The organism is Amycolatopsis sp. NPDC026612, from assembly GCF_040638285.1.
Lineage (GTDB): Bacteria > Actinomycetota > Actinomycetes > Mycobacteriales > Pseudonocardiaceae > Amycolatopsis.
On the sequence record NZ_JBEZYB010000004.1, the window covers coordinates 1 to 55,248 of the forward strand.

A 55,248-nucleotide genomic window follows, 5' to 3' on the forward strand; every position below is an offset into this window, starting at 1 on the left:
GTACTAAAAACAACCAAAAAAACACCTCCTGGGGGGGGGGGCCCCATAGGGCTACAATTGGGGGGGTGGGGGGCTACCACCCCCCCGAAGGCCACATTGGGACGCTGGGGGCCGGGCTCAGCCGAGCCCCGCAAGCGACTTGTCGACAAGTTCCGCCACCCGGGGCGCCGCCGCCTCGGCGTCCGACGGGATCAAGGCCAGCCGGGTCCGGCGCTCCAGCACGTCCCCGACGTCGAGCGCCCCCTCGTTCCGGACCGCCCAGACGATCTCCGCCGCCGTGATCTCCGCTCCCGGTGCCACGGGCGCCGCGAACTCCGCGTCCACCGCGCCCAAGGCCGCCACTCGGGGCGCCTCCGTGCCGTACCGGGCCACCAGCCGGGGCGAAGCGTCCACAAGGGACAAGTGTGCCCTCGGGGCCGCTCCCAGCAGCGGCAACCGTGCGGTGCGGCACGGCGCAGCGGTGAGCCCGGCCAGCCGGACCGCCGCGTCGACCGCGTCCTCGGCCATCCGGCGGTACGTCGTCAGCTTGCCGCCCACCACCGTCAGCAGCCCGTCCGGGCCCGCCAGGACCGCGTGCTTGCGGGACAGATCGGCCGACCGGCCGCCCGTGCCGTCGACCAGCGGCCGCAACCCCGCGTACGACCCGGCGATGTCCGCGCGCGTCAGCGGCCGCGCCAGCACCGACGACGCCAACGACAACAGGAAGTCCACATCGGACTCGGGGACCATCGGCACGGCCGGGATCGGACCCGAGATCGGCTCGTCCGTCAGTCCCAGGTAGACCCGGCCGTCCGGCTGGGGGAGCAGGAAGACGAACCGGTTCGTCTCTCCGGGCACCCCGATGTTGACCGACGTCGTCCCCATCGGCACCGTCCCCGGCGCGAGCACCAGGTGGGAACCGAGTGACGGCCGCAGCCGCACCGCGCCGGTCAGCGTTCCGGCCCACACGCCCGTCGCGTTGATCACCTGACGCGCGTGGATGTCCAGTGAGTCGCCCGAAACGCCGTCGACGGCCGCGACCCGGTCCGCCGTGAGCGAGGTGGCCGACAGCCGGGTGAGGATCCGCGCGCCGAACGACGCCGCCGTGCGGGCCAGCGACACCACCAGCCGGGCGTCGTCGACCAACGCGCCGTCGTACGCCAGCAGAGCGCCGCGCAAGCCGTGCGCGGAAAGCCCGGGCGCCAGCGCCAGTGCCTCGGCCGCCGGGATCGAGCGCGGCCGGGGGAGCACCGACGACGGCGTGCGTGCCACCCGGCGGAGCACGTCGCCGGCGCGCAAGCCGGCCGCGACCACGCTCTCCTGCGCGCGGGAAGTGCCGGGGTACAACGGAAACAGCTGCGGCATCGCGCGCGTCAGGTGCGGCGCCGTGCGCGTCATCAGGACCCCGCGCTCGACGGCGCTCTCGTGCGCCAAGCCGAACTCGCCGTGCGCCAGGTAGCGCAGGCCGCCGTGCACCAGCTTCGACGACCAGCGCGACGTCCCGAACGCGAGGTCGTGCGCCTCCACGAGCGCCACCGACAGGCCCCGCGAAGCCGCGTCCAAAGCGATGCCGGTGCCGGTGACGCCACCGCCGACCACGACGATGTCGAGGCGCTCGCCCGACGCCAGCTCCGCGAGCTCGCGTTCGCGGCGCCGCGCGTTGAGCGAGCCGCTCGTCACGGCTTGAGTGCCGCGTCGAGCACGTGGGTGAACTCCGCCATCAGCGCGGCCTCGTCGACGTCCACGGTGGCCGGCTGCAACGAGAACGCGAACGACTGCACCACCAGCAGCACCGACCGGGACTGCGCGGCGACCGGTGCCCGCCGGATCGAACCGTCCGCGTGGCCGGACGCCAGGAGCTGGTGCAGCACCTGTTCGGCGAACTTCTGCGTCGCGCCGAGCCGCTCCACGATGTACGGCAGGACCAGTTCGGGATCGACGTCGAGCAGCGTGCGGAACAGCGGGTCCGCGGACAGCGCGCGGATCCCGGCCGAAGCGATCAGCACGAGGCGTTCACGGCTGTGCGCGGCGTCCGCCCCGCTTTCGCTCGCCGTGCGCAGCAACCCGCTGAACTCCCGGGTCATCAGGGCGGCGAGCACGCTGCGGACGTCGGGGAAGCGGCGGTAGACCGTCATCCGGCTGACGCGGGCGGTGCGGGCGATTTCGGCGAGGGTGGTGCGGCGCACGCCGACGGCCAGCACGCACGAGCGCGCGGCGTCGAGCAGTACGTCGTCGGCCACCCGTGTCGCCGTCTGTCGGTTGCGGGTGTCCGCGAGCGCGGAGGCACCCGCGGCCTGTGTCGTGTGACGTTTCACGTCCATATGTCACACTGTAGTCGTGAACGCTCTCATTGACCACCGCCTCCGCCGGTCCTGGACCGCGGAAGCCGCCGGCGCCGCCCCGCTGCCCGCGCGGGCAGCCAAGTGGCTTGAACAGCGTATAGGCCAAACGGCTCCGGGCGCCGCTCCGGCGGGCGATTTGCCGGTCGAAATACCGTCACCGAAATTGGCGAATGCTGCCACGGAAGCGCTGGCGAGGGTGGTCGGCACGGAAAACGTGCTGGTCGACGACCCGGCCCGGCTCGCACGGGCGACCGGGCTGTCCTACCTCGACCTCGTGCGCCGCCGTTCGCCCTCGGCGGACTTCCCGGTGCCCGACGCGGTCGTGCTCCCCGCCGATCCGGACGAGGTCCAGGAGGTGCTCGACGTCTGCGTGCAGCACGACGTCGGGGTCGTGCCGTTCGGTGGTGGCACGTCGGTGGTCGGCGGCGTCGCGGCGCTGCGCGGAGACAAGACGTCGGTGATCGCGCTGGACCTCGTCCGGCTCGACGCCCTGGTGTCGGTGGACGCCGAGTCGCGCATCGCCGTGCTGCAGGCGGGTGTCCGCGGTCCGGAGGCGGAGCGGCTCCTCGGTGCGCACGGCCTGACGCTCGGGCACATCCCCCAGTCGTTCGAGCGCGCCACGATCGGCGGCTTCGCGGCGACGCGCTCGGCGGGCCAGGCGTCGTCGGGCTACGGGCGGTTCGAGGACATGGTGGCCGGCGTGCGGCTGGCCACCCCGCGCGGGGCTTGGCGGCTCGGCGTCGCCCCGGCGTCCGCGGCCGGGCCGGACCTGCGGCAGCTCGCGATCGGCAGCGAAGGAACGCTCGGCGTGATCACGGAAGTCGCGTTGCGCGTGCGGCCGGTGCCGTCGGTCCGGCGCTACGAGGGTTATGCGCTGCCCGGCTGGGCGGCCGGCGCCGAGGCGGTGCGGGACCTCGCGCAGCACCACGCGCTCGCCGACGTCACGCGGCTGTCCGACGGGGACGAAACCGAGGTCTCGCTGGCACTGAACGCGGGCTGGAAGACGGCGGCGCTGCGTCGCTACCTCGCCGCCCGCGGGGTGAAGCGGCCGTGTTTCCTCATCGTCGGCTGGGAAGGCACCGCGCACGACGTGGCGCTGCGCCGCCGCGAGACGACACGGCGGCTGAAGGCCGCGGGTGCCGTGCGCGCCGGCAAGGCACTCGGCGAGTCGTGGCGGCACGGCCGGTTCGCCGGCCCCCGGCAGCGCGACACCCTGCTGGACATGGGTATCTGCGTCGAGACGCTCGAAACGGCGGCGTATTGGTCCAATGTGGACGAGCTGCGCGACGACGTCCGCGCGGTCCTGACGGCCGCGCTGGGCCGGGCGATCATCATGTGCCACCTTTCGCACGCGTACGAAACGGGGGCGTCGTTGTACTTCACGGTGCTGACGGCACGCAACCACGACGACCCGGTCGGCCAGTGGCGGCGGGCGAAGGCGGCGGCCTGCGAGGCGATCACCGGGCTGGGCACGATCTCCCACCACCACGCCGTCGGCATCGACCACGCGCCGTACCTCAGTGCGGAAATCGGGTCGCTGGGCGTGGAGGTGCTGCGCGCGGCCAAGTCCGCCGTGGACCCGACGGGGATCCTCAACCCGGGAAAGCTGGTGTGACCACTTCGCAGGGCACGCCGTGCCCGTCGGCGGGGACGCCGTCGAGCGCGGCCGCTTCGGTCTGCGGGACGTCGGCGGTGCGCACCGGAGCGCCGTCGACCAGCAGGGGGTAGCGGATCGGCGCGGCGCCGACGTACGTGTGGACCTCGGTCAGGCGCGTGCCGTCTTCGAGGGTGATGTCGGGTTCGGTCAGCCGGGCCAGGTGGTAGCGCGTGCCGCGGCCTTCGCAGCGGTCCAGGACTGCGAGCTGGTCCAGCGTCACGAACCAGATGGCGTGGTCCTCGGCGCCCGGCAGCGCGGTGAGGGTGGCCGGCCGCTGGTCGTCGACCACGCGGAAGCCGGCGGCCCACACCGCGGCGAGCCCGGCGCAGCGCGCGTGCGCCACCACGACCGGGCCCGCCAGGCCCAGCCGCGCGCGCAGCCAGGTGATCTTCGACGGGTTCGCGTTCGAGCCGTAGGCCAGCACGGCCATCCGGTCGCGCCAGCCCTCGGGGGCGGCGTCGAGCGGGTGCCCGATGCCGTCGACGTGCACGAACGAGTAGCCCGGCCGGGTGCCCGGGTAGGGCTCGGCCGGGTACTCGTCGTCGGTGAACAGCGGGCTTTCGGAGACGCCGGTCAGAACGTCACCACGCTGCGCAGGACGTCACCGTGGTGCATGCGCTCGAAGGCCTGCTCGACGCCGTCGACGCCGATGCGCTCGGTGACGAACTTGTCCAGCGGCAGCCGGCCCTGCAGGTAGAGGTCGACGAGCATCGGGAAGTCCCGGCTGGGCAGGCAGTCGCCGTACCACGACGACTTGAGCGAGCCGCCGCGCGCGAAGAAGTCGATCAGCGGGAGGTCGTTCAGCCGCATGTCCGGCGTCGGCACCCCGACCAGCACGACCGTGCCGGCCAGATCGCGCCCGTAGAACGCCTGCCGCCACGTCTCCGGGCGGCCGACCGCGTCGATGACGACGTCCGGGCCGAAGGAGCTGGTCGCGTCCTGCATGGCCTCGACGACGGCTTCTTCGGAGAGGCCCCGGCTGTTGATCGTGTGCGTCGCGCCGAAGCCCTTGGCCCAGTCGAGCTTGCGGTCGTCCATGTCGATGGCGACGATCGTGGTGGCACCGGCCAGTTTCGCGCCCGCGATGGCGGCGTCACCGACGCCACCGCAGCCGATGACCGCGACCGAGTCGCCGCGCGTGACGGCGCCGGTGTTGATCGCCGCACCGAGCCCGGCCATGACACCGCAGCCGAGCAGCCCGGCGACGGCGGGCTCGGCCTCACGGTTGACCTTCGTGCACTGTCCGCTGTGGACCAGGGTTTTCTCGAGGAAGGCGCCGACGCCGAGGGCGGGCGACAGCCTGGTGCCGTCCTGCAGCGTCATCGGCTGGGTGGCGTTGAAGGTCGAGAAGCAGTACCACGGCTTGCCGCGCCTGCAGGCCCGGCAGGTGCCGCAGACCGCACGCCAGTTGAGGATGACGTAGTCACCCGGCTCGAGGTCGCTGACGCCCTCGCCGACCGCTTCGACGACCCCGGCGGCCTCGTGGCCGAGCAGGAAGGGAAACTCGTCGTTGATCCCGCCCTCGCGGTAGTGCAGGTCGGTGTGGCAGACCCCGCAGGCCTGGACGTTCACCACCGCCTCGCCGGGACCGGGATCGGGCACGACGACGGTCTCCAGCGAGACGGGCTCGCCCTTCGCCCGCGAAACGACCCCCTGGACCTCGTACGGCATTCGAATCACCTTCCGGCTGCGCTGCTGGGTCGACCGCAGCTAATCACGGATCATGCGGAGATGGCGACATCCGCATGAGTGAGCTTCGGTGGCGAGCGTGCAACCAGTTGCGTCCTCCACAACGCGGTGAGGTGGTCAGGTTGCCGCCATGGCCCGGTCGGCGCCGTGCACTACGAGGAAGAACTCCCGTCCGCCCTGCGCCCGCTGGACGCGGACACGATGGACTACGCCGGGGTGATGATGTACGCGATGCCGCCGGGGCCGCCCGCCACGGTGCCGTCCGCGCGGTACCGCTTGGTCCGCTGCCAGATCTTCTCGAACTGGTCCCGCTGGTAGACGTTCCGGACCCGGTCGTTGCTGCTCGTCGCCGGGTCGTTCGCGATCACGTCGCCGTCCTTGGTGAAGCCGACGACGACCATGATGTGGCCCGCCGTCCCGTAACCGGCGCCGTCGAGCTCCGACGACAGGAACGACTGGGACGTGATCACCGGGATGCCGCGGGCGATGTAGTTCTCCAGCTCGTTCAGCGAGTGCAGCCGCGTGATGTGTCCGCGCAGCCCGCGCGACGCCGCGTAAGCGGTGTTGAACGGCCAGTTTCCGGTGCCGTCGTAGGCGTGGTCGTAGGTGTAGCGCGCCGCGAAGGCCACCGACGGGTCGACGTAGTCCGCCGGGATCCACGCCATCTCGGCCGCCGACGGCTTCTTGCCCCAGTACTCGGCCACCATCTCGGTCGACGTCGGGCTGCACCAGGCCTCGCCGCCGCCGCCGTACTGCGGGAACTGTCCCTTGTGGAGGTTCTGCGCGTACGCGGGCACCTTCAGCTCGATCCCGGTGGCGCGCCCGGGCTTGGTCGTCTGCACGTCGAAGCGGTCCGGGACGGCCGAAGTCATCGCGCCCAGCAGGCTCACCGACGGCGTCGCCCGCGATCCGGCTTCGCGGTAGAGGCTGATCCGCAGCTTGTACGACTTCAGTGCCACGCCGGCCTTCGTGACCAGCGTGTCGACGTCCACCATGGCGTTCGCGTCGTCCTGGCCGTCGACGCTGGTGCGCAGGATGTCGCCATCCCCGCTGGCCCAGCGGCCCATCGTGTACCACGCGGTTTCGGTACCCACCGACGTCCGGCCCTGCGCTTCGACCTGCAGCCAGGTCTTCGCCGGCGTCTTCGCGTTCCACGACGCGACCAGCTGCGTCGCGCCGAAGCCCTGCCGGTACACCGGTGACGTCCACTGGCCGTACTCGTACGTCCTCGTCGTGCCGAGCTCCGGCTCGGTGTGCTCGACCGTGCCGATCGGGTGCGTGATGCGCAGGCCGTCGTGGGTGAGCGCGAGCCCGGCGAAGCCGCCTTCGTGGAAGCGGCCGCCGGTCCACTCGTGGTAGTCGATCGCCTCGTCGTCACGGGGCCGGACCGGACCGGCCTCGGCGACCTGCGTGGTTACCGCAGTCAACACGACGACTGACAACAAGGTGAACAACTCGCGTACCCGCATCCCGGCTCCCTGCTCGACCCACCCAGTAGGCAGGGATTTTCGCTGCTTGGGCCGGGTCTGTAAACAGGTACCTACAAGACGGCCTGCGTCTGTGTCACTTTCGCGACCAACTTGCCGCCGTCGTCGTGGATTTCGGTCTCCACCACGACGAACTTCCGGCCGGCGTGCAATGGTCTGGACGACGCAACGGCGTAGCCCGAACGCACGGCACGCAGGAAGTTCGTCTTCGATTCGACGGTCGTCGTGCCCTGCGCGCCCTCGGGCAGGTTGAGGAACGCGCACACGGCGCCGGTCGAGTCGGCCAGCGCCATGAGCGCGCCCCCGTGCAGCGCGCCGCCGAGCGTGCAGAGGCTCTCGTCCCACTCAAGCCGGCTGCGGACGAGGGAGGGCCCGTGCTCCAGGACTTCGACGCCGAGGCGTTCGGAAAACGGCATGGAGCGGTGGAAGAGCCGGGTGCCCTCGGGATCGGTCATGCGACCACTGTGCCGCACCTACCGCCGCGGCAGCCTCAGGACAGCGGGTTCACCAACAACAGTTCGGTGTTGTGGTCCTCGGCCGCGCCGACCCGGCCGAGGTCGGTGTGGATGTCGTTGTAGGACAGCTCCCGGTACAGCGACGCAAGCGCTTGCGGCGTCCGGGCGCCGTAGTCGACGACGTACGGCGCCTCGGCCTCGATCAGCGTCGTGAACAGCGACAACGTGCCGTCGGCGTTGTCGGCGACTTCGACGATCCGCGCGTGCTGCGGGAAGTCGACGTGCGACGCGGTGTTGATCTCCCAGAAGCCCTGCTGCGGCGTGTTCCCGGCGTGCGGCGTGATCTTGTTGAGGTGCGTGTGGCCGTTGACCCAGGCCAGCACGTTCGGGAACCGCTTGAGCAGCGCGACGAACGCGGTGCCGTCCAGCCGCGGGTCGAGCGGGTGGCGCGAGTCCGGCAGCAGGTTGCCCATCGTGCCGCTGGTGTGGTGACTGAAGAGGAGGAACAGCTCGTCGGTGACGGCGTGGGTGACCTTGCGGCCGAAGAAGTCGTAGTACGCCGAGCTGCCGCGCTTGAGCGTCGACTCGACCCAGGTGTACTGCGCGAGGCCGATCGAGCCGTCGGCGAACCCGGCGTCGGTGGTGGTGTCGAGGCTGATCCCGGTGATGCCCGGCGCGATCCGGAAGGTGTAGTAGACGTTCTTGCCGTCGGCGTTGGCGCTGGTGAAGCCGTGTCCGACGGGACCGGGGCCGGTGTTGGCCGAGTCGAGGTGGGCGCGGACGAACTCGCCGGTGCCGAACGGCCGGCGCCGCGCGTCCGGCGTGACCTCCCGGATGGTCCCGGAACCGCCGAAGAGTTCCGCGACCGGGACGCTGGAGCCGGGCTTCCCGATGGCGTCCGCGAGCTTCTTCGCGGTGGCCTCGTCCTTGCCGATGATCTTGTACTTCCCGGTGTACCAGGCGTCGATGCCGGGGATCTGCGCCGGCAGCGAGCCGACGATGCTGTCGTCGTGGTTGCCGAAGGTGCAGAACCACGGGACGTCGAGGCCCGGCGCGGTGAACGTCTTCAGGCCGGCTTCGAGCAGGCCGGGCAGCTGCGGGAAGCCCTTGGCGGTGTAGGCGTCCTGGCCGGGCGTGGCCGGGTTCCAGAACTCGTGGTTGCCCGAGTTCTGGACGCCTTCGTAGCGGTCCGGGTCGCCGGAGTTCGGGGTGACGCTGCCGCCGTTCAAGACCTTGAGGAACCAGTCGAGCTCGATCAGCTCGTGGTTGTCGGTGTTGTCGCCGGTGGTGACCATGAGGTCGAACGGCCGCCCGGTGAACGGGCCCTGCCGCACGCTGTTGACGCGCTCGACGAGCGCGCTGGTGGCGACGGTGCCGAGCGCCTCCTGCGGCCGGTGCGCGGAGCCGATGAACGGGTGCAGGTACTCGAACCGCGCGGGGCTCTCGGTGTCGGTGATGTGCAGATCGGTGAACTGGACGAAGGCGCTGAGGGTGCGGCGCCGGTCGTCGCGCCCGCTCTGCGGGGTGGCGAGGTCGCTCCGGACGACCAGCGGCCAGCCGGGGCCCGCGGACAGGCGCGAGTAGGTGCCGGTGCCCCCGCCGGTGGCGACCTGTTCCAGCGTGGTGCCGGTGGTGGTGACCGAGCGGGTGCTCGTCAGCCGGAGGGCGCGGTCGAGGGCGTTCGCGGTGGGCGTGCAGAGCAGGAGCCCGAGACCGGCGGCGCCCGCGGTGGCGACGGTGCGCCGGGTGAGTTCGGCCATGGTTGTTCGCTCCCCAGTCTTCTCGGTTGCCCAGCACCGTGCCGGACGTCGGTGACCGGCCGGTGAACGTGACATTTCGAGCTACCCTGTCACAGGCGTCGAAGTGGGTGTACCGCCGAAGGTTGTGGTCATTTCCGCCGGGCGGCGAGGCCACGCCCGGCGGCGTCGGGCGCCGGGGGAATCGACGCCGCGGCGGGCTTCAGCAAAAGGCGCCGCACGTGGTCACGGCGGTCGCCGCGGTGAAGAAGAAGATCATCACGATGATCGCCGGGATCATCGCGACGCCACCGCAGACCAGGCCGGCGATGGCCATGCCGCGGCCGGAGTACCCGGGCCGGGAGCTCTGCTGCAGGCCGGCCCAGGACAGCCCGATCGCGATCACGCCCATGACGACGTCGCCGATGGGGATCCAGAAGCCGATCAGGGCCAGGATGCCGACCACCATGCCGGCGACGCACAGCCCGCTGGTGCGCAACATCGGGTACGGGCTCGGCATTGCCGCGTACTGCGCCGGGTACGCCGGCACCGGCATCGATGCCGGGTACTGCGGGTCGTCCGGGTTGACCGGCGGGTAGGGGGTCGAACTGGTCATCGCGCACCTGCTTCCTGAGAGACGCCCCCAAGTCGCCGCCGGGTCGCCGCGTGTTACGAGCCGCCCAAACCGGACTCGGCCACCCCGCGGACCAGGTACCGCTGCAGGAACGCGAACAGCAGCACGATCGGCAGGATCGACACCGCCGCGGCCAGGAACAGCAGGTTCAGCTGCGGGTTCTGCGCCGTCAGCAAGCCCGACAGCGCCACCTGGACCGTCCACGAATCCGGGGACTGGGCGATGATCAGCGGCCACAGGAACGCGTTCCAGCTGCCGATCACCGTGATCACCGCGATCGCCGCGAAGAAACCCTTCGCGTTGGGCACCACGATCCGCCAGAACACGCCCCAGCGGGAAAGGCCGTCCACCCGGCCCGCCTCCTCCAGTTCACGCGGGAAGTCGAGGAAGTACTGGCGGAACAGGAAGACGCTGAACGCGCTGAACAGGCCGGGGATCACCAGACCGCGGAAGTCCGACAGCCAGCCCAGCGACGAGACCACCACGAAACTCGGCACGAACGTCACCGACGTCGGGATCATCAGCGTCGCCAGCACCGCGTAGAACACGAAGCGCGAGTGCCGGTAGGGGATCCGGGCCAGTCCGTAGCCGGCGAGGGAGCAGATCACCAGCAGCCCGGTCGTCTGCAGGGTGGCGACCACCGCGGAGTTGAGCAGGCTCCTGGCGAAGGGGACGTCCTCCGAAGCGAACAGCCGCGAGAAGTTCTCCCAGTGCACTGTGGACGGAAACGGCGTCCACTGTGGAGCGGTGAGTTCCGCCCGTGACGCCAGGCCGTTGCGGATCAGCAGGTAGAACGGCAGCAGGAACAACACCGCCGCGACGATCAGGGAAGCCCACCGCGAGAACGCCTTCATGATGCACGTCCGAAGCGGAACACCCGGCCCTGCAAGAGCGTGACGAACGCGATGATCAGCGCCAGGATCACCGCGCCCGCACTGCCGCGCCCGAGGTCCTGGCCGCCCGAACCCAGCGACGTGTAGTACAGGTAGACCAATGGCGGCCGGGCGAACGGGGGGTAGCCGCGGGCGTCGCCCATGATGTTGTAGAACTCGTCGAACGCCTGGTAGGCGTTGATCAGGTTCAGCAGCAACACCGCCACCGCGGTCGCGCGCAGCTGCGGCAGGGTGATGTACCGGAACACCTGCCAGCCCGGTTTGGCGCCGTCGAGCCACGCCGCTTCGTACAGCTGAGCCGGGATCCGCTGCAGTGCCGCGATGAACAGGATCATGTAGAACCCGAGCTGCAGCCACAGCCGCGCCGTCACCAGCACCACCCAGTACAGCGGCGGGTGCACCGTCCCGGTCCACGCCACCGGTTCCACGCCGAACACGGACAGCACCGTGTTCGCCAATCCGTAGCGGACGCCGGAAAACAGCGACGTCTTCCAGATCAGCGACGCCACGACGTACGAGCAGGCGAACGGCAGGAAGAACACCGACCGGAAGAACGCCCGCGCGAACCGCAGCCGGTTGACGCCGAGGGCCAGCGCCAGCGAGAGCACGAACGTCAGCGGCACGATGAACAGCGCGAACACGCTGAACGTGCCCAGGCTGGAGAGGAACGGCTCGTCGGTGAGCATGTGCCCGTAGTTGTCCAGCCCGACGAACTCGGTCGGGGTCACCGTGTTGCGCGCGTCGAAGAACGACAGGTACGCGCTCCAGCCGATCGGCAGGTACGCGAAGATCGCCAGCCCGATCAGGAACGGGCCGACGAAAAGCCAGAACGTACGCGCGTCTCGCCGCTTCATCCCCTGTGTCATCCAAAAAGGCGCTTCAGCTCGGCCTTCGCCACCTCGACCGCCGTCTTGGTCTGCGCGACCGGGTCCGCTCCTTCCTTCGCGATCTTCGCGACCGCGTCGGACAACGCCGTGTTCGCCTGCTGCGTCCACACCGGCCCGCCGACGAGGTGGCTGTTCTCCTTGACGAACCGGGCGGCGTCGGCGGCCGGGCCCGACTTGAGGTTGTCCGCGCGGTCGATCAGGCTCTGCCGCGCCGGGACGTGGAAGCCGAACTTCGTCGCGAACTCCAGCTGGTTCTGCGTCTGGTCGACCCACAGCCACTTCACGAACGCCTTGGCCTCGGCGACGTGCGCGCTCTTGGCGTTCACCATCGCGCCGTACGCGCCGACCGGCACCGACGGCGCGCCGCCGGCGTCCAGCTTCGGGAACGGCAGGACGCCGAAGTCGTCGTCGAACGCCTGGCGGATCTTCGGCACGTTCCACAGGCCGGTCCACTGCATCGCCGTGAGCCCGTCGATGAACGCGCCGGGATCCGACCAGTCCGCCGGCGCGCCGAGCAGCAGGGAACCGCCGGCGTTGAGCGCGTGCAGCTTCCCCAACGCGGTCGCCGCGCGCGGGTCGTCGAAGCCGACCTCGCGGTTGCCGCTCTTGAGGTAGTCGAGCCCCGCGGACCACAGCAGCGGGCCGGTGAGCACGCCGACGCCGCCGTCGTTGCCCGCGAAGAAGCCCTTGACGCCGTCCTTGGTGAGCTTCGCGGCCGCGTCGACGAGCTCGTCGACCGTCTGCGGCGGCTGGACACCCGCCGCCTGCAGCAGGCTCTTGCGGTAGAAGAGCACCTGCGTGTCGGTGGCCTGCGGGATGCCGTAGACCTTGCCCTCGACGGTCTGCGCGGCCAGCACGGCCGGGCTGAAGTCGCCCTTCACCGGCGCGATGACGTCGTCGAGCGAGACGACCTGGTTCTGCCGCACCCAGTCGATCTTGACCTGGGCTTCGAAGACGTCCGGCACCTTGCTGTTCTGCAGCGCGGTGACGATCTTCGAGTCGTAGTCGCCCGGGTTCCACTGCACGTTCACCGTGGCGCCGGGATAACCCGCGGCGTACCGCTTGACGGCGTCCTGGACGCCTTCCTCGCCGTACGCGTGGTACCACTGCTGGAGCGTGACCTTCGGGGCGGCCGACGGCGGCGGGCCCGCCGAGTACGCCGTCGAGGGCGGTGGGTCACCCTGCCGCCCGGTGTTCGACCCGCACGCCGTCGCGAGCGCGCCCATTCCCGCGAGCGCGAGAAAACTCCGTCTGTTTCGCTGCATCCCCAGAACCCCTCCGACGTGCTCTGAAGGTCACCATAGGAGCGTCAGGGTCCCCTATGGTGACCGCCAGAGGCATGAAGACTCGCCGGAGATTTACCCGTTAGAGCTGGGCGATGTCGAGCTTTCCCTCGGAGTAGGACGCCCGGATCCGCTTCTTGTCGAACTTGCCGACGCTGGTTTTGGGCACTTCGTCGACGAACGTCCAGTTCTCCGGCAGCTGCCACTTCGCGACCTTGTCGGACAGGAAGTCCCGCAGCTCCTCCGGCGTGACGCTCCGGCCCTCCTTGAGCACGACGGCGACCAGCGGCCGCTCGTCCCACTTCTCGTCCGGGATGCCGACGACCGCGGCTTCGGCCACCGCCGGGTGGCCCATGACCTGGTTCTCCAGGTCGACCGAGGAGATCCACTCGCCGCCGGACTTGATGACGTCCTTGGCGCGGTCGGTCAGCGTGAGGAAGCCGTCCGGGCTGATCCGGCCGACGTCGCCGGTGCGCAGCCACCCGTCGTGGAACTTGTCCGGGTCGACCTCCGCGCCGCCGTAGTACGAAGCCGCGATCCACGGGCCCTGGACCTCGAGCTCGCCGACGGCCTCGTCGTCCCACGGCAGCACCGCGCCGTCGTCGTCGATCAGCCGGGCGCGCACGGAGGCCGGGAAGCGGCCCTGCGTGTAGCGGTACTTCCAGATCTCGTCGCCGGTCGCGGCGGCCGGCGGGCGGGCGACGCTGCCCAGCGGCGACGTCTCGGTCATGCCCCAGGCGTGCAGGATCGGGACGTCGTGCCGCTCCTGGAAGGCGTGCATCAGCGACGGCGGCACCGCGGACCCGCCCACGACGACCTCACGCAGGTGCGAGATGTCCTGCGGGTGCGCTTCGAGGTGGGCGAGCAGGCCCTGCCAGACGGTGGGCACCGCTCCGGCGAACGTCGGCTTCTCCGCGGCGAGCATCGCCGCGATCGGCGCCGGCTGGAGGAACCGGTCCGGCATCAGCAGCGACGCGCCGACCATCAGCGACGCGTACGGCAGGCCCCACGCCATGGCGTGGAACATCGGCACGATGGCCAGGGCCTTGTCGTGCTGCGCGAGCCGCATGCTGTCGGTCATGCAGACCTGCATCGAGTGCAGCCAGATCGACCGGTGCGAGTAGGCCACGCCCTTGGGGTCACCGGTGGTGCCCGAGGTGTAACACATCGCGGCGGCGGAGCGCTCGTCGACGTCCGGCCAGTCGAACGTGTCGGGCTGGGCCCCGAGCAGTTCGGCGTAGGAGTGGACCTCGACGCCGTCCGGCGCCTCGAGCGCCGCGGCGTCGCCGTTGGCCACGATGACGTGCCGGACCGTCTTGAACTGCGGCAGCTGCTTCGCCAGCAGGGGGACGAGGGTGCCGTCGACGATGACGACGTGGTCCTCGGCGTGGTTGGCGACGAACACGAGCTGCTCCGGGAACAGCCGGATGTTCAGCGTGTGCAGCACCGCGCCCATGGCCGGCACGGCCAGGTAGGCGGCCAGGTGTTCGGCGTTGTTCCACATGAACGTGCCGACGCGCTGGTCACCGGTCACCCCGAGGCCGCGAAGCGCGTTCGCGAGCCGGGCGGCGTGCCTGCCGAGGTCGCCGTAGCTCTCGCGACGGGCTTCTGAACCGGTCCAGGTGATGACTTCGCTCGCCGAATGCACCGACGTGCCGTGGCGAAGCAGGTTCGCCAGCGACAGCTGGCCGTCCTGCATGGTGCTCAACATGGTCGCTCCCGGGGGTCGCTCGCCGGTGAACTGGGGTTGCGCCGACTCTAGTGCGGATCGGGTGAAGCGGGCATGGTCGACAACGGCTCCGTTCGGTCACGGTCGTCGCGCGATCGGGCGACGACCGGACGATGATCAAGATCATCAATTTTTCGGCTTTTCCTTATAGGCAAGGAAATGTGCACGAGAACACTGCGTAGCGAAGGCTCCACTTCCGGGTGAGTCTGGCCACTCGGGACAGTTCTTGGGAGCGTTTCCGCAGGCCGGGGCGGGTTGCCCGGCATCACCTCCGGGGGTAATAAGTGCGTGTCGGTTGCACGGCCACGCAGCCGGTGGCGTTTACTGGGGCCGTGGCAAGAGACGGCTGAGCAGCGCTTGCAGGAGCAAGCACTCGTAAAAGCTGTCGGCCGCGAAAGCGGAGACCTGAGAGGAAAGGACACTACGTTGGCTCTGCCTACGTTGACTCCGGAGCAGCGCGCCGATGCCTTGGCCAAGGCCGCCGAGGCTCGCAAGGCGCGTTCGGAACTGCTCGCGTCGATCAAGTCCGGCAAGGAGAGCATCGAGAAGGTGCTCAAGCAGGCCAAGGAGAACAAGACCATCGGGAAGACGAAGGTCACCCAGCTGCTGAAGGCCGTCCCCGGCCTCGGCGCGGTGAAGGTCGCCGCCCTGCTCGAGCAGGCCGGCATCGACCCGGACCGGCGTGCCGCCGGCCTGGGCGAGCGCCAGCGCGAGGCGCTCATCGACGCGCTCAAGTAGCCCGTCACCAGGAGCTGCCCGCGAGGGGAGTGTCGCTCGCGACACTCCCCTCGCGGATCTCCCGAAGCCTGGGACGCTGGAGCCTGTGAGTGACGCAGCCCCGGCGACCCCGGCAAGAGACCTCGCCGCCCGCTACCAGCGAGGCGACTTCCTCTTCACGACGGCCCAGCGAGCACTCCTCGCGCAGGGCACGATCCGGACCGTCACCGAGCCGGACCCCCACCGGCTCGCCTCGGCGATCCCCGGCGTCCTGGCCGAGACCGGCGCCCCGCTGGCGGTCGGCGTCCTGCCGTTCGACACCGGGCCCGCCACGAAGGTGCCGGGCCATCTCGTCGTGCCGCGGACCGTCCACCGGTCCGCAGGGACGCCGTCGCTGCCCCGTGAAGTGCTGCCGGCTCCCGTGCGGGTGCGTGCGGTGCCCGCGCCCGAGCACCACATGGCGGCCGTGCGGGCCGCTGTCCTCGCCTTGAGCCAGCGTGACCTGCGGAAAGCCGTCTTGGCTCGCGCTCTGGACCTCGAGTTCGACTTGCCGGTTCCGGTCGAGAGCATCGTGCGGAACCTGGCCGTCGGCAATCCCCGGCACTTCACGTACGCGGCCGAGGTGCCGGGTGGCCGGACGCTCGTCGGCGCCACGCCGGAGCTGCTCCTGCGCCGCACCGGCCGCACGGTGTTCTCGTCACCGCACGCCGGGTCGATGCCGCGCTCGGCCGACCCGGTGATCGACCGCGCCAACGGCGAGGCGCTGCGGACGTCCCGCAAGGACCAGCTCGAGCACGCGGTGGTGATCGACTACGTCGTCGAGGCGCTGCGGCCGTTCTGCCGGAAGCTGGACGTCCCGGCCGGACCGGAGCTGGTCACCACGCCGGCCATCTGGCACCTGTGGACGCCGATCACCGGCGAACTGGCCGATCCGGACGTCACGGCCCTGGACCTGGCCACGGCGCTGCATCCGACCCCGGCGATCTGCGGTACCCCGACGGAGGGGGCGCGCGAGCTGGTCCAGGAGCTGGAGCCGTTCGACCGCGACTACTACGCGGGCGCGGTCGGCTGGGTCGACGCGGCGGGCGACGGCGAGTGGGCGGTGGCGATCCGCTGCGCCGAGATCGCCTCGACGTCGATGCGGCTGTACGCGGGCGGCGGGATCGTCGCGGCCTCGGACCCGCAGGCGGAACTGGACGAAACGACGGCGAAGTTCCGCACGCTGCTGACGGCGATGGGTCTGGAGGACCTGCCGGTCTGAGCGGCCCAAGCGCCCCAATGTGGCCTTGGTTGCGTTGAACGCACCGAAGGCCACATTGGGTGCGTTGAACGCACCGAAGGCCACATTGGGGCGCTTGGCTCAGGGGACCCAGTGTTCCTCGGTGACCGACAGTTCCTCGGTGGTCAGCACCGCGATGGCCGCGCGGTAGCCGTCCGCGGCCTTCAGGTCCGCCAGGCGGGTCGTCGCCGGGTCCAGGGCCGGGTCGGCCGAGGACGCCAACCGGGCCGGCTCGTCGTATCGGGAGAACGTGATGCTCTGCAACGGGATGCGCAGGCCCTTGCCGGTGGCCTTCATCACCGCTTCCTTGCGGGTCCAGTAGACGAAGAACGCCGCGGCCTTCTCCGTCGCGTCGAGGCCCGCCAGGTGCTCCACCTCCACCGGGCTCAGCGCGTACTCGATCAGGCCGTCGTCCGCGCGGCGGGCGGCGGTTTCGACGTCGAGGCCCACCGGGACCGACGGCGTCGCCGCGACGCCGATCAGCTCGCCCGAGTGCGAGATCGACAACGCCAGGTCCGCGCCCGGGATCCGCGGCCGCCCGTGCGGCTTGCCGCAGTCTTCGCAGGTCGCGTCGAACGTCACCGCCTCGACGGCCAAGCCGAGCCGTTCGGCCGCGACCGTCTTCGCCAGTACCCGGCCGGTGAGGAACCGCCGCTTGTCCGCGTCCTGCCGGTACGCCGCGAACCGCCCCTGCTCGACGTCGTCCAGCAGGCGCATGAACCGTTCTTCGGCGGGCAACGGCGACGACCAGCGGACCTCGATCTCCATCACCACCCCGATCTTTCCGGGCGCGGCAGCCGTTGTCACGAATTCGGGCGCAGGTCTGGGGTTATCCGGCGCACAGGAGGTACCCTGGGCCTAAGCGAGCGCTTAGTCATTTCGGAGGAGCAGCCACGTCATGGATTTCTCTCTCAGCACCGAAGAACGTGAAGTGCGCGACTGGGTCCGCACGTTCGTCCAGCGGGAGCTGATCCCGCTCGAGCAGGAGGTCCTGCGGCGGGAGCGCGCCCACCAGCCCGGCCTGACCGGCGAGGAGCTCAAGGCCCTCCAGCTGAAGGCGAAGGAGTCCGGCTTCTGGGGCGTGCTGACCCCGGAGGAGTACGGCGGCATGGGCCTGTCCGCCGTGATGGCCGCGCTGCTGGAGGCCGAGCTCGGCCGCACCTTCGTCCCGTTCCGCTTCGGCGGCGCCGCCGACAACATCCTGTTCCACGCCAACGAGGAGCAGAAGCAGACCTACCTGCTGCCGACGATCTCGGGTGAGCGCAAGTCGTGCTTCGCCATCACCGAGCCGGGGGCCGGGTCGGACGCCAAGGCCATCCGGACCACCGCCCGCAAGGACGGCACCGGCTGGGTCATCAACGGCGAGAAGACCTTCATCACCGGCGGCAACGAGGCCGACTTCACCATGGTGTTCGCCATCACCGACCCCGAGAAGGGCGCGAACGGCGGCGTCACGTGCTTCCTGGTCGACCGCGAGGCCGGCTGGAAGTCCGAGTACATCGACACCATGGGCGAGTGGGGGCCCGCTTCCCTGATCTTCCAGGACGTCCGGGTGCCCGAGACGCAGATCCTCGGCGAGGAGGGCCGCGGCTTCGAGCTGGCCATGCAGTGGATCGGCCAGGGCCGCTACCTGCTGCCGGCGCGTGCCATCGGCTCCTGCGAGCGGCTGATCTCGATGGCCATCGAGCACGCCAACACCCGCGAGACGTTCGGGCAGAAGATCGCCGAGCGGCAGGCCATCCAGTGGATGATCGCCGACTCCGGCGTCGAGCTGGAAGCGCTGCGCTGGCTGGTGCTGCACGCCGCCTGGCAGGTCGACCAGGGCGTGGATTCCCGGCACGCGCAGTCGATGGCGAAGCTGTACGGCGGCCAGAAGGCCAACGAAATCGTCGACCGCGTCCTGCAGATCCACGGCGGCATGGGTTACACGCGGGAACTGCCGGTCGAGCGGTGGTACCGCGAGCTGCGGCTGCTGCGCATCTACGAAGGCACCGACGAGATCCAGCGCCGCACCATCGCGCGCAACCTGCTCAAGGGGCACGTGAAGGTCGGCGGCACTCTGGGCTGAGAAGGCGACCAGCTTCTTTCGGGCGAAGCCCCGGACGACGGCGCCGTCAGGACCGCCTTCCCGGCGGCCCTGACGGCGCTTCGGCTTGCTTACTTCTTGTTGCGGATGGCGATCGGGACGCCCGCGAGGTCCTCTTCGTTGCACAGGAGCTTCACGTCGTAGTACGGCGAACCCTGACGGTCGTCGTAGTCGAGGTGGATGGCCAGGACGTCGAGCGGCTCGCCCAGCCACTCCTGAGCCTGCCGTAGCCACGCGGAGCACCGTGCCAGGGCAGTGGGGAGATCGTCATCGCGGAACTCGACGGGGCGATAGGGCACATCCTGCACCTGATCGCGGGGGCTTTCCGGCGTCGGGAGACCCGGCGCGAGACCCGAGTCGTCCAGTTCCAGTTGGATCGTTTCCTCAGTCACCCTTCGAGCGTCCCCCACGCACGCCGTCTGGGCAAGGCGTACACAGGTAAAAGCGCCGCTAAACGGACACCCCCCACTCTTTCGCGACGATTTCCCGGCACCGTCGCAAGTCGGCGACGCCGGGCGCCGACGTGCAGCCCAGCGCCCTGGACGCCAGCTCCGCGTAGTGCTCCGCGAGCTCGTCCAGCGCCAGCGGGCCAAGTGGGGAATACCACCTCGCGACGCCGCTGCACATCTCCAGCAGCGCCAGCCGGGTCACCGCAGGGTGCTCCACACGGAACACCCCCGCCGCCACCCCGTCGTCGATCGCCGACGCCCACAGCCGTTCGTAGGCGTCCCGCAGGGCCACCACCGGTTCGCGCGCGGCCGGGGACAGCACGTCGACTTCGTTGTCCACCACCCGGGTTTCCGCCGGCCCGACGGCGTGCGCGAGGACGTGCAGCGCGACCAGCGTGCGCAGCCGGTGCACCGGATCGCCGCCGCCCGCGGTCGCCTCGCGGGCGGCGTCGAGCAGCCGGTTCAGCGCGGTGCGCATGATCTCCGCGAGCAGATCCTCTTTGGTGCCCATGTAGTGGTACAGGCTGGCCGAGGAGAGTTCCGCCTCCTGCGCCAGATCACGGATGCCGGTGCCGTGGAAGCCCTTGGTGGCGAACAGCTTCACCGCGGCCGCGTGCACCCGCTCCCGGCTGCTCACAGCCACGCTTCCGCCTTCGCGTCCCAGGAGCCGGCGCGCGGGTCCGCGACCTTGCGCAGCTCGCCCTTGGCCACCCGCTCCGACGGCGTCATCGGCAGCGCGTCGGCGAACGCCCAGAACCGCGGAACCTTGAAGTAGGCCAGTTTCCCGGCGCAGAACGCGGCGAGCCCGGCGGGGTCCGGCCGGTCGCCGTCGCACACGACGTACGCCTTGATCTCCTCGCCGCGCAGCTCGTCGGGCACCGCGACGACGGCCGCCAGCCGCACCGCCGGGTGCAGCAGCAGGGCGCGCTCGACTTCGTCGGCGGAGACGTTCTCGCCGCTGCGGCGGATCATGTCCTTCGTGCGGCCGACGTAGTGGACGCGGCCGGCGGCGTCCATCCGGGCGAGGTCGCCGGTGTGGAACCAGCCGTTCTCGAACGCCTTCGCCGTCGCGTCCGGATCGTCGTGGTAGCCCTGCATCAGCCCGATCCCGCGGATCAGCAGCTGTCCGGTTCGCCCGCGCGGCACCGGCTTCCCGTCGTCGCCGGCGATCAGCACTTCGCGGTCGCGGACCGGCCGCCCGATGCAGCCGGTACCGACGGTCTCGTCGTGGTCGGCGGCGGTCAGCCGGATGTCGCTGCCGGTTTCGGTCATCCCGAACGCCTCGTACCACGGCACGCCCCAGCGCTGTTCCAGCTCGGCGTGCAGCTCGCGCGGGATCGCGGACGCGCAGATCGCGCGGACGCGGTGGTCCCGGTCGGCAGCGGAGGGCTCCTGGCGCAGCAGCAGCGCCGGCATCAGGCCGAGGCAGTAGAACCAGGTGACGCCGTGTTCGCGGACCTTCGCCCAGAACGTGCTGGGGTGGAAGCGGTCCAGCACCACGAGGGTGGCGCCGCCGGCGAGCCCCAGCGCGACGTTCCACTGTGGATCGATGTAGTGGAACGGCTGTGCGGTCAGGATGACGTCGTCCGCGCCGACGGCGGGGAAATCGGTGACCAGGCCCACCGCGAGGGTCGTCCAGTAGCGGTTCGGCAGGACACAGCCCTTGGGTGCGCCGGTGGTGCCGGACGTGTACTGGATGTTCACCGGCAATTCGGGCACCGGGGTGAACGCCGGTGGTGCGCCGGCCGCGTCGAGCCGGTCCGGGGTGACGACGTCGGTGAGGCCGATCCGGCCGAGCAGCTCGGTGAACTCCGGCGCGGCGACGGTCAGCTTCGCGCCGGAATGGCGGAGGACGTGGGCGCCGTCGAACTCCTGGTAGTTCGTGTTGACCGGCACCAGTTGCGCGCCGATCCTGGCCAGGGCCAGCCAGATCAGCGGGAACTCCGGCTGGTTGCGCAGCATCACGGCGACCCGGTCGCCCTGGCCCACCCCGCGTTCGGCGAGGGCGGCGGCGAACCGGGAGCTTTCGCGGTCGACGTCGGCGAAGGTGAAGCGCCGGCCGGTCTCGTCGAACACCCAGGCGGTGCGCTCCGGCCACAGTGCGGCGGCCCGCGTGACGAGCTGGGTCAGCGTCCCGATTTCGGCCAGGGGGGTCACGCCCGGCTCCGGAAGGCTTCCGTGGATGCGGCGACCGCGGCAGAGTGCTCGGTGATCAGGGCGTGGCTGACTTCGAGTTCGAGGGCGGGCTCGACGTCGATGGGCGTGTCGAGGACGCGCTTCGCCATCGCCGCGGCCGCCGCCGGGTGCCCGGCGATCCGCTTCGCCCAGCTCAGCGCCTCCGCCTGGAGCTGCTCGGCCGGTACCGCGGCGTTGACCATGCCCAGTTCGGCGGCCTTCCGGCCGTCGAAGCGCTCGCCGAGCAGCAGGAGCTCCTTCGCCTTGAGCGGGCCGACCAGCAGCGGGAGCAGCCGCGACGCCGCGCCGGTGACGCTCAGGCCGAGCGAGACCTCGGGGAACGCGAACACGGCGTCCTCGGCGGCGAGGATCAGGTCGCAGCCGAGCGCGAACTCCGCACCGGCGCCGATCGCGTAGCCGTGCACCGCCGCGATCACCGGCTGACGCAGGGCGCGCAGCCGCCGGGTGACGTCCTGGAGCCGGTCCAGCCGCGCCCGCGAGTCACCCTCGGGGGTGGGTTCCTTGAGGTCGTGGCCGGCGCAGAAGGCCCGGCCGTTGCCGGAGAGCACGACGACGCGGGCGTCGCTGCGGGCGGCGGCGTCGAGGGCGGTGAGGAAGTCGTCGACCAGGACGGCGGCGACCGCGTTCAGCCGCTCGGGCCGGTTCAGCCGGATCTGCGCGATGCCGTCCTCGACGGCGAACTCCACGGTGGGCATGGCGCCGATGCTAGACGTTCGATCGATCGATCGATAGCCTCTGAATGGTGCCGCGGCGCGAAGCGCCTCCGTTGAGGGTGGCGGCGGGGAGGAAGGCGGAGATGCGGGTCGATGCGGTCTACGAGAACGCCACGGTGTGGACGGGCGTGGGCGTCACCAGCGCACTCGCCGTTCTGCACGGCCGGGTCGTCGCAGTCGGGGACGACGCTCGCTCGCTTTCGTCGCGCGACCGGGTCGACCTCGCCGGTGGCTTCGTCGTGCCCGGGTTCCACGACGCGCACAACCACATGGCGTGGTTCGGGATGGGCCTCGACGACGTGCCGCTCGGCGGCTGCCGCAGCGTCGAAGAGGTCTACGACGCCGTCGCCGCGCGGGCCGCGACGCTGCCGGCCGGGAGCTGGGTGGTCGGCAGCGGGTACGACCAGAACAAGCTCGCCGGCGGGCACCCCGACCGCGACGGGCTCGATCGGGCGGCGCCCGGGATGCTCGTGCGGCTCAAGCACACGTCCGGGCACATGACCGTGGTCAACTCGGCCGTGCTCGACCAGCTCGATCTCGCGAACGTGCCGGTCGGCGGGGACGTCGTGCTCGCCGCCGACGGCTCGCCGACGGGGCTGCTGCGCGAGCAGGCCCAGCTGCTGCTGCGCCCCCTGACGTACCCGACGCCGGTGGAGCGGGTCGTCCGCGGCCTCGACCGGGCGTCCGAGCGGTACCTGGCCGAGGGCATCACCAGCGTCCAGGAGGCCGGGATCGGCGGCGGCCTGGTCGGGGAGACACCCGCCGAGCTGGCCGCCTACCAGGAGGCGCGCGACCGCGGCGTGCTGCGCGTGCGCAGCACGGTGATGGTCGCCGCGAGCGTGCTGCACGACCTGCCCGACGACGCCGGCTTCGGCCTCGACCTCGGCCTGCGCACCGGCCTCGGCGACGAGTGGCTGCGCGTCGGCCCGATGAAGCTGTTCGCCGACGGCTCCCTGGTCGGCCGCACCTGTGCCATGCACGACCCGTTCGACGGAGAGCCGGACAACCGCGGCTACTTCCAGGTGCCCGAGGACGAGCTCGCGCGCACGATCCGCCGGGCGCACGACGCGGGCTGGCAGATCGCGACGCACGCTATCGGCGACCGCGCGATCACCGTCGTGCTCGACGCCTACGACGCCGCGCTGGCCGCGACGCCGCGCACGGACCACCGGCACCGCATCGAGCACTGCGCGGTGCTCCAGCCCGCGGAGCTGACCCGGCTCGCCTCGCTCGGCCTCATCCCGTCACCGCAGGGCCGGTTCGTCAACGAGCTCGGCGACGGCATGCGCGCCGCGCTGGGTGAGTCCCGCGTGCCCTGGTGCTACCGGCTGCGCAGCGTCCTCGACGCGGGTTGCGTCCTGCCCGCGTCTTCGGACCGGCCGGTCGTGAACGGCGCTCCGCTGCTCGCGCTGGCCGACATGGTGCGTCGGCGCACGGCGTCCGGCGCGCCCTTCGCACCGGAAGAGGCGTTGACGCCGGAGCAGGCGCTGCGCGCGTACACGTACGGATCGGCGTACGCGACCTTCGCCGAGCGTGACCTGGGCACGCTCGAACCGGGGAAGCTCGCAGACTTCGCCGTGTTGTCCGGATCGCCGCTCGAAGAGTCCGCTTTGGACGAGCTCAGCGTGCAAGGGACCGCCGTCGGCGGCGAACTGCGTTATCAAGCGTGATGACTCACTTCCTCCCCACGAACTCGGCCGCTTCTTCCGCCAGCGCGGACCAGGGCTGCGTCGACCCGAAGCCGCCGGTCGCGCCGGGTGGCGTGATGCCCGGACGTCCGGTGAACTCGTCGACCAGGCCCACGAACTTCTCCTCCGGCGACATCGACCACCTCCCTCTCCGCCACGCCCGACAGTAACGACCACCACCGACAGAAACGGGAGCCGAGATGCCCGTCCGCGACGCCGTCTTCGAAGACATCGAAGAGATCTGCGCGCTCATCGAGGAGCACGCCGTCTACGAGGACAACCACGATCTGAAGCTCGACCGCGCCGAGATGAGCGGGCACCTTTTCGGGCCGGACCCGAAGGCGTGGGTGCTGATCGCGACGCCACCCGGCGAGCCCGGCCGGGTGGCCGGCTTCGCCTTCTGCAGCTGGAACTTCTCCACGTGGGAGGCGCGGCCGGGGATCTGGCTGGACGACCTGTTCGTCCGGCCGGCGTACCGCCGCCACGGGCTCGGCGGCGAGCTGCTGGACGAGCTGCGCAGCCGCACGACCGGGCGCGTCGAGTGGGACATGCAGGAAGGCAACGAAAAAGGCGAGGCGTTCTACGCCCAGCTGGGCGCGGAGCCGGTCCCGGGCTGGATCCGTTACCGCTGGCGAACGTGAACTTTCACGAGAAAGAACCCGGCCCCGTATCGTATGCGGCATGGGAGATGGTTCGGTCCGGAGATCCTCGTCGGTCGAGGACTACGTCCGGGTGATCTACGGCCTGGTCGAGCGGGGTGAGGCGGTCACCAACGCGTCGCTCGCCGGCCGGCTGGAGGTCAGCCCGTCCTCGGCGTCGGGGATGGTCACGAAGCTGTCCCAGCTGGGCCTGGTCACCCACGTGCCGTACCGCGGCATCGAGCTCACGGCCGACGGCAGGCTGCTGGCGCGGTCGGTGCTCCGGCGCCACCGGCTGATCGAGACGTACCTGGTCTCGGAGCTCGGCTACACGTGGGACGAGGTCCACGCGGAAGCCGACGCGCTGGAGCACGCGGTGTCCGACAGGCTGGTCGAGCGCATCGCGGCGAAGCTGGGCAACCCGGTCCGCGACCCCCACGGCGATCCGATCCCGGCCCCCGACGGCAGCGTCGAGGAACTGCCGGTGCGCATCCTGGACGACCTCCCGCCGGGCGCGGTCGGCGAGATCGTCCGGGTCTGGGACACCGACCCGGAGCTGCTGCGGTACCTGACGGAACACGCCATCAACCTGGGCGAACGCATCGAGGTGGTGGAGCGCCAGCCGTTCGGCGGCCCGATGGTGGTGAAGGTCGGCTCGCCGCCGGATGCGGCTACGCACGCGATCGGCAAGGAGATCGCCCAGGCGTTGTCGGTCACCCTGCGCTGAGAGGCGTACGCGCGGGTGACGTCGTGAAGCGGATGTGGTGACCGGCCCCCGCACCCCACCATGGCCCGCATGAAACCTTTCCGCTTCGGCATCGTCGCCGGTTACGCGCCGGACCTCACCTCGTGGACCGCCCAGGCCGAGCGGGTCGAGAAGCTCGGCTTCGACACCCTTCTCGCCACCGATCCCGTCGGCCGGGCCGACCCCTTCGTCCTGCTGGGGGCCGCCGCCGCGGTCACCCTGGACCTCACCGTCGGGACCTTCGTCCTCGCCGACCCCTTCCGCGACGCGAAGGCGCTGGACTGGCAGGTGCAGACCCTGCACCGGCAGACCGGTGGCCGGTTCGAGCTCGGGCTCGGCGCCGGGCGGCCCGGGGCCCGCGAACACGCGGAAGCTCTCGGCCGGGAATTCCCCGCACCGGGTGAGCGCATCGCACGGATGGCCGCCACCATCGCGCACCTCAAGCGCGAAGCGGACCGGCCGCGGCTGATGCTCGCCGGCGGCGGACCGAAAATGCTGGCGCTCGCCGCGCAAGAAGCCGACACCGTCACGTTCAGCTGGGCACCGAAAACGACCGAAGCCGAAGCGACGTCCATTGTGGATCGATTCCGTACCCTCGCCGGTCCGCGGCTGCCGGAGATCGAGCTGAGCCTGAACCTGATGGCCGTCGGCGCGGAGCCGTCGCCCGAGATCGCGCGCTGGGCCGGGGCCGACGTGCCCGAACTCGCCGCGGCCGGTGCGGTCACCGTGCTGCCCGCGGATCCCGGGCAGGCCGCGGAAAAGCTTCTCCGCTGGCGTGACCAGTGGGGGATTTCCTACGTCACGATCAACTCCGGCTACGCGGAACCGTTCGCCGCGATCGCCGACGAGGCGCGCAAGGCAGGTGGGTGAGAGCTCTTCCGATCTTGCGAAGCGGCGCCTACGCTCCAATGTTCGTAATCGGGAGTGCTTCGGAGCGTTGTGATGACCGGTCAGCGAACACGCACCATCGACCGGGGGGAACAGGCGGAGCTCGGCAAGCTGCTGGCTGCCGGACCGTTCGACGTGGCCCTGCGGGCGGCGATCCGGGCCCGTGGCCTCGGCCTCGAGCGGATCCGCTATCGCTTGCGCGGCAGGGGAACCACGGTCAGCCTGGCCACCCTCAGCCATTGGCAATCGGGGCGGTGCCGGCCGGAGCGGCCGGAATCGTTGAACGCCTTGCGGAATCTCGAGGACATCCTGAACGTGCCGGACGGCTCGCTCAGCAAGCTCCTCGGGCCGCCCCGCGGAAGGACGAGGTTCCACGCGCTGAACTGAGAGACACCAAGGGATCCGCTCAGTTGAGCAAGGCGCCGATCCGCGCCCGGCTCGCTCGACGGCACCCGTTCCGCCGCCGGATCGGCGACGGACGGCACACTAGGCTCGCGTCATGCGAGCTGTGGTGATGGAGGAATTCCGCGTCCCGCCCGTCGTGCGGGACGTGCCCGAGCCGGTGGCCGCGCCGGGCGGTGCGGTGCTCGAGGTCGACGCCACCGGCGTGTGCCGCAGCGACTGGCACACCTGGCAGGGGCACGACACCGCGGTCACCCTGCCGCACGTCGCCGGGCACGAGCTCGCCGGCCGGATCGTCGCGCTCGGCGAAGGCGTGCGCGGCTGGGAGCTCGGCGCGCGCGTCACCGTGCCGTTCGTCTGCGCCTGCGGGACGTGCGCCCAGTGCGCCCGCGGCGACCAGCAGATCTGCGACCGCGAATTCCAGCCCGGCGCCACGCACTGGGGTTCGTTCGCCGAGCGCGTCGCCATCGAGCACGCCGAGACGAACCTGGTCGCGTTGCCGGACTCGCTCGGCGCCGCCGAGGCCGCGGCCCTCGGCTGCCGGTTCGGTACGGCGTTCCGCGCGGTACTGCGGCAAGGCCGCGTCACCGCGGGCCAGTGGGTCTCGGTGTACGGCTGCGGCGGCGTCGGGATCTCCGCGGTGCTGCTGGCCGTCGCGGCGGGAGCGAAGGTCGTCGCGGTCGACGTCTCGTTGCGCGCTCTGGCGTTGGCGGCGAAGTCGGGCGCGGTGCGCACCGTGGACGCGTCGGCGTTCGACGGCCCGGAAGCCGTGGCCGAGCACGTCCGCGAACTGACCGGCGGCGGGACGCACGTCTCACTCGACTGCCTCGGCTCGCCGTCGACCTGCGCGGCGTCGGTCGGCAGCCTCCGCAAGCGCGGCCGGCACGTCCAGGCCGGGCTGATGCCGCCCGCGCAGGGCATCGCGCCGATCCCGATGCACCGGGTCGTCGGCGGCGAGCTGGAGCTGGTCGGCATCCACGGGCTCCCGGCGCACGAGTACCCGGAGCTGCTGCGCGTCGTCGAGACGGCCGGGATCGACCTCTCCGGGCTGATCGGGCGGCGCATCGGGCTCGACGACGTCCCGGCCGCGCTGGCCGCGATGAATGACCCCGTGCCGGCCCAGGCGGGGGTGACCGTCGTCACGTTCCGCGACTGATCGGCGGCACCGAGGTCAAGTGACCCGTTTGTAGCTGATCCACGCTGGCTTGTGACATTCAGGTGTGGGAACGTCTACTTCATGGTGGCCCAGAGCGAGGGGAATCGGCCGCAGGAGCCTTCCGCTGGACCATTCGGGCGGCTCCTGCGGCTGTTTATCAGCGCAGGTGTCACATTCCGCGGTCACCATGTCGTTCCCTCGACGATCACTGATCGTGTGCGACGGGAGTCTCCGGCACAATCGAGGTGATGGACGCCCTCCTGCCGCGCCCGCGCGCCGAGCTCGCGCCCGGGGCGGTGCACCTGCCCGACTGGCTCGGCTTCGACGAGCAGCGCGAGCTGGTCGCGGCCTGCCGCGGCTGGTCCGGCTACCGGCGCACCCGCCTGCCGAACGGCGGCGTGATGTCGGTGAAGTCCGTCTGCCTCGGCTGGCACTGGTACCCGTACGGCTACTCGCGCACGACCGGTGAGGGGACGCCGGTGCTGCCGTTCCCGGACTGGCTCGGCGACCTCGGCCGCCGCGCGCTGGCGGCCGCGTACGGCGCACCCGCCGAGGCGTACGCGCCGGACGTCGCGCTGGTCAACTTCTACGACGCCACCGCGAAGATGGGGCTGCACCAGGACAAGGACGAGCGCAGCCTCGAGCCGGTGGTGTCGATCAGTCTCGGCGACGCCTGCGTGTTCCGCTTCGGCAACACCGAAACCCGTGGCCGGCCGTACACCGACGTCGAACTCCGCTCCGGCGACGTGTTCGTGTTCGGCGGCCCGTCCCGGCTCGCCTACCACGGCGTGCCGAAGACGCTGCCGGGCACGGCGGACCCGGCGCTGGGCCTGGCCGGGCGGCTGAACATCACGCTCCGGGTGTCCGGACTTTAGTCCTCTGTGGACTCCTCGGTGTCTTCCTCGGGCACCACGATGAACCGGACGGCCACCGACCGCGAACCTTCGGGGTGGTGTCCCGGCTCGGTGACGTACTTCCACACCAGGTTCTGGTACTCCTCGACGAAGGACGCGACCTGGTCCTTCGTGAGGTGCAGGCCGGCGCGGTAGATCTGGTTCCAGCCCGCGGAGGTCTCGTAGCCCGCGTAAGCCCGGGTGACCAGGCCCAGGTCGTGGCTCATCTTGAGCGCGCCGAGTTTGAGCATCGCTTCCCGCTCGTCCGGCGTCAGTTCGAGGCCGGGCGGGGTGTAGATGTCCTTCGACCGCGACTTCCACCAGCGCTCGCGGCCGTCCCCGCGGTCTTCGATCTCTTCGATCAGCTCCAGGTCGGCGAGCTTGCGGAGGTGGTAGCTGGTCGTCCCGGTGCTTTCGCCGAGGGCCTTCGCGACGCTCGTCGAGTTCGCTTCGCCGTGTTTGCCCAGGTAGCTGAGGATGTCGCGGCGCACCGGGTTGGCCAGTGCCTTGTAGAAGGCCTTGAGATCCGCGCCGGTGAGCACGCGTCGTGCGGGACGTTCGACCATGCCGGGAGCGTACTACAGAGATTGTTTGCAAAGAATCTCTGCAGTCGCTACCTTGGGTCGGGAGAGAACTCGGGGGGTTCGCATGAAGAAGGTCTTCTGGGCGGCCGGGCTGTGCCTGCTGCCGTGGATCGCGGTGCTCGGGCTGGCGCTGCCGGACGTCGTCGCGGCGCAGCACTGGCGGCTGGCCTGGACGGGCCTCGACGCCGCCGAAGCGGCCGGCCTGCTGTTCACGGCCTGGCTGCTGAGCCGGGGCGACGTGCGGACACCGCTGGTCGCGACGGCCACGGCGACGCTGCTGCTGGCCGACGCGTGGTTCGACGTGGTCACGGCCGGCGACGACGTGGTGTTTTCGCTGCTCATGGCCGGGCTGGAGGTGCCGCTGGCGCTGGCGTGCCTGTCCGTCGCCGTGCCGCGGCCGGTGCCGGCGCATGTCTGAGCTGGACGCGCGGCTGCGCGACGAGATCGACGACCAGGTCGCGGAGGCCTTGGACGCCTACCTCGCCGAGCGGCGGCCGCGGCGGCGGCGCGCGTGGCCGGTGGTGGTGACGGTGGTACTGGGGGTCGTCACCACCTGGCTGGCCCCGGGCGCCGCCTGGGCGGCGTGGCTCGCGATCGGGGCCACGAACGCCGCCTGGTCGGCCTTCCGTGGCCGCTCGTGAGTGGTAATTCGCGTTCTAACCCGAATTACCACTCACGAGGCGGAACCGCACGGTCTGACCCGGTCGCAGCTGTGCGGCGAGATCGAGGTCGTCCTCCTCGACGACGGCGATCACCGGGTAGCCGCCGGTCGTCGGGTGGTCGGCGTGGAACAGGATCGGCCGTCCCGACGGCGGTACCTGCAGTGATCCCGGCACACAAGCCTCCGACGGCAGCTCGTCGTGGCGCGCCCGGGCCAGTGCCGCCCCGGTCAGGCGGATGCCGACGCGGTCCGAATCCGGCGAGACCGTGTACACAGTGGACAGCAGCTGGTCCGGCGAGGCGAACCAGTCGCGGCGCGGTCCCGGCGTCACGCGCAACACCGGATCCGCGGGCACGGCCGCCCGGGGCGCCAGGTCCACCACCGGAAAGGTGCGCGGAGCCGGGCCGATCGGCAGGAACATCCCGGCTGTCACCGGTGGCGGGCCCAGCTTCCCGAGCGTGTCCGTCGCCCGGGAGCCGAGCACCGGCGGCACGTCGATCCCGCCGCGCACCGCGACGTAACAGCGCAGGCCCGAAACGGCCGTGCCCAGCGCGAGTTCTTCCCCGGGCCACAACGTGATCGGCCCGTTCGGGCCGCCTTTCGAGAGCGGGCAGGGAGCGCCGGTCACCGCCACCGTGGTCAGGCCCGACGCGCGCAGCACCAGCCCGCCGAGCGTGACCTCCAGGGCCGCCGCACCGGCCGGGTTCCCGACGAGCCGGTTGGCCAGCCGGAACGACCCTCGGTCGGCCGCGCCGGACCGGCCGACGCCGAGCGCGGCGTGCCCCGGACGGCCGAGGTCCTGCACGGTCGTCGTGAACCCCGGCCGCACGACCTCGAGCTTCACGACGGCACCGCCGCGAAGCGGACCCGGGTGCCCGGCGACAGCAGGTTCGGCGGGTCGCGCTCGACGTCCCACACCGGCACGTCCGTCCGGCCCAGCAACCGCCACCCGCCCGGCGACGCGCTCGGGTAGATCGCGCTGTACTCGCCGGCGATCGCCACCGAGCCCGGCGGGATGCGGGTGCGCGGCGAAGACCGGCGGGACACGTGCAGGGCGGGGTCCGAGCCGGTCAGGTAGGCGAAGCCCGGCGCGAACCCGCAGAACGCCGAGACGTACGAACCCGCGGTGTGCCGCTCGATCAGCGAAGCCACGCTCAGCCCCGTCTCCGCGGCGACGTCGGCCAGGTCTTCGCCGTCGTACACCACCGGGATCACCACCTCGCCCGCGTCGGCCGCGACACTGTCCACAGGGGACACTTGACGTAGCAGTGCGCCCAGCCGTTCCGCGTCCGTCACCGACGGGTCGAAGCGGACCAGCAGCGTACGCGCCGCCGGGACGAGTTCCACGACCCCGTCCGGCGGCGACTGCGTCAACGCCGCCTGGAAGCCCAGCACGTCGTCCACTTCCACCAGCACCGCGCGGCGGCCGCACGGCAGCAGCCGGACGGTCATCCGGTGAACGCGGTCAGCGGGACGTCCGCGGCGGTCAGGCCGGCGCGGATCCGGCGGGCGAGCTCGACCGCGCCCGGCGTGTCCCCGTGCACGCACAGGGAGTCCGGCCGCAGGCCGAGCCGGCCGCCGTCGGCCGTCACGACCCCGCCGCCGGTCGCCATCGCCACCGCCCGCTCGGCCACCGCCGTGGCGTCGTGCAGCACCGCGCCCGGCTGCTTGCGCGACACGAGCCGGCCTTCCGCGGTGTACGCGCGGTCCGCGAACGCCTCGGCGTACGCGACGACGCCGGCTTTCTCCGCCTGCCGCTGCATTTCCGAGTCCGGCAGGCAGAGCAGCGCCAGCGCGGGGTCGTACCGGCGCAGGCCCTCGACGATCGCCGCCGCCTGCTCGGCGTCACCTGCCGCGGTGTTGTACAACGCGCCGTGCGGCTTCACGTACGTCACGTGGCTGCCCGCCGCGCGGGCGAACGCGTCGAGCGCGCCGATCTGGTAGAGCACCTCGTTCGCCAGGTCGTCCGGGGCGATGTCGAGCGCGCGCCTGCCGAAACCGGCCAGGTCGCGGTAGCCGACGTGCGCACCGATCGCGACGCCGCGCTCGGCCGCCAGCTCGCACACCCGCCGCATCACCGACGGGTCGCCGGCGTGGAAGCCGCAGGCGACGTTCGCGCTGGTCACGATGGCGAGCATGGCTTCGTCGTCGCCCATCTTCCAGGCGCCGAAGCCCTCGCCGAGGTCGCTGTTCAGATCCATTTCAGCCCACCCGGTATTCGCTGTCGTACCGATCGGTGATGAACATGTACCCCGGCGCGTGCGTGATCGCGAACGGGGGCCGGGACGCCATCAGCGCCGCCTGCGGGGTGACCCCGCAGGCCCAGAACACCGGGACGTCACCCGGTTCCGCGTCCACCGGATCGCCGAAGTCCGGCCGGGACAGGTCGTCGATGCCCAGCGCGCGCGGATCGCCGATGTGCACCGGCGCGCCGTGCACGGCGGGCATCGCGCGGGTGAGCCGGACGGCGTCGTCGACGCGGTCCTCCGGGATCTGGCGCATCGACACCACCAGCGGGCCGAACAGCCGCCCGGCGGGCTCGCACTGCCGGTTCGTGACGTACATCGCGACGTTGCGGCCCTGCTCGACGTGCCGCAGCGGGACGCCTTCGGCGGCCAGCGCCGTCTCGAACGTGAAGCTGCAGCCGATGGAGAAGGCGACCATGTCGCTGCGCCAGAGGCCGGTCGCGTCCGACACCTCGCCGGCCAGCACGCCGTTCTGCCAGATCCGGTAGCGCGGCAGGTCGGTGCGCAGGTCCGCGCCCTCGGCGAGCCGGGTGGCGGGATCACCGGGGTCGGTGACGTCGAGCAGCGGGCACGGCTGCGGGTTGCGGGTGCAGAACAGCAGGACGTCGTAGGCCCAGTCCTCGGGCACCGCGATCAGGTTGGTCTGGGTGAAGCCGCCGGCCCAGCCGGTCGTCGGCCGGGAGTGGCCGCGGCGGAACGCTTCGCGCGCTTGCGCGGGGGTGAACGTCGCGGGTTCGTCAAAGGTCGTCATGAGATCCCCCTCAATCAACGAGTTCGATGCCCCGGGTCTCCGGGAGGCCGAGCAGGGCCAGCACCGCGATGCCGTAGCCCAGCGCGCCGAACACGATCGCTCCGCCGGCGCCCATGAAACCGACCACAGTCGGGAAGATCGCGCCGACCGCGCGGCCGAAGTTGTAGGTGAAGCCCTGTCCGGTGCCGCGCAGGGCCGTCGGGTACAGCTCGGCGAGGTACGCGCCGAACCCGCTGAAGATCGCCGACATCGAGAAGCCGAGCGGGAAGCCGAGCACCAGCACGAGCCCGTTCGCGCCCGTGGGGATCTGCGTGTACGCGACGATCAGCGCGGCCGACAGCAGCGCGAAGGTCAGGAAGGTCTTCTTGCGGCCCATCAGGTCCGTCAGGTAGCCGCCGCAGACGTACCCGACGAAGGCGCCGGTGATGAGGAACGCGAGGTAGCCGCCGGTGCCGATCACGGTCAGCTCGCGCGTCTTCTTCAGGTAGGACGGCAGCCACGTCGAGATCGTGTAGTACCCGCCCTGGACGCCGGTGGCCAGCAGCGCGGCGAAGAACGTCGTACGCAGGAGGTCACCTTTGAAGATCCGGACGAGGGTACCCTTCGGACGCTCGGCCTTCAGGCGTTCCTCCGCACGCGGGGCGTCTTTGACGCTCTTGCGGACCCACAGCACGAGCAGCGCCGGGATGACGCCGGTCCAGAACATGATCCGCCAGGCCACGCCGTCGCTGGCGATGGTGAACACGACGGTGTAGACGATCACCGACAGGCCCCAGCCGACCGCCCACGCGCTCTGCACGAACGCCACGGTCCGGCCGCGGTACTTCGCCTGCGAATACTCGGCGACCAGCGCCGCGCCGGCCGCCCATTCGCCGCCGAAGCCCAGGCCCTGCAGGGCGCGGAAGACCAGCAGCGTCTCGAAGTTGGGCGCGAAGCCGCAGAGCACCGTGAAGATCGTGTACATCGCGATGGTGATCTGGAGGGTGCGGACGCGGCCGATCCGGTCGGCCAGCATGCCGGCGCCGACCCCGCCGACGGCGGACACGACCAGCGTCGTCGTGCCGAGCAGGCCGGCTTCGCCGCTCGAAATGCCGAAGTACGCGGTGATCGCGGCCAGGCCGAGCGGCAGGGTCTGGTAGTCGAACGAGTCCAGGCCGTACCCGCCGAACGCGCCCACGAAGGCGCGGCGGCCGCGCTTCCCGAGCGTGCGGAACCAGTCGAACGGCCGCGCCTCGGTAGCGGTAGTGGCAGTCATGGGGCACCTCCTGGCCAGTGTCTCTCATCGTGGCGTGCCTCACACGGTAGAGATTGTTGAACAATTCCACAAGAGTGCAATTGGATCGTCCTCCGGGAGGTGGGTAGCATCGGAGGCGTGGTCATCGAAGACAGCGGGCTCCCGGGCCTGGCCGCCGACCGCGGCCTGGTCACCCGCAAGAGCACGGCCGAACGGGTCGCCGGCGTCCTGCGCAACCGCATCGCGGAGGGGTTCTTCCTGCCCGGCGGCCGGTTGTCGGAGCAGGACATCGGCAACGCGCTCGGGGTCTCCCGCAACACGCTGCGCGAGGCGTTCCGGCTGCTCACGCACGAACGGCTGCTCGCCCACGAGCTCAACCGCGGGGTCTTCGTCCGCATCCCGAGCGTCGAGGACGTCGTCGACATCTACCGGGTGCGCAAGATCATCGAGTGCGCGGCGGTCCGGGGGGTGACGGCCAAGCCCGCGTCCTTCCCGCGGATCAAGGAGAAGGTCGAGATCGGGGACGAGGCCGCCCGCACCGGCAACTGGAAGGACCTCGGCACCGCGAACGTCTGGTTCCACCAGGAGCTGGCCGCGCTGTCCGGCAGCGAGCGCGTGAACGAGCTGGTCGGCAGGCTGACCGCCGAGCTGCGGCTGGTGTTCCACATCATGGCCGAGCCGCGGCGCTTCCACGAGCGCTACCTGCCGCGCAACCACGAAATCCTTGACCGCATCGAGGCCGGTGACGGCCCGGGCGCGGAGCAGCTGCTGATGAAGTACCTCGACGACGCGGAGGAGCAGCTGGTGAGCGCGTACGCCGACCGCGCGGAGGCGGCCCGCGCGGCCATCGCGGCGGAGTAGCCCATCCGGGGGCGTTCGGGCACGCTTGGCGTCCGGACGGCCCGAGCACGACCCGGACACGAGGGCTCCTGGCTACGCTCGGTGGTGGTTCCGTCGCCGGAGACCCCCAGCGGCAGGCGGGACCCACGCTGCCGGGTCGCCGCTTCCCCAGGGCCGCGGCCCGGCAGCCCTCCCGCACAGGTGAAGGCCACCTTGGACTCGTCCGAGGTGGCCTTCACGGGGTGCCAGTCGACGACGCTTCCGGTGGGCTGTTCGTCAGGCCGGGACGGTCCACTTCTGGTTGGCCGCACCGGTGCAGGCCCAGATCTGCAGCCGGGTGCCGTTGGCGGAGCTGTTGCCGGTCGCGTCGAGGCACTTGTTCGACCCCGAGCCGACGATCTCCCGGGCCGCGGTCGCCGCCCACCGCTGGTTCGCCGTGCCGCCGCAGTCCCAGAGCTGGAGCTGCGCACCGTCCGCTGTGGACTGGCCGGTGACGTCGAGGCACTTGCCGAGCGCGCGGATCGTGCCGTCCGGGCCGACGGTCCACTGCTGGGCACCCGAGCCGTTGCAGTCGTAGAGCTGGACGGCGGTGCCGTTGGCGCTGTTCGCGCCGGCGACGTCGAGGCACTTGCCGCCGAGGCCGGTGATCGGGCCGGTCTTGCCGGTGCCACCGCCGCCGTTGCCCTGGGTGCCGCTCCAGGTGAAGGTCGCCGAGGTGTGGCCGGGCAGGGTGTAGGTGAACGAGGAACCTCCCCAGTTCACCCGCACGCTCTGGTTGCCCGTGCCGGAGTTGTACGCGATCAGCGCCTTCGAGCCGTCCGGGTTCTTCCAGGCAACGTTGCGGACGGCCGGGCTGTCGTTCGAGTCGATCCGGTACGCACCCGGTTTCACGAACTTCGTCAGGTGACCCATCGTGTAGTACTCGACGGTGTAGTCGACCTGCCCGCTGCGCGAGTCTCCGTTGTGGACGGTGATCAGGCCGGTGCACTTGTCGCAGCCGCCGTTGTGCGGGCCCATGTTCTGGTCGACGCCGAGGCTCCACTTGACGAAGCTCTTCGACCAGTTCCGGGTGTAGTCCACGATGTTGTTCATGTCCTCGGCCTGCTGGTCCGAAATCCAGGTGCCGCCGGAGTGCTCGGTCGAGTACGCGTTGACGGCCGGGTACTGGTTGTGCGTGGTCGTCTGCTGCCCGATGTCGCCGCCGTAACCGTGCCACGCGACGCCCCCGAAGTTCGGGTGGGTGCGGATCGCCGCATCGTCTATCGTGGGCGCGCCGTAGGCGGCGTAGGTGTCCCAGTTCCAGTCCAGCGCCAGTACCTTTGTGGACAGACCGGCGTTCCGCAGTGCGGGCAGCAGGTTGTTCTTCGCGAAGTACGCCAGCCCGGCGCCGGTCCAGTTGGTCGACGGGTAGCTCGCGCAGCAGGTCGGCTCGTTCTGCATCGAAACGTAGTCGATCGGCACGCCGGCGGCCTGGTAGGCCTGGAGGTACTTGACGAAGTACTGCGCGTAGGCCGGGTAGTACTGCGATTCGACCCAGCCCAGCAGGTAGCTGTCGTTGTCCTTCATCCACGGCGGCGCGCTCCACGGCGACGCCATCACCTTGGCCTGCGGGTTGAGCTGCTTGGCCTGCTCGGTCAGCGGCAGCACGTCGGCCTGGTCGTGCGCGATGGAGAAGTGCGTCAGGTTCGGGTCGGTCTGGCCGGCCGGCACGTCGTCGAAGGTGTAGCTGTAGCGGGCCAGGTCGGACGCGCCGAGCGGGTTGCGGATGAAGCTCAGCCCGATGCCGGTGTTCGGGTCGAACAGCTTGCGCATGGTGTCGTCACGGGTGGCGGCGGAGAGGGCGCCGCTCGAGTTCAACAGCCACGCCGCGGTGTCCGTAAAGGACGCTCCGCCGCCTTCGAACTGCTGGTAGGTGGTGTTTTCGTTGACGTTGATGGTCACGCCGCCGGTGCCGGTGCCCGCGGCGAAGGTGATCGGCGTCTGCTGCTGGAGGCCGCGGGTGACCTGGCGGCCGCCGGAGTCGCCGGTGGTGGTGAGCCAGACGTTGACCGTCTCGCCCGCGGCCTGCGCCGGGGCGGCGAACGTCGCCGCGGCGAGCGCGGTCACGCCGATCATCGCCAGGAGAGAGCGGTTTCTCATGGGAGCGTCCACTTCTGGGCCTTCTCGATCGGGGCGGGAACGGGGGCCGGGAGCGCGGGGCTCCCGGCCCCGGTGATCAGGGCGTGGTCCACTTCTGGTTCGCGCCGCCGCCGCAGGTCCAGATCTGCAGCCGGGTGCCGTTCGCGCTCGAATTGCCGGTGGCGTCGAGGCACTTGTTCGCGTTCGGGTTCACGATGTCACGCGCCCCGGTGACGACCCATTGCTGGGCACCGGTTCCGTTGCAGTCGTAGAGCTGCACCGCTGTCCCGTCCGCGGTGCCGGCGCCGGAGACGTCCATGCACTTGCCGAGGGCGCGGATGGTGCCGTCGGTGCCGACGGTCCAGCTCTGCGCGGCGTTGCCGTTGCAGTCGGTGATCTGGATCGGCGTGCCGTTGGCGCTGTTCGCACCGGCGACGTCGACGCACTTGCCGCCGATGCCGGTGATCGTGCCGGTCCGGCCGCCGCCCTGGCTCGCGGTGTTGGTGACGTGCACGTAGTCGACGACCAGTTGCTGCGGGAACTGCGTGCTGCTGTTGGGATCGCCGGGCCAGTACCCGCCGACGGCGAGGTTCAGGATGACGAAGAAGTTGTGGTCGTACACCCAGCGGTTGCCGTTCAGGTCCGACGGCGTGCGGGTCTGGTAGAGGTTCCCGTCGACGTACCACTTGATCTGGTTGGGCGCCCAGTCGATGGCGTAGGTGTGGAAGTCGTCGGAGAAGTTCGGGCCGGTGTAGGCGGCGCCGATGCCACCGGAGCCGGAGTAGCCCGGGCCGTGGATGGTGCCGTGCACGGTGTTCGGCTCGAACCCGACGTTTTCCATGATGTCGATTTCCCCGTCGGTGGGCCAGTTTCCACCGCCGAGCATCCAGAAGGCCGGCCACATGCCCTGCCCGCGCGGGAGTTTCATCCGCGTCTCGAAGTGGCCGTAGGCCTGGCTGAACTTGCCGGCGGTGTTCAGCCGGGCGGAGGTGTACTCGCACCGGCCGTACCAGCAGTTGTAGTTGCCGGGGTTTTCCTTCTTGGCGGTGATGACGAGGTGGCCCTGGCCGTCGAGCTGGGCGTTGTTCGTGCCGGAGGTGTAGTACTGCCGCTCGTGGTTGTTGACGTTGTCCCCGGTTTCGAGCTGCCACTTCGACCCGTCGACGCCGGCGCCCGCGGGGCCGGTGAAGTCGTCGGTGAAGGTGGCCGCCGCGGCGGCGGGGGACGGGTTCACGAACTGCTGCCCGAGCAGGAGCAGCGAACAGGCGGCGAAGAGTGCCGCCCAGCGGTTCTTTTTCGAGGTGGACATCGTTGTCGCCTCTCTCACCGTGGGGACCGGCGTTCCGCGCGCAGCACGGAACGCGGGGAGGGGAGGTGGCCGCGCGTGCCGGGGCGGCGGCAGGCGTGACCGTGCAGGAGCTCGCCGGGCTCGCGCGGCGGTGCGCGGGCGGCAGCGTCTTTGTTGTTTCTGACAACAAAGTATGCATGGTCCAGACAAGTCGGGCAACCGTCGAACGGTCATTTTTTTCAACCCGAATTAAGGGGGAGGTGGGGGCGCCGGGGTGGGTGCCGGGCCTTGTCCACAGCCCGGCCGTGATGTGGACAAGGAGGCTCGGGTGGCTGGTTTGCGGGGATTTCTGTCGGGTGGTCTCGATACGCTGGAGCGGGGATGGCCCCCTTGGGAGGGCGGGCTCTGCGTGGGGTGGGCGGAGGGGGCAGGGCAAAGCCATGGCCAGCGATCCGGCGGAATCAGCGGGAAGGCGTGCCGTCGGACAGGCCGCCGCTGCCACGCGGGTCGCTCGCCGTCGCGATGACGGTGGTGCTCGGTGCCGCCGGCGGTGTGGAGGACGGCGGCTCACCCCGGCACGCTGAACCTGGTGCTCGGGATCGTGATCTTCCTCCGCGGTGCCTTCCTCGGGGGTGACCTGGGCCTGGTTCAAGGCCCGCCGGTGATCAGGCCGCGTCGGAGTCCGGGGCGCTCGGCTTCGCGATCCTCGGCGTTGCGCCCTGCTCCAGCAGGTCCGCGACCGGGAGCGTCGCCGCTCCCGTGGCCACCGCGTCCAGGCCCAACGAGCCCAGCTGGATCGACGTCTGGCTGAACGGGTGCCGCAGCGCGTGCTCGCCCGCGGCCGCCCGGATGCGCGGCAGCAGCTGCTCGCCCAGCGCCAGCCCCGCCCACCCGCCGAGCACGATCCGCTCCGGGTTGAACAAGTTGATCAGGTTCGCGATGCCCGCGCCGAGGTAGCCCGCCGTTTCGTCGAGCACCCGCGCCGCCGTCTTGGACTTCTCGGCCGCCGCCAGCAGGGCCGAAAACTGCGCCTGCTCGTCCTCGCCCGTGATGTCCTTGCCCCGCGCCCGGCGGTAGCGGGCCAGGACCGCGCCCGCGCCGATGTACGCCTCCAGGCACCCTCGCGCGCCGCAGCGGCACTCCTGCCCGCCGTACGCGATCGTCGTGTGGCCCCACTCGCCCGCGCTGCTCGTCGAGCCGCGGTACGTCGTTCCGTCCGTCACCACCGCCGCGCCGACGCCCGAGCCGATCAACGCGATGACCGCGTGGCGCGCTCCGCGACCGGCGCCGAACCACATCTCCGCCTGGCCCTGGGTCTTCGCGCCGTTGTCCACGAACAGGGGCAGGCCGACGCCCGCTTCCTGCAGCAACGCCGCGAACGGCACCCCGTCCCAGCCGACGGTGGGGGCGTGGACCAGCACGCGCGATCCCTGCTCGACCGTGCCCGGCACGCCGATGCCGACGCCCAGCACGCCCGATTCGTCGATCCCGGTGCTCGCGAGCACCTCCCGCAACCCGGACGTCACCTGCTCGACCGCGGTCGAGGCGTCGGGCGCCTTCGGCAACGGGTGCTCGACCGTCGCCAGCCGGTTCATCGCCAGGTCGAACAGCTCGACCTTGACGCCGGTTTCGCCGATGTCGACGCCCGCGACGTGCCCGTACGCCGGGTCGACGCGCAGCAGCACGCGCGGGCGGCCGCCGTCGGATTCGACCTGTCCGGCTTCGGTGATCAGGCGTTCTTCGCCCAGTTCGGCGGTCACGTTGCTCACCGTGGCGGCACTCAAACCGGTGAGCTGGCTGAGTTCGTGCCTCGACAGCGGGCCGTCGAAGTACAGTTTCGACAGCAGCAGGGATCGGTTGTGTCTCCGCAGATCACGGACGGTGGTGCGCTTGCTTGCCATGGGCAACCCATCTGAACTCTTACCGGCTCACTGACAGGATGCCCGATCACCGTAAGTTGTGGCTATGTATTAAGTACTGAACTAAGTCCCGAACTGATGGTGACTGGGTCGCGGTCTGGCACAATCCTCCCGGTGACCCAGGTGGCGCGCCAAACGACCAGAGACCTCAGACGGCACAACCGCGCGGCCCTGCTCTCCTCGCTCTACCTCCGCGGTCCCGTCAGCAGACTGGAACTGGTAGCTGAATCGGGACTGTCGGCCGCTACCGTTACCAACGTCGTCTCCGAACTCATCGCGGACGGGGTCGTCGCCGAGGCCGGATCGGTCGAATCGGACGGCGGGCGGCCGCGGACGCTGCTGGCGGTGCGGCCCGGATTCGGCCACGTCGTGGGCGTCGACGTCAGCGAGACGCACGTCGAGGTCGGCCTCTTCGACTGTGCCCTCGGCACCCTCGGCACCGTGCGCCACCCGCTCGTCGGCACCCGGCTCGATCCGGACGAAGTGGCCGGCTTGGTGCGCGCCGGCATCGCCGAAGTGCTCGAAGACGGCGATCCGGACGCGGTGTTCGGCGTCGGCGTCGGCGTGCCGGGCGCGGTCCGCGACGGCGGGATCGTGCACGCACCCACCCTCGGCTGGCGCGGGGTGAACTTCGCCGACCTGATCGACCCGCACATCAGCGCGCTGTTCCCGGCGGGGCCGAGCCTCGAACTCCGGCCGGGGGCCGAGCCGCCCTGGCCTCCCCGAACGATGCCCCTCCACCTGGACAACCGCGCCCGCACCCTCGGGCAGGCGGAGGCCTGGCGGGGCGCCGGCCGCGGTGCCGGGCGCGCCATCGTCGCCCTTCTCGGCGTGGGTGTCGGGGCCGCCGTCGCGACGGCCGGGCGCTCGCACCCGGACATCACGACCAGCGAGTGGGGCCACACCGTCGTCAAGGCGGCCGGTGCGCCCTGCCGGTGCGGCTCGCACGGCTGTCTGGAGGCCTACGTCGGCATCGAGGCGGTCGTCCGCCGCTACGCCGGCCGCATCGGCAAGGAACCGGTCATCGGGGATGAAAGTGACGCCGAACTGGCGCGGATCGTCGCCGAAGCCCGTGACGGCGGGCCGGCCGCGGAGGTGCTGGCCGAGACCGGCGAGTACCTCGGGATCGGCATCGCGAACCTGATCAACCTGCTCAGTCCGGACCGGGTCGTGCTCTCCGGCTCGGCCGGCGCGATCATGGGGCCGGCGATCCTGCCCGCGGTCCGCGACGCCGTGCGCCGCCATGCGCTGGACTACCTGGCCGAGCGCACCGAGGTCGTCCTCGGCAGGCTGGGGCCCGAGGCGGTCGCGCTCGGCGCGGCGACCCTGCCGATCGCCCAGCTGCTGGCCAGCGGTGGCCGGACCGGGTGAAACCCTTGCGCGGCAAGGAGGACTTCACCGAGAGGTCCAGACCGGCAGTTCTTTTAGCACTTAAACTTAGGTACAAAACGTTACCGCGGTGTTATTGACGTGACCGGAGTCACCCGGGTTGACTTCGGGGCGTCGTTCGGTCGCCGGCGGTCGGGGCTCGCTACCAGTCGACAAAGAGTTATTCGTCGATGACTAGGAGGACCGATGCGAGTCGAGCGCTCCATCGTTGCAGCGCTGGTGGCGGTGATGGCTCTAAGCGGCCTGACCGCGTGCGGCGGCGGCAGCACGAACGCCGCCCAGAGCAATCCGGACGCCGTGCTGAACGTCGGCAAGCCGGACGGCCCGCAGGCCGAGAACAACAACCCGTTCCTGGAGACGTCCGCCCTGTCGAACATGGGCTACCGGTGGATGATCTACGAGCCCCTGGTGATGCTCAACCGCGTCAAGCCGCAGGAGCCGGGCAAGCCGTGGCTGGCCACGAAGTGGGACTGGACGGACAACTACAAGAAGCTGGTCCTGACCGTCCGTGACGGCGTGAAGTTCTCCGACGGCCAGCCGATGACCGCCGAGGACGTCGCCTTCACGTTCCAGCTGCTGCGCGACAACAAGGCCTTGAACGTCGACGCAGTGCCGTACAAGGACATCACCGCGGCCGGCAACCAGGTGACGCTGGGCTTCGACAACTCCCAGTTCGTCAACCAGGTCAAGATCCTGCAGACCCTCGTCGTGCCGAAGCACGTCTGGCAGGGCATCAAGGATCCGGCGCTGGACCTCGTGAAGAACCCGATCGGCACCGGCCCGTACACGCTCAAGTCGGCGACGCCGCAGACGATGATCGTCACCCGGCGCGACAGTGGCTACTGGCAGGAAGCGCCGAAGGTCAAGGAGCTCCGCTACACCTCCTACACCGACAACAACGCGCAGGTCAGCGCGCTGGTCAACGGGGCGTCCGAGTGGAGCTTCGTGTTCATCCCGAACTACAAGGCCGTCTACACCAACAAGGACCCGCAGCACTACAAGCTGTGGTTCCCCGCTCAGCTGGCCGTCCACGGCCTGTGGTTCAACACCGAGAAGGCACCCTGGAACGACGCGAAGCTGCGCCAGGCGGTCAACAAGGTCATCAACCGCGACGACATCTTCAACCAGGGCGAGGCCGGCTACTTCTACCCGAAGAACGACCAGGTCACCGGCATCCCCACCCCGGCGGGCGACCCGTTCATCGCGCCGCAGTACAAGGGCCAGTCGGTCCAGGTCGACGTCGCGGGCGCCAAGGCGCTGCTGACCGGGGCCGGGTACAAGTTCACCGGCGACAAGCTGGCGGACCCGGGTGGCAAGCCGGTCACCCTGAAGCTCACCGTCCCGTCCGGCTGGTCGGACTACATCACCGACCTGGAGATCATCAAGGACAACCTGGCGCAGATCGGCATCACCGCCACGGTCGAGAAGATGAACCAGGACGCGTGGATCAAGTCGGTCGACACCGGTGACTTCGAAGGCCTGATGCACTGGACCAACGACGGCGCGACGCCGTACGACATGTACCGCGACGTCATGGACGGCACCCGCTACAAGCCGACCGGGCAGGGTGGCATCAACGGCAACTACGGCCGCTACAAGAACGACGAGGCGACCCAGGCCCTCGCGACCTACGCCAACGCCGAGGACGACGCCGCCCGCACCGCCGCCATGGCGACGTTGCAGAAGATCATGATCGACCAGCAGCCGATGATCCCCACGTCGGCGGCGAACTCCGGCGGCGAGTACAGCACGAAGAACTGGGTCGGCTGGCCGGACGAAACCAACCCGTACGGCCCGGCGCAGCCGACGCTGCGCAACGCGCTCGACATCGTCCTGCACCTGAAGCCCGCGGCCTGACCCATGGCGGAGTCAGTCGTGACGACCGGGCAGTCCCCCTCCGACCCCGTCGCCGTCGGGTCGGAGGGGGACCTCCCCGTGGTCCTCGAGGCCACGGGGCTCACGAAACACTTTCCCATTCGTCGCCAGGGCCGGGCCGCGCTGACCGGCTCGAAGCGCAGCATCCAGGCCGTCGACGACGTGACCCTCACGCTGCGCCGCGGCCGCGTCACCGCGCTGGTCGGCGAATCCGGTTCGGGCAAGTCCACGGTCGCGCGCCTGCTCGCGGGGCTCTACCCGCGCACCGGCGGCGACATCCGGCTGCACGGCGAGACCGTGAACGTCAAGCACGGCCGGGCGTTCCGCGCCTACGCCCGCCGGGTGCAGATGATCTTCCAGGACCCGTTCGCGTCGCTGAACCCGGTGCACACCGTGCGCTACCACCTGACGCGGGCGCTGAAGATCCACGGCCGGGCGGGCGACGACCTCGAGAAGTCGTTGCACGAGCTGCTCGCCCGCGTCCAGCTGACCCCGCCCGAGCGTTACATCGACAAGTTCCCGCACGAGCTGTCCGGCGGCCAGCGCCAGCGCGTCGCGATCGCGCGGGCGCTCGGCGCTGCCCCCGAGGCGCTGCTGGCCGACGAGCCGGTGTCCATGTTGGACGTTTCGATCCGGCTCGGCGTGCTGAACCTGCTGCGCGACCTCAAGGAACGCCTGCACCTGGCGATCCTGTACATCACGCACGACATCGCGTCGGCGCGCTACTTCGCCGACGACACCATGGTGATGTACGCGGGCCGGATGGTCGAAGGCGGCGACAGCGAAACCATCACGCAGCGGCCGGCGCACCCGTACACGCGGCTGCTCATCGCCTCCGCGCCCGACCCCGACCGGCTCCTCGCGCCCGAGCAAGAGCGTAGCTTTCACGTGAAAGCTACGGGGCCTGCGGGGGGTGAACGCGGGTCCGGCGAACCGCCGAGCCTGATCGATCCGCCGTCCGGTTGCCGGTTCCACCCGCGTTGCCCGGTCGCGATGGCGCGGTGCGAGACCGACCTGCCACCGCGGTTCGACGTCGGGGACGCGCCGGGGCACTGGGCCGCCTGCTGGCTGTACGACGGGGCCGCCCGATGAGGTTCCTGCTGCAGCGGCTGGCTTTCTACGTCTTCACCGCGTGGGCCGCCGTCACCATCAACTTCTTCATCCCCCGGATGATCCCGGGCGATCCCGTGCAGTCGCTGATCGCGAAGAACCAGGGCATGATCAGCGCGGACGCGGTCCAGTCGCTTTACGTCCTTTTCGGACTCGACAAGAACGAAAGCCTCATCTCGCAGTACTTCGACTACTGGGGGCAGCTCTTCCGCGGCGACCTCGGGATCTCGTTCACGTTCTTCCCGACGCCGGTGTCCGACCTGCTCGGCGACAGTCTGCCGTGGACGATCATCCTGGTCGGCATCACCACGATCGTCGGCTTCGCCATCGGCACCGGGCTCGGCGTGGTCGCCGGCTGGAAGCGCGGCTCGTGGGTCGACGGACTGCTGCCGGTCACGACGTTCCTTTCGTCGATTCCGTACTTCTGGCTCGGCCTGATCGCGCTGACGCTGCTGGCCGGCCCGGGCAGTTTCTTCCCGTCGTCCGGCGGTTACGACCCCGGGGTGGTGCCGGGCTGGGACGGCGGGTTCATCGGCAGTGCGATCCAGCACAGCCTGCTGCCCGCGCTGACCATCCTGATCAGCTCGATGGGCAGCTGGATCCTGGGCATGCGCAACATGATGGTCACCGTCGCGTCGGAGGACTACGTGACCGTCGCGCACGCCAAGGGGCTGCCGGAACGCCGGGTGATGGTCGGGTACGCCGCGCGGAACGCGCTGCTGCCGAGCGTGTCCGGCTTCGCGCTGGCGCTCGGGTTCATCGTCGGCGGCACGCTGCTGGTGGAGATCGTCTTCTCCTACCCCGGCGTCGGCTACCAGCTGTTCCAGGCGGTCGGTTCGCAGGACTACCCGCTGATGCAGGGCATCTTCCTGATCATCACGCTGTCGGTGCTGGTGGCGAACCTCTTCGCCGACGTCGCCTACCTCGCGCTCGACCCGCGCACCCGGAAGGAGGGCTGAGATGGCCGTACCCGCGGCGGACGTCAAGGCCGCCCAAGCCCTCCCGCTCGAAGCGGTGGCCCGCCGGCGCCGCTTCCGGTTCCTCGCCGGCGGCAAGACCGGCACCGGCCTCGCCGTCATCGTCTTCTTCCTGGTGATCGCGGTCATCGGCGAGTGGATCGTCCCGTACGACCCGTCGGCGCGCAGCAGCGACCTGCTGGAACCGCCGTCGGCCCGGCACTGGTTCGGCACCACCCACCTCGGCCAGGACATCTTCAGCCAGGTCGTGGTCGGCACGCGCAGCGTGATGCTGGTCGGGCTGGCCGCCGGGATCGTGGCGACGATCCTCGCCGTGATCGTCGGCGTGACGTCCGGCTACCTCGGCGGCACGCCGGGCGAAGGCCTTTCGGCACTGTCCAATGTGTTCCTGGTGATCCCGGCGCTGCCGTTGATCATCATCATCGGCAGCGCGGTGCCCACCGGCGGCGACTACCTGGTGGCGGTGATCATCGGGTGCACGTCCTGGGCGTGGGGCGCACGCGTCCTTCGAGCCCAGACGCTTTCCCTGCGCGGCCGGGAGTACGTCGAAGCGGCCCGGGCGACCGGCGAGTCGACGTGGCGGATCGTCTTCTTCGAGATCCTGCCGAACCTGACCGCGGTGATCGCGTCCAGCTTCGTCGGCACGGTGATCTTCGCCGTGATGTCGGAGATCACGCTCGCGTTCGTCGGCGTCTCCGGACTGTCCAACTGGAACTGGGGCACGATCCTGTTCTGGGCGCAGAGCCAGCAGGCGCTCGCGCAGGGCGCGTGGTGGTGGTTCGTGCCGGCCGGGCTGGCGATCGCCGTCCTCGGCACGGCGTTGTCCCTGCTCAACTTCGGCATCGACGAGTTCGTCAGCCCGCGGCTGCGCGGCAGCGGCAAGGCGCGCGTGCGCGGTGCGGACGGGCGGATGCATCGGATGCGGGTGGGATTCACGCCCGTGCTCGGGCGGGAGGAACAGCCATGATGGACCCGGTGCTGGAGATCAAGGGCCTGGACGTCGACTACGGCGTCGGCGACGAGGCCGTGCGCGCGGTCCGGGACGTGCACCTGACGCTGCACCGCGGCGAAGTCCTCGGCCTGGCCGGGGAGAGCGGCAGCGGGAAGTCCACGCTGGCCTACGGGCTGACGCGGCTGCTCGCACCGCCGGGCGTGATCCGCGGCGGCGAGGTGCTCTACCACCCCGCGGACGGCGAGCCGTACGACGTCCTGAAGCTGACGGACAAGCAGCTGCGGGACTTCCGCTGGGCGGAGACGTCCATCGTGTTCCAGGGCGCGATGAACTCGCTGAACCCGGTGCACAAGGTGGTCACCCAGCTCGTCGACGTCATCAAGGCGCACGAGCCGGGCACGACCCGCGCCGGCCGGGCGGCGCGGGCCCGCGACCTGCTCAAGCTCGTCGGCATCTCGGCCGACCGGCTGGAGGCGTACCCGCACCAGCTGTCCGGCGGCATGCGGCAGCGCGTGATGATCGCGATGGCGCTGGCCCTGGAGCCGCGGGTCGTCATCATGGACGAGCCGACCACGGCGCTCGACGTCGTGATGCAGCGGCAGATCCTCGGCCAGCTGGTGGAACTGCGGGAGCGGCTGGGCTTTTCGGTCCTGTTCATCACGCACGACCTTTCGCTGCTGGTGGAGTTCTCGGACCGGATCGCGATCATGTACGGCGGCCGGATCGTCGAGCAGGCGCCGGCGGCCGACCTCTACCGGGACGCGCTGCACCCGTACAGCCACGGCCTGCTGAACTCGTTCCCCGCGCTGCGCGGGCCGCGGCGCGAGCTGGCCGGGATCCCCGGTTCGCCGCCGGACACGCGCGGGATGCCGTCCGGCTGCGCGTTCCACCCGCGGTGCCCGAAGGCTTTCGAGCCCTGTCCCGACCGCGTGCCGCTGCTGGGCACGCCCGGCGACCCGGCGCGCGAAGTGGCGTGCTGGCTGCACCCCGTCACCCCCTGAACGTCGTCCGCCATGTCCGGTACCACTGGAGGAGTGCTGCCTTGACCGAGACCACCGCCGCCACCGCCGAACAGCAGGCGTTGATCGACACCCTGCCGCCGGACTTCCGCTGGGGCGTGGCCACCGCCGCGTACCAGATCGAAGGTGCGGTCTCCGAAGACGGGCGCACACCGTCCATTTGGGACACCTTCTGCCGGGTGCCGTGGGCGATCGACAACAACGACACCGGTGACGTGGCGTGCGACCACTACCACCGGATGCCGTCCGACATCGAGCTGGTCCGCGAGCTGAGCGCGGACACCTACCGGTTTTCCGTGTCGTGGCCCCGGGTCCAGCCACGCGGGCGTGGTGGCGTCAACGAGGCGGGCATCGGGTTCTACGACCGGCTCGTCGACGAAACGCTGAACCGCGGCATCACGCCGTGGCTGACGCTGTACCACTGGGACCTGCCGCAGGAACTGGAGGACGCGGGCGGCTGGCCGGCCCGCGACACGGCGTACCGGTTCGCGGACTACGCGATGCTCGTGTTCGACCGGCTTTCCGATCGCGTCCGCCATTGGACGACGTTGAACGAGCCGTGGTGCTCGGCGATGCACGGGTACGTGCACGGCGTGATGGCCCCGGGACGGCGTGACTACGCGGCCGGGCTGCACGCGGTGCACCACCTGCTGCTCGGCCACGGACTCGCGGTGCAGCGCATGCGCGAGGCAGCACCGGCGGACACACAGTTCGGCATCACGCTCAACATGTGCACGGCCGACCCGGCGACGGACGCCCCGGAGGACGTCCGCGCGGCCCGGCAGGCCGACGGCCTCGGCGTCCGGATCTACCTGGACCCGCTGGTCCACGGCCGCTACCCGGCGGACGTGGTGGACGACCTCGCCGATCGCGGGGTCGAGCTCCCGGTCCAGGAAGGCGATCTGTCGGTCATTTCGGCGCCGCTGGACTTCCTGGGCGTGAACTACTACTTCGGCCAGCAGTTCTCCGGGGTGGACGAGGCCGGCCGGCCGGTCGGCGACGACGGCGTCCCGGCGTCCCGGGTGGTCCCGTTCGGCGAGCCGACGACGGCGATGGGCTGGGAGATCCTGCCCGGCAAGTTCACGGAGCTGCTGACGCGCCTGGGCCGTGACTACCCGGGCTTGCCGATGTACATCACGGAGAACGGCTCGGCCTTCGAGGACGACCCGGACTCGTCGGGCTACGTCCGCGACGACTCGCGCACGGCCTACTTCGCGTCGCACATCGCCGCGGTGGCGGCGGCGCGGCAGGCCGGGGCGGACGTGCGCGGGTACTTCGCCTGGTCCCTTTTGGACAATTTCGAATGGGCTTACGGGTACGCGAAGCGGTTCGGGTTGATCCGGGTGGACTACGAGACGCAGCAGCGGACGATCAAGCAGAGCGGGTACTTCTACCGCGACACCGTCCGGAGGGTGCGCGGCAGCTGAGTCCGGATTGTCGTGGAGGGCATTCTCATGGTCTCGAGGGTGCCCTTCACGGCTTTCGGGAGGTCAACCAGCGGGCGATGATCGTCCGCTGGATCTCCGACGCGCCTTCGTAGATCCGCGGTGCCCGGACCTCCCGGTACAGGTGCTCCAGCAGGTGCCCGCGTCGCAGGGCGCGGGCCCCGTGGAGCTGGACCGCCGAGTCGACGACGAACTGCGCCGCCTCGGTGGCGAACAGCTTCGCCATCGCCGCCCGGCCGCCGAGGTTCGCCTCGCCCGCGTCGTACGCGCCGGCCGCCGCGTAGACCAGCAGCCGCGCGGCCTCCGTGCGCGTGGCCATCTCCGCGAGCGCGTGCGCGACCGCCTGCTGCTTGATCAGCGGGCCACCGAAAGCTTCCCGGGTGCTCGTGTGGTCCACCGTGGCGTCCAGCGCCGCTTGGGCCATCCCGACGGCGAACGCGCCGACGCTCGGGCGGAACAGGTCGAGCGTCCGCATCGCCACGGCGAAGCCGCGGTTCTCCTCGCCGAGCAGCTCCTCGCGCCGGACCTCGACGCCGTCGAACGTGACCGTGCCGATCGGGTGCGGGCTCACCAGGTCCAGGTGTTCGCCGCCCAGGCCCGGCCGGTCGGCGGGAACGACGAATGCGCTGACCCCGCGCGAACCGGCGCCGGGGGTGGTACGCGCGAAGACCGTGTAGAAGTCGGCTTCCGGTGCGTTGGAGATCCACATCTTCTCGCCGGTCAAGCGCCAGCCGTCACCGTCGGGTTCCGCCGACAGGGACAGGGCCGCCGCGTCCGAACCGGCGTCCGGCTCGGTCAGCGCGAACGCCGCCACCGCGTCGCCGGTCGCGACGGCGGGCAGCCACTTCGCCACCTGACTGTCCTGTCCGGACTGCAGGACCGGGTAGCTGCCCAGGCCCTGCAACGCCAGCGCCGTCTCGGCCTCGGTGCTCACCGTGGCGAGGTTCTCGCGCAGGATGCACAGGTCCGTCGCGGCCGCCTGCCTCGACGGCGTGCCCGACGCGACACCGGGGAAGAGCCGCGCGAGGAGGCCGAGCGCGCCCATCGCCTTGAGGAGCGGGCGGTTCACCGCACCCTCCACACCGGACTCGGCGAGCGGGCGCAGCTGCTCCGCGCCGAGCCGCCGCACCTCCGCGGCGAAGGCGCGCTGATCCGGATCCAAGGTGAAGGTCATGCCTCGGCTCCCGGTCGCCAGCGGGCGTGGGCGGTCCCCGCCGGCCCGGAGCGGACGAGGTCGAGCCGTGGCTCGGGCCCGTCGGAACGGCCCGTCTGCGGTTTGCGGCTGCCCGCGGCGAACGGCTTCGGCCACGGCACCGGGTACCCCTGCTCGGCCGCCGCGTGCAGTGTCCATTGTGGATCATAGAGGTGGGTCCGGCCCAGTGCGCACAAGTCCGCGCGGCCGGCGAGGATCAGCGAGTTCACGTCGTCGTAGGAAGAAATCGCGCCGACCGCGATCACCGCGATGCCGTACTCTTCGCCGACCTCGTTGCGGATCCGGTCGGCGTACGGCGTCTGGTAGCTGCGGCCGTACTGCGGGCGTTCTTCGCTGACGACCTGGCCGGTCGAGACGTCGATGCCCGCGGCACCGTGGGCGGCGAACGCGCGGGCGATTTCGACGGCCTCATCGGCGTCGACGCCGCCCTCGCACCAGTCGGTCGCCGAGATCCGGACGGTCATCGGCCGCTCGGCGGGCCAGGCGGCACGGACCGCGTCGAAGACTTCCAGCGGAAAGCGCAGCCGGTTCTCCAGGGAGCCGCCGTAGGCGTCCGTGCGCTGGTTGGTCAGCGGCGAGAGGAACGACGACAACAGGTAGCCGTGCGCGCAGTGCAGTTCGAGGACGTCGAACCCGGCGCGGGCGGCCGCTCGCGCGCACTCGGCGAACTGCTCGCGGATCTCCGCCAGCTCCGATGTGGACAGTTCGCGGGGGACCTGGTTCCGCTCGGAGTACGGCAGCGCCGAAGGGGCGCAGACTTCCCAGTTGCCGTCCGGGAGCGGCTCGTCGATGCCGTCCCACATGAGTTTCGTCGAACCCTTGCGCCCGGAGTGTCCCAGCTGGACGCCGATGCGCGCGGGCGTCTGCGCGTGCACGAAGTCGGCGATCCGCTTCCAGGCGGCTTCCTGCTCCGGCGTGTAGAGCCCGCCGCAGCCCGGCGTGATCCGGCCTTCGGGGGAGACGCAGACCATCTCGGTCATCACCAGCCCGGCCCCGCCGAGTGCCTTGCTGCCCAGGTGCACCAGGTGGAAATCGCCCGGTACGCCCTCGGTTGCGGAGTACATGTCCATCGGGGACACGATGATCCGGTTCGGCAGCTCCAGTCCGCCGAGCCGGAACGGCTGGAACATCGGCGGCCGCGACGTCGTCCCGAGCGACCGCGCGAACCAGTGGTCGAGCTCGGCGGCGAACCCGGGGTCGCGCAGGCGGAGGTTGTCGTAGGTGACGCGGCGGCTGCGGGTGAGGATGTTGAACGCGAACTGCGGCGGCTCCTGGTGGGCGTACTGCGCGATGTTCTCGAACCACTCCAGGCTCGCCTGCGCGGCACGCTGCGTCGACGTGACGACCGGCCGCCGTTCCAGCTCGTACGCCTTCAGCGCCTCCGCGACGCCGTCGTTTTCGTGCAGGCACGCGGCCAGCGCGAGCGCGTCCTCCATCGCCAGCTTCGTGCCCGATCCGATCGAGAAGTGTGCGGTGTGCGCGGCGTCGCCGAGGAGGACGACGTTCTCGTGCACCCAGGTCTCGCAGCGGACCGTGCCGAACGAGACCCACTTCGAGTTGTTCGCCATCACCTGGTGGCCGTCGAGGACGCCGGCGCACAGCTCGCGGATCAGCGCGATCGACTTCTCGTCGCTCTCGCCGGGCTTCAGCGAGGTCGCCGCGATCGGCCCGAACGTCCGCTGCCAGACGTCCTCCTGGACCTCGAGGATGAACGTGCTGCCCTCGCGGCCGTACGGGTAGCCGTGGATCTGCATGATCCCGGCCGGCGTCTCGAGGACGTAGAACTTGAAGGCGTCGAACACCAGGTCCGTGCCCAGCCAGATGTACCGGCACCGGCGGGTCTCGACGCTCGGCCGGAACGTCCCGGCGTACCGCGCGCGCGTCGCGGAGTTGACGCCGTCGGCGGCGATGACCAGGTCGTAGCCCGAAAGGTCGGCCGGCGCCTCCTCGCGGAAGTGCAACCCGACGCCGAGTTCGGCGCAGCGGCTCTGGAGGATGCCGAGCAGGCGCTTGCGGCTCATCGCGGCGAAGCCGTGGCCGCCCGAGGTGGTGACCGTGCCGCGGTAGTGGACGTCGATGTCGTCCCAGCGGGCGAATTCGGCCTTCATCGCCTCGTGCACCGCCGCGTCGGCGTGCTCGATGCCGCCGAGCGTCTCGTCGGAGAACACGACGCCGAAGCCGAAGGTGTCGTCCGGCGCGTTGCGCTCCCAGACGGTGATCTCGTGGGCGGGTCCGAGCTGTTTCGCGAGCGCGGCGAAGTACAGACCTGCCGGGCCGCCACCGATGACCGCGATTCGCACGCCGTCCAGGATATGTCGTCACCAGTACGACCGTCAATAACGCGAAAGATGGCGTACCGTGTCCGCATGGAACGCATCAACCCGCCGGAACTGGGCAAGCCGTCCGGGTTCTCGCACGCGGTGGTGGCCGAGGGGCGGGTCGTCTTCCTCGCCGGGCAGACCGCGCTGGACGCGTCGAACAGGATCGCCGGCGACGGCGTCGTCGAGCAGTTCGAACGCGCGCTCGGCAACCTGCTGGCGTCGCTGCGCGCGGCCGGCGGCACCCCGGAAGACCTCTGCAGCGTGACGATCTACATCGTCGACATGGCCGATTACCGGGTTCACGCGCGCGAGATCGGCGCGGTCTGGCGCCGGCTCGCGGGCACGGAGTACCCGGCGATGGCGGGCATCGGCGTGTCCCGGCTGTGGGACGAGGAAGCCCTGGTCGAGGTCCAGGGCTTCGCGGTGCTCAGCCGAGGTTGATCGCCTTGCCGACGTAGGCCCGGGCCGACGTCTCCAGCTTTGCGTGCAGCTCGAAGAACAGCTCGGCCGCGCGGATCCCGGACCAGCCGGCGGGCAGGAACTCCGCGGGCAAGCCCGGGTCGAGGTAGGGCATCCGCCGCCAGCCGGTCAGCACGCGGACGTAGTCGGCGAAGGCTTGCTCGTCGGTCACGGACTTGCGGCGCAGCGCCGGGCCGTGCTCGTCGAGGAACGTCGTGTAGAGCTCGTCCAGCCGGTCGAGGTCCCACCAGTCACGGACCTTCGCCGCGACGTCGCCGAAGGCCAGGTGGTCGGCGCGGAACAGGTCGGCGTATTCGGCCAGGCCGAGCCGGGTGAGCGTCTCTTCGGTCGCCGCGTGGAGGTGGGCCGGGGCGATCCAGACGCCGGAGGCCGCGGTGCCGAAGCCCATCCGGGCGAGCTGAGTGCGCAGGAGGTGGCGCTTGTGGCGCTCGGTCTCGGGCACCGAGAACACCGCGAGCAGCCAGCCGTCGGCCGAGGTCGCGCGATCGCGCCGGAAGATGCGCTCGTCGCCTTCGCGCAGGATCTCGCGGGCTTCGTCGGACAGCTCGTAGCCGGCTGTCGCGTCGCGGCGCACCGCTTCGAGGATCCCGCGCCGCTTCAGCCGCGAGATCGACGAGCGCACGGCGGGCTCGTCGACGCCGACGGCGGCGAGCAGGTCGATCAGGGCGGCGACGGAGAGCCAGCCGCCTTCGGTGCGCGAGTAGAGGCCGTACACCGTCACGATGAGCTGACGAGGCTGAGCGGCCCGGCCGGAGCCGTCCAGTTCGGTTGCCTCGGGTACGGCCGTCATCGCGCCACGATAGCAACTCCGGCCCGGATCGCTCCGCTACGATTTCGCCGCGATGCTGCCAGCCACCAAGGGGATCTTCGACCGGCTCACCCGCCGGGGCCGCCTGATGACCAAGCGGACCTGCGACCGGCAGGGCCATGTCGTGCGTAGCGGGCGCTTCCTCTTCCGCACCCCGACGGCGTGGGAGTACGCCGCCGCCGTGGCGTGTGGCAGTGATCCGGCCGCGCAGCGGTGGCTCGGGTGGCAGCGCGCTTCGATCGTCGCCCGGGGCGCGCGGGCGGACGCGCTGCGGGTCGTGCCCGGCACCGGGCCGGACTGGGCGTCACCCGATCCGCAGTCCGTGGACCTGGTGATGATCGACGTCGAGGCCAACCGCTGCGTCGGCCTGGTGAGCGTGCACACCGGCGAGGACGGCGGCCCGGAGACCGGCGGCTACCTCGCCCCGGACTACCGCGGCCGCGGCCACGGACGGGTGCTCTTCGCGGCCGGCCTGATCCTGGCTCACGACCACCTCGGACTGTCGCGGGTGCGTGCCGGTGCGGAGGTCGGCAACGTCGCCAGCGCGCGGTCGCTGCAGGCGGCCGGGCTCGTCCGGGTCGGGGGGCCGCCGACGTACCGGCTGCCGGACGGCCGGGTCACCGAGGCGTGGTGGTTCCAGCACGACGTCCCGCGCCCGACGCGGTGCGCCGGACCCCAGGCGGCTTGGTTTCCGACGGCTTCGGTGCTGTGACTTCTTTCGGGGGCTCCGGGTGGCGGAGCCCCCGGCCCGGGGCGAAGCCTCGGATGTCACCAACACTTCGGCCTCGGCCGACGTTTTCCGTGGCTACCGTCGCCGCATGACTTCGCTTTCCGCTCCGGTTCCGCCTGTGCCCGTTGACGTTCCGCTGGGGAGCGTCGCCTGGTTGCGGGCGTCCGTGGCCCGCTTCAGCAACGGTCCTGACCACATCCGGCGGCGCGCGCTCGCGTTGTCCCTGCTGGATTCCGTCGGAGACTTGCGGGAAGCGGCTTTCGCACGCACCCGGGAAATCGTGGCCGGGTTCGAAACTTTCGACGTGATGGCCGAAATCGCGCGGCCGGTACCGGTCGGGACGCTCGCTTCGGCGCTCGGCCTGCCGGACGTCTCGGCGGACGTGGCTCTCGTCGCGGCGGCTTACCACCCGCACGTCGTGCCCGGCGCGGCCGCCGAAGCCGCGCTGGGCCGGCTGATCACCGCGTGCGGCGCGGCGGACGAGCTCGCGGCCGCCCGGATCGGCCTGCTCGTCCAGGCCTGCGACGCCACCGCGGGACTGATCGGGAACGAGCTTTTCGCCTGGCTGAGCGGAAAAGCCGTCGGGCAGCCGGTGCTCGCCACGCGCCGCCGGATCGGCGGCGAGGACGTCACGGTGCCGCTCGCCGGGACGCCGTTCGGCGCCGGC

The 55,248-nt window shown here is 70.8% G+C and carries 54 protein-coding genes (1 of these 54 only partly in view); 24 read left to right on the plus strand and 30 right to left on the minus strand.

Translation table 11 applies throughout. The features are described from left to right. Positions 1–117: 117 nt before the first annotated feature. Positions 118–1,659 (minus strand): glycerol-3-phosphate dehydrogenase/oxidase, encoded by a 1,542-nt coding sequence (locus AB0F15_RS05495; protein WP_360265613.1) that lies wholly within the window; start codon positions 1,657–1,659, stop codon positions 118–120. Further along, complete coding sequence (locus AB0F15_RS05500) at positions 1,656–2,219, minus strand: helix-turn-helix domain-containing protein (RefSeq protein ID WP_360266365.1); 564 nt, start codon at positions 2,217–2,219, stop codon at positions 1,656–1,658. The genes AB0F15_RS05495 and AB0F15_RS05500 overlap by 4 nt, the downstream gene beginning before the upstream one ends. Positions 2,220–2,517: 298 nt before the next feature. Here AB0F15_RS05500 and AB0F15_RS05505 point away from each other — a divergent pair, with 298 nt between their 5' ends. Beyond that, positions 2,518–3,936, plus strand: a complete 1,419-nt coding sequence (locus tag AB0F15_RS05505) for an FAD-binding oxidoreductase (protein WP_360266368.1) — start codon at positions 2,518–2,520, stop codon at positions 3,934–3,936. Here AB0F15_RS05505 and AB0F15_RS05510 read toward each other — a convergent pair. The 10 genes from AB0F15_RS05510 to AB0F15_RS05555 all read right to left on the minus strand — a co-directional run bounded on the left by AB0F15_RS05510 (position 3,914) and on the right by AB0F15_RS05555 (position 14,753). Continuing rightward, positions 3,914–4,468 (minus strand): gamma-glutamylcyclotransferase family protein, encoded by a 555-nt coding sequence (locus tag AB0F15_RS05510; RefSeq protein WP_360265615.1) that lies wholly within the window; start codon positions 4,466–4,468, stop codon positions 3,914–3,916. The genes AB0F15_RS05505 and AB0F15_RS05510 overlap by 23 nt on opposite strands. A gap of 83 nt (positions 4,469–4,551) precedes the next feature. Continuing rightward, on the minus strand, positions 4,552–5,649 hold the full coding sequence (locus tag AB0F15_RS05515) for an S-(hydroxymethyl)mycothiol dehydrogenase (protein ID WP_360265618.1): 1,098 nt from the start codon (positions 5,647–5,649) through the stop codon (positions 4,552–4,554). A 224-nt stretch (positions 5,650–5,873) separates the two neighbouring features. Further along, a complete protein-coding gene (locus tag AB0F15_RS05520) occupies positions 5,874–7,136 on the minus strand; it encodes a peptidase C39 family protein (protein WP_360265621.1) in 1,263 nt (420 codons plus the stop codon). A gap of 71 nt (positions 7,137–7,207) precedes the next feature. Next, on the minus strand, positions 7,208–7,609 hold the full coding sequence (locus AB0F15_RS05525) for a PaaI family thioesterase (protein WP_360265624.1): 402 nt from the start codon (positions 7,607–7,609) through the stop codon (positions 7,208–7,210). Between the two features lie 35 nt (positions 7,610–7,644). Beyond that, a complete protein-coding gene (locus AB0F15_RS05530; RefSeq protein ID WP_360265627.1) occupies positions 7,645–9,369 on the minus strand; it encodes a TIGR03767 family metallophosphoesterase in 1,725 nt (574 codons plus the stop codon). Positions 9,370–9,568: 199 nt separating this feature from the next. Then, positions 9,569–9,961 (minus strand): DUF4190 domain-containing protein, encoded by a 393-nt coding sequence (locus AB0F15_RS05535; RefSeq protein ID WP_360265629.1) that lies wholly within the window; start codon positions 9,959–9,961, stop codon positions 9,569–9,571. A gap of 53 nt (positions 9,962–10,014) precedes the next feature. Next, complete coding sequence (locus AB0F15_RS05540) at positions 10,015–10,833, minus strand: carbohydrate ABC transporter permease (protein ID WP_360265631.1); 819 nt, start codon at positions 10,831–10,833, stop codon at positions 10,015–10,017. After that, complete coding sequence (locus AB0F15_RS05545; protein WP_360265633.1) at positions 10,830–11,726, minus strand: sugar ABC transporter permease; 897 nt, start codon at positions 11,724–11,726, stop codon at positions 10,830–10,832. The genes AB0F15_RS05540 and AB0F15_RS05545 overlap by 4 nt, the downstream gene beginning before the upstream one ends. An 8-nt stretch (positions 11,727–11,734) precedes the next feature. Further along, positions 11,735–13,024, minus strand: coding sequence for a sugar ABC transporter substrate-binding protein (locus tag AB0F15_RS05550; RefSeq protein WP_360265636.1), 1,290 nt, complete (start codon positions 13,022–13,024; stop codon positions 11,735–11,737). A 100-nt stretch (positions 13,025–13,124) separates the two neighbouring features. Next, on the minus strand, positions 13,125–14,753 hold the full coding sequence (locus tag AB0F15_RS05555) for a long-chain fatty acid--CoA ligase (protein WP_360265639.1): 1,629 nt from the start codon (positions 14,751–14,753) through the stop codon (positions 13,125–13,127). A 444-nt stretch (positions 14,754–15,197) separates the two neighbouring features. Between AB0F15_RS05555 and mihF the strand changes: the two genes are divergently transcribed. Further along, positions 15,198–15,509: an integration host factor, actinobacterial type gene (gene mihF / locus AB0F15_RS05560; RefSeq protein ID WP_026468624.1), complete on the plus strand. Its 312-nt coding sequence runs from the start codon at positions 15,198–15,200 to the stop codon at positions 15,507–15,509. Between the two features lie 85 nt (positions 15,510–15,594). Continuing rightward, entirely contained in the window at positions 15,595–16,749 is a 1,155-nt protein-coding gene (locus AB0F15_RS05565; RefSeq protein ID WP_360265644.1) for an isochorismate synthase, read from the plus strand. A gap of 99 nt (positions 16,750–16,848) precedes the next feature. Here AB0F15_RS05565 and AB0F15_RS05570 read toward each other — a convergent pair whose 3' ends face one another. Beyond that, on the minus strand, positions 16,849–17,535 hold the full coding sequence (locus AB0F15_RS05570; protein ID WP_360265647.1) for a 4'-phosphopantetheinyl transferase superfamily protein: 687 nt from the start codon (positions 17,533–17,535) through the stop codon (positions 16,849–16,851). A 130-nt stretch (positions 17,536–17,665) separates the two neighbouring features. Here AB0F15_RS05570 and AB0F15_RS05575 point away from each other — a divergent pair, with 130 nt between their 5' ends. Then, a complete protein-coding gene (locus AB0F15_RS05575) occupies positions 17,666–18,835 on the plus strand; it encodes an acyl-CoA dehydrogenase family protein (protein ID WP_360265650.1) in 1,170 nt (389 codons plus the stop codon). Positions 18,836–18,924: 89 nt separating this feature from the next. On the opposite strand, the gene AB0F15_RS05580 is transcribed toward AB0F15_RS05575, so the two are convergent. Genes AB0F15_RS05580 through AB0F15_RS05595 form a run of 4 tightly spaced genes read right to left on the minus strand, consistent with a single transcriptional unit; the run spans position 18,925 to position 22,193 of the window. Next, entirely contained in the window at positions 18,925–19,245 is a 321-nt protein-coding gene (locus AB0F15_RS05580) for a hypothetical protein (protein ID WP_360265653.1), read from the minus strand. Positions 19,246–19,303: 58 nt separating this feature from the next. After that, entirely contained in the window at positions 19,304–19,939 is a 636-nt protein-coding gene (locus tag AB0F15_RS05585) for a TetR/AcrR family transcriptional regulator (RefSeq protein WP_360266371.1), read from the minus strand. Next, on the minus strand, positions 19,936–21,459 hold the full coding sequence (locus tag AB0F15_RS05590) for an ATP-dependent acyl-CoA ligase (RefSeq protein WP_360265656.1): 1,524 nt from the start codon (positions 21,457–21,459) through the stop codon (positions 19,936–19,938). The genes AB0F15_RS05585 and AB0F15_RS05590 overlap by 4 nt, the downstream gene beginning before the upstream one ends. Continuing rightward, complete coding sequence (locus AB0F15_RS05595) at positions 21,456–22,193, minus strand: enoyl-CoA hydratase/isomerase family protein (protein WP_360265659.1); 738 nt, start codon at positions 22,191–22,193, stop codon at positions 21,456–21,458. The genes AB0F15_RS05590 and AB0F15_RS05595 overlap by 4 nt, the downstream gene beginning before the upstream one ends. A 101-nt stretch (positions 22,194–22,294) precedes the next feature. Here AB0F15_RS05595 and AB0F15_RS05600 point away from each other — a divergent pair, with 101 nt between their 5' ends. Continuing rightward, positions 22,295–23,881, plus strand: a complete 1,587-nt coding sequence (locus AB0F15_RS05600; protein WP_360265661.1) for an amidohydrolase — start codon at positions 22,295–22,297, stop codon at positions 23,879–23,881. Between the two features lie 4 nt (positions 23,882–23,885). On the opposite strand, the gene AB0F15_RS05605 is transcribed toward AB0F15_RS05600, so the two are convergent. Next, a complete protein-coding gene (locus AB0F15_RS05605) occupies positions 23,886–24,035 on the minus strand; it encodes a hypothetical protein (protein ID WP_360265664.1) in 150 nt (49 codons plus the stop codon). A 64-nt stretch (positions 24,036–24,099) separates the two neighbouring features. Here AB0F15_RS05605 and AB0F15_RS05610 point away from each other — a divergent pair, with 64 nt between their 5' ends. The 6 genes from AB0F15_RS05610 (at position 24,100) to AB0F15_RS05635 (ending at position 28,603) form a co-directional block, all read left to right on the plus strand. Beyond that, complete coding sequence (locus AB0F15_RS05610) at positions 24,100–24,540, plus strand: GNAT family N-acetyltransferase (RefSeq protein ID WP_360265666.1); 441 nt, start codon at positions 24,100–24,102, stop codon at positions 24,538–24,540. A 40-nt stretch (positions 24,541–24,580) separates the two neighbouring features. Continuing rightward, on the plus strand, positions 24,581–25,264 hold the full coding sequence (locus AB0F15_RS05615; RefSeq protein ID WP_013230121.1) for a metal-dependent transcriptional regulator: 684 nt from the start codon (positions 24,581–24,583) through the stop codon (positions 25,262–25,264). 69 nt (positions 25,265–25,333) lie between these two features. Beyond that, on the plus strand, positions 25,334–26,152 hold the full coding sequence (locus AB0F15_RS05620) for an LLM class flavin-dependent oxidoreductase (protein WP_360265669.1): 819 nt from the start codon (positions 25,334–25,336) through the stop codon (positions 26,150–26,152). 72 nt (positions 26,153–26,224) lie between these two features. Continuing rightward, positions 26,225–26,557: a transcriptional regulator gene (locus AB0F15_RS05625; RefSeq protein WP_360265671.1), complete on the plus strand. Its 333-nt coding sequence runs from the start codon at positions 26,225–26,227 to the stop codon at positions 26,555–26,557. Between the two features lie 112 nt (positions 26,558–26,669). Beyond that, entirely contained in the window at positions 26,670–27,728 is a 1,059-nt protein-coding gene (locus tag AB0F15_RS05630) for an alcohol dehydrogenase catalytic domain-containing protein (RefSeq protein WP_360265674.1), read from the plus strand. 248 nt (positions 27,729–27,976) lie between these two features. Beyond that, entirely contained in the window at positions 27,977–28,603 is a 627-nt protein-coding gene (locus AB0F15_RS05635) for an alpha-ketoglutarate-dependent dioxygenase AlkB (protein ID WP_360265677.1), read from the plus strand. Here AB0F15_RS05635 and AB0F15_RS05640 read toward each other — a convergent pair. Then, on the minus strand, positions 28,600–29,187 hold the full coding sequence (locus AB0F15_RS05640) for a helix-turn-helix domain-containing protein (protein ID WP_360265680.1): 588 nt from the start codon (positions 29,185–29,187) through the stop codon (positions 28,600–28,602). The two genes, AB0F15_RS05635 and AB0F15_RS05640, sit on opposite strands and share 4 nt — an antisense overlap. Before the next feature lie 82 nt (positions 29,188–29,269). On the opposite strand from AB0F15_RS05640, the gene AB0F15_RS05645 reads away from it, so the two are divergent. Together AB0F15_RS05645 and AB0F15_RS05650 are read left to right on the plus strand one after the other, a co-directional pair. Continuing rightward, the gene (locus tag AB0F15_RS05645; RefSeq protein ID WP_360265683.1) at positions 29,270–29,623 is read left to right on the plus strand and encodes a hypothetical protein; all 354 of its coding nucleotides are present in this window, start codon (positions 29,270–29,272) and stop codon (positions 29,621–29,623) included. Then, positions 29,616–29,846, plus strand: coding sequence for a hypothetical protein (locus tag AB0F15_RS05650; protein WP_360265685.1), 231 nt, complete (start codon positions 29,616–29,618; stop codon positions 29,844–29,846). Before AB0F15_RS05645 ends, AB0F15_RS05650 begins: the two co-directional genes overlap by 8 nt. Positions 29,847–29,861: 15 nt before the next feature. Here AB0F15_RS05650 and AB0F15_RS05655 read toward each other — a convergent pair whose 3' ends face one another. From AB0F15_RS05655 to AB0F15_RS05675, 5 genes are read right to left on the minus strand one after another with little or no spacing between them, the layout of a single operon-like run. Further along, positions 29,862–30,710, minus strand: coding sequence for a biotin-dependent carboxyltransferase family protein (locus AB0F15_RS05655; protein ID WP_360265688.1), 849 nt, complete (start codon positions 30,708–30,710; stop codon positions 29,862–29,864). Further along, positions 30,707–31,318, minus strand: a complete 612-nt coding sequence (locus AB0F15_RS05660) for an allophanate hydrolase subunit 1 (protein WP_360265691.1) — start codon at positions 31,316–31,318, stop codon at positions 30,707–30,709. Before AB0F15_RS05660 ends, AB0F15_RS05655 begins: the two co-directional genes overlap by 4 nt. After that, positions 31,315–32,067 (minus strand): 5-oxoprolinase subunit PxpA, encoded by a 753-nt coding sequence (locus tag AB0F15_RS05665; RefSeq protein WP_360265693.1) that lies wholly within the window; start codon positions 32,065–32,067, stop codon positions 31,315–31,317. Before AB0F15_RS05665 ends, AB0F15_RS05660 begins: the two co-directional genes overlap by 4 nt. 1 nt (position 32,068) lies before the next feature. Further along, complete coding sequence (locus tag AB0F15_RS05670) at positions 32,069–32,863, minus strand: putative hydro-lyase (protein ID WP_360265696.1); 795 nt, start codon at positions 32,861–32,863, stop codon at positions 32,069–32,071. A gap of 10 nt (positions 32,864–32,873) precedes the next feature. Next, on the minus strand, positions 32,874–34,118 hold the full coding sequence (locus AB0F15_RS05675) for an MFS transporter (protein WP_360265699.1): 1,245 nt from the start codon (positions 34,116–34,118) through the stop codon (positions 32,874–32,876). A gap of 117 nt (positions 34,119–34,235) precedes the next feature. Between AB0F15_RS05675 and AB0F15_RS05680 the strand changes: the two genes are divergently transcribed. After that, the gene (locus tag AB0F15_RS05680; RefSeq protein WP_360265701.1) at positions 34,236–34,958 is read left to right on the plus strand and encodes a GntR family transcriptional regulator; all 723 of its coding nucleotides are present in this window, start codon (positions 34,236–34,238) and stop codon (positions 34,956–34,958) included. Between the two features lie 255 nt (positions 34,959–35,213). Here the strand turns inward: AB0F15_RS05680 and AB0F15_RS05685 are convergent, their stop codons facing one another. The 3 genes from AB0F15_RS05685 to AB0F15_RS05695 form a co-directional block, all read right to left on the minus strand. Next, the gene (locus tag AB0F15_RS05685; RefSeq protein ID WP_360265704.1) at positions 35,214–37,076 is read right to left on the minus strand and encodes a ricin-type beta-trefoil lectin domain protein; all 1,863 of its coding nucleotides are present in this window, start codon (positions 37,074–37,076) and stop codon (positions 35,214–35,216) included. A 76-nt stretch (positions 37,077–37,152) separates the two neighbouring features. Next, a complete protein-coding gene (locus AB0F15_RS05690; RefSeq protein ID WP_360265706.1) occupies positions 37,153–38,364 on the minus strand; it encodes a family 16 glycosylhydrolase in 1,212 nt (403 codons plus the stop codon). A 644-nt stretch (positions 38,365–39,008) separates the two neighbouring features. Next, on the minus strand, positions 39,009–40,244 hold the full coding sequence (locus AB0F15_RS05695; protein WP_360265708.1) for an ROK family transcriptional regulator: 1,236 nt from the start codon (positions 40,242–40,244) through the stop codon (positions 39,009–39,011). Positions 40,245–40,376: 132 nt separating this feature from the next. On the opposite strand from AB0F15_RS05695, the gene AB0F15_RS05700 reads away from it, so the two are divergent. From AB0F15_RS05700 to AB0F15_RS05730, 7 genes are all read left to right on the plus strand, one after another. After that, positions 40,377–41,633: an ROK family transcriptional regulator gene (locus AB0F15_RS05700; RefSeq protein ID WP_360265711.1), complete on the plus strand. Its 1,257-nt coding sequence runs from the start codon at positions 40,377–40,379 to the stop codon at positions 41,631–41,633. A gap of 204 nt (positions 41,634–41,837) precedes the next feature. Then, a complete protein-coding gene (locus AB0F15_RS05705; protein ID WP_360265714.1) occupies positions 41,838–43,508 on the plus strand; it encodes an ABC transporter substrate-binding protein in 1,671 nt (556 codons plus the stop codon). An 18-nt stretch (positions 43,509–43,526) separates the two neighbouring features. Continuing rightward, positions 43,527–44,618, plus strand: coding sequence for an ABC transporter ATP-binding protein (locus AB0F15_RS05710; RefSeq protein WP_360265717.1), 1,092 nt, complete (start codon positions 43,527–43,529; stop codon positions 44,616–44,618). Then, the gene (locus AB0F15_RS05715) at positions 44,615–45,595 is read left to right on the plus strand and encodes an ABC transporter permease (RefSeq protein WP_360265720.1); all 981 of its coding nucleotides are present in this window, start codon (positions 44,615–44,617) and stop codon (positions 45,593–45,595) included. The genes AB0F15_RS05710 and AB0F15_RS05715 overlap by 4 nt, the downstream gene beginning before the upstream one ends. A 1-nt stretch (position 45,596) precedes the next feature. After that, a complete protein-coding gene (locus tag AB0F15_RS05720) occupies positions 45,597–46,580 on the plus strand; it encodes an ABC transporter permease (RefSeq protein ID WP_360265723.1) in 984 nt (327 codons plus the stop codon). Continuing rightward, on the plus strand, positions 46,577–47,566 hold the full coding sequence (locus AB0F15_RS05725) for an ABC transporter ATP-binding protein (RefSeq protein WP_360265725.1): 990 nt from the start codon (positions 46,577–46,579) through the stop codon (positions 47,564–47,566). The genes AB0F15_RS05720 and AB0F15_RS05725 overlap by 4 nt, the downstream gene beginning before the upstream one ends. Positions 47,567–47,607: 41 nt before the next feature. Beyond that, positions 47,608–49,011, plus strand: coding sequence for a GH1 family beta-glucosidase (locus tag AB0F15_RS05730; protein ID WP_360265728.1), 1,404 nt, complete (start codon positions 47,608–47,610; stop codon positions 49,009–49,011). 46 nt (positions 49,012–49,057) lie between these two features. On the opposite strand, the gene AB0F15_RS05735 is transcribed toward AB0F15_RS05730, so the two are convergent. Next, a complete protein-coding gene (locus AB0F15_RS05735) occupies positions 49,058–50,203 on the minus strand; it encodes an acyl-CoA dehydrogenase family protein (RefSeq protein ID WP_360265731.1) in 1,146 nt (381 codons plus the stop codon). Then, positions 50,200–52,542, minus strand: a complete 2,343-nt coding sequence (locus AB0F15_RS05740) for a bifunctional salicylyl-CoA 5-hydroxylase/oxidoreductase (RefSeq protein WP_360265734.1) — start codon at positions 52,540–52,542, stop codon at positions 50,200–50,202. Before AB0F15_RS05740 ends, AB0F15_RS05735 begins: the two co-directional genes overlap by 4 nt. Positions 52,543–52,608: 66 nt before the next feature. Between AB0F15_RS05740 and AB0F15_RS05745 the strand changes: the two genes are divergently transcribed. Beyond that, positions 52,609–53,004: a RidA family protein gene (locus tag AB0F15_RS05745; protein ID WP_360265737.1), complete on the plus strand. Its 396-nt coding sequence runs from the start codon at positions 52,609–52,611 to the stop codon at positions 53,002–53,004. Here AB0F15_RS05745 and AB0F15_RS05750 read toward each other — a convergent pair. Continuing rightward, complete coding sequence (locus AB0F15_RS05750; RefSeq protein WP_360265739.1) at positions 52,991–53,833, minus strand: PaaX family transcriptional regulator C-terminal domain-containing protein; 843 nt, start codon at positions 53,831–53,833, stop codon at positions 52,991–52,993. The genes AB0F15_RS05745 and AB0F15_RS05750 overlap by 14 nt on opposite strands. A gap of 52 nt (positions 53,834–53,885) precedes the next feature. Between AB0F15_RS05750 and AB0F15_RS05755 the strand changes: the two genes are divergently transcribed. Both AB0F15_RS05755 and AB0F15_RS05760 read left to right on the plus strand, forming a co-directional pair. Further along, on the plus strand, positions 53,886–54,563 hold the full coding sequence (locus tag AB0F15_RS05755; protein ID WP_360265742.1) for a GNAT family protein: 678 nt from the start codon (positions 53,886–53,888) through the stop codon (positions 54,561–54,563). A 184-nt stretch (positions 54,564–54,747) separates the two neighbouring features. Further along, positions 54,748–55,248, plus strand: partial view of a hypothetical protein gene (locus AB0F15_RS05760; RefSeq protein ID WP_360266373.1) — the 5' portion only. It continues 153 nt past the right edge of the window; only the first 501 of its 654 coding nucleotides appear in the window; its start codon is at positions 54,748–54,750; its stop codon lies beyond the right edge, outside the window.

What these genes read in the sequence shown, in the direction of transcription:
- AB0F15_RS05720 (WP_360265723.1), top strand. Translation starts at nt 45,597, where the DNA reads ATGGCCGTACCCGCGGCGGACGTCAAGGCCGCCCAAGCCCTCCCGCTC.
- AB0F15_RS05735 (WP_360265731.1), bottom strand. Translation starts at nt 50,203, where the DNA reads ATGACCTTCACCTTGGATCCGGATCAGCGCGCCTTCGCCGCGGAGGTG.
- AB0F15_RS05530 (WP_360265627.1), bottom strand. Translation starts at nt 9,369, where the DNA reads ATGGCCGAACTCACCCGGCGCACCGTCGCCACCGCGGGCGCCGCCGGT.
- AB0F15_RS05615 (WP_013230121.1), top strand. Translation starts at nt 24,581, where the DNA reads ATGGGAGATGGTTCGGTCCGGAGATCCTCGTCGGTCGAGGACTACGTC.
- AB0F15_RS05745 (WP_360265737.1), top strand. Translation starts at nt 52,609, where the DNA reads ATGGAACGCATCAACCCGCCGGAACTGGGCAAGCCGTCCGGGTTCTCG.
- AB0F15_RS05555 (WP_360265639.1), bottom strand. Translation starts at nt 14,753, where the DNA reads ATGTTGAGCACCATGCAGGACGGCCAGCTGTCGCTGGCGAACCTGCTT.
- AB0F15_RS05570 (WP_360265647.1), bottom strand. Translation starts at nt 17,535, where the DNA reads ATGGAGATCGAGGTCCGCTGGTCGTCGCCGTTGCCCGCCGAAGAACGG.
- AB0F15_RS05605 (WP_360265664.1), bottom strand. Translation starts at nt 24,035, where the DNA reads ATGTCGCCGGAGGAGAAGTTCGTGGGCCTGGTCGACGAGTTCACCGGA.
- AB0F15_RS05595 (WP_360265659.1), bottom strand. Translation starts at nt 22,193, where the DNA reads ATGCCCACCGTGGAGTTCGCCGTCGAGGACGGCATCGCGCAGATCCGG.
- AB0F15_RS05550 (WP_360265636.1), bottom strand. Translation starts at nt 13,024, where the DNA reads ATGCAGCGAAACAGACGGAGTTTTCTCGCGCTCGCGGGAATGGGCGCG.
- AB0F15_RS05545 (WP_360265633.1), bottom strand. Translation starts at nt 11,726, where the DNA reads ATGAAGCGGCGAGACGCGCGTACGTTCTGGCTTTTCGTCGGCCCGTTC.
- AB0F15_RS05715 (WP_360265720.1), top strand. Translation starts at nt 44,615, where the DNA reads ATGAGGTTCCTGCTGCAGCGGCTGGCTTTCTACGTCTTCACCGCGTGG.
- AB0F15_RS05525 (WP_360265624.1), bottom strand. Translation starts at nt 7,609, where the DNA reads ATGACCGATCCCGAGGGCACCCGGCTCTTCCACCGCTCCATGCCGTTT.
- AB0F15_RS05670 (WP_360265696.1), bottom strand. Translation starts at nt 32,863, where the DNA reads ATGACGACCTTTGACGAACCCGCGACGTTCACCCCCGCGCAAGCGCGC.
- AB0F15_RS05635 (WP_360265677.1), top strand. Translation starts at nt 27,977, where the DNA reads ATGGACGCCCTCCTGCCGCGCCCGCGCGCCGAGCTCGCGCCCGGGGCG.
- AB0F15_RS05750 (WP_360265739.1), bottom strand. Translation starts at nt 53,833, where the DNA reads ATGACGGCCGTACCCGAGGCAACCGAACTGGACGGCTCCGGCCGGGCC.
- AB0F15_RS05620 (WP_360265669.1), top strand. Translation starts at nt 25,334, where the DNA reads ATGAAACCTTTCCGCTTCGGCATCGTCGCCGGTTACGCGCCGGACCTC.
- AB0F15_RS05705 (WP_360265714.1), top strand. Translation starts at nt 41,838, where the DNA reads ATGCGAGTCGAGCGCTCCATCGTTGCAGCGCTGGTGGCGGTGATGGCT.
- AB0F15_RS05630 (WP_360265674.1), top strand. Translation starts at nt 26,670, where the DNA reads ATGCGAGCTGTGGTGATGGAGGAATTCCGCGTCCCGCCCGTCGTGCGG.
- AB0F15_RS05755 (WP_360265742.1), top strand. Translation starts at nt 53,886, where the DNA reads ATGCTGCCAGCCACCAAGGGGATCTTCGACCGGCTCACCCGCCGGGGC.
- AB0F15_RS05520 (WP_360265621.1), bottom strand. Translation starts at nt 7,136, where the DNA reads ATGCGGGTACGCGAGTTGTTCACCTTGTTGTCAGTCGTCGTGTTGACT.
- AB0F15_RS05665 (WP_360265693.1), bottom strand. Translation starts at nt 32,067, where the DNA reads ATGGATCTGAACAGCGACCTCGGCGAGGGCTTCGGCGCCTGGAAGATG.
- AB0F15_RS05675 (WP_360265699.1), bottom strand. Translation starts at nt 34,118, where the DNA reads ATGACTGCCACTACCGCTACCGAGGCGCGGCCGTTCGACTGGTTCCGC.
- AB0F15_RS05600 (WP_360265661.1), top strand. Translation starts at nt 22,295, where the DNA reads ATGCGGGTCGATGCGGTCTACGAGAACGCCACGGTGTGGACGGGCGTG.
- AB0F15_RS05610 (WP_360265666.1), top strand. Translation starts at nt 24,100, where the DNA reads ATGCCCGTCCGCGACGCCGTCTTCGAAGACATCGAAGAGATCTGCGCG.
- AB0F15_RS05640 (WP_360265680.1), bottom strand. Translation starts at nt 29,187, where the DNA reads ATGGTCGAACGTCCCGCACGACGCGTGCTCACCGGCGCGGATCTCAAG.
- AB0F15_RS05645 (WP_360265683.1), top strand. Translation starts at nt 29,270, where the DNA reads ATGAAGAAGGTCTTCTGGGCGGCCGGGCTGTGCCTGCTGCCGTGGATC.
- AB0F15_RS05725 (WP_360265725.1), top strand. Translation starts at nt 46,577, where the DNA reads ATGATGGACCCGGTGCTGGAGATCAAGGGCCTGGACGTCGACTACGGC.
- AB0F15_RS05685 (WP_360265704.1), bottom strand. Translation starts at nt 37,076, where the DNA reads ATGAGAAACCGCTCTCTCCTGGCGATGATCGGCGTGACCGCGCTCGCC.
- AB0F15_RS05625 (WP_360265671.1), top strand. Translation starts at nt 26,225, where the DNA reads ATGACCGGTCAGCGAACACGCACCATCGACCGGGGGGAACAGGCGGAG.
- AB0F15_RS05575 (WP_360265650.1), top strand. Translation starts at nt 17,666, where the DNA reads ATGGATTTCTCTCTCAGCACCGAAGAACGTGAAGTGCGCGACTGGGTC.
- AB0F15_RS05650 (WP_360265685.1), top strand. Translation starts at nt 29,616, where the DNA reads ATGTCTGAGCTGGACGCGCGGCTGCGCGACGAGATCGACGACCAGGTC.
- AB0F15_RS05535 (WP_360265629.1), bottom strand. Translation starts at nt 9,961, where the DNA reads ATGACCAGTTCGACCCCCTACCCGCCGGTCAACCCGGACGACCCGCAG.
- AB0F15_RS05695 (WP_360265708.1), bottom strand. Translation starts at nt 40,244, where the DNA reads ATGGCAAGCAAGCGCACCACCGTCCGTGATCTGCGGAGACACAACCGA.
- AB0F15_RS05660 (WP_360265691.1), bottom strand. Translation starts at nt 31,318, where the DNA reads ATGACCGTCCGGCTGCTGCCGTGCGGCCGCCGCGCGGTGCTGGTGGAA.
- AB0F15_RS05690 (WP_360265706.1), bottom strand. Translation starts at nt 38,364, where the DNA reads ATGTCCACCTCGAAAAAGAACCGCTGGGCGGCACTCTTCGCCGCCTGT.
- AB0F15_RS05515 (WP_360265618.1), bottom strand. Translation starts at nt 5,649, where the DNA reads ATGCCGTACGAGGTCCAGGGGGTCGTTTCGCGGGCGAAGGGCGAGCCC.
- AB0F15_RS05540 (WP_360265631.1), bottom strand. Translation starts at nt 10,833, where the DNA reads ATGAAGGCGTTCTCGCGGTGGGCTTCCCTGATCGTCGCGGCGGTGTTG.